The 55,162-nt window shown below is 72.9% G+C and carries 56 protein-coding genes, 1 tRNA gene, 1 pseudogene and 2 riboswitches (1 of these 60 cut by a window edge); of the genes and pseudogenes, 28 read left to right on the top strand and 30 right to left on the bottom strand.

Annotation, left to right across the window (positions count from 1 at the left end; translation table 11 throughout):
- Nucleotides 1-1,067, bottom strand: partial view of a glycine cleavage system aminomethyltransferase GcvT gene (gcvT, locus tag ACUY4T_RS00290; protein ID WP_446016901.1) — the 5' portion only. It extends 115 nt beyond the left edge of the window; the window shows 1,067 of its 1,182 coding nt (coding positions 1-1,067); the start codon lies at nt 1,065-1,067; its stop codon lies off the left edge, out of view.
- A 44-nt stretch (nt 1,068-1,111) separates the two neighbouring features.
- Nucleotides 1,112-1,214: riboswitch (glycine riboswitch) on the bottom strand.
- A riboswitch (glycine riboswitch) is annotated at nt 1,215-1,309 on the bottom strand.
- Between the two features lie 207 nt (nt 1,310-1,516).
- Here gcvT and ACUY4T_RS00285 point away from each other — a divergent pair.
- From ACUY4T_RS00285 to ACUY4T_RS00260, 6 genes are all read left to right on the top strand, one after another.
- Entirely contained in the window at nt 1,517-2,287 is a 771-nt protein-coding gene (locus ACUY4T_RS00285; protein WP_446016900.1) for an NUDIX hydrolase, read from the top strand.
- Nucleotides 2,284-3,693: a quinolinate synthase NadA gene (nadA, locus tag ACUY4T_RS00280; RefSeq protein ID WP_446016899.1), complete on the top strand. Its 1,410-nt coding sequence runs from the start codon at nt 2,284-2,286 to the stop codon at nt 3,691-3,693. Before ACUY4T_RS00285 ends, nadA begins: the two co-directional genes overlap by 4 nt.
- A 1-nt stretch (nt 3,694) precedes the next feature.
- Nucleotides 3,695-5,236, top strand: a complete 1,542-nt coding sequence (gene nadB / locus ACUY4T_RS00275) for an L-aspartate oxidase (protein ID WP_446016898.1) — start codon at nt 3,695-3,697, stop codon at nt 5,234-5,236.
- Complete coding sequence (nadC, locus tag ACUY4T_RS00270) at nt 5,236-6,132, top strand: carboxylating nicotinate-nucleotide diphosphorylase (RefSeq protein ID WP_446016897.1); 897 nt, start codon at nt 5,236-5,238, stop codon at nt 6,130-6,132. The genes nadB and nadC overlap by 1 nt, the downstream gene beginning before the upstream one ends.
- Entirely contained in the window at nt 6,129-7,271 is a 1,143-nt protein-coding gene (locus ACUY4T_RS00265) for a cysteine desulfurase family protein (RefSeq protein ID WP_446016896.1), read from the top strand. Before nadC ends, ACUY4T_RS00265 begins: the two co-directional genes overlap by 4 nt.
- Before the next feature lie 203 nt (nt 7,272-7,474).
- On the top strand, nt 7,475-8,995 hold the full coding sequence (locus ACUY4T_RS00260) for an MDR family MFS transporter (RefSeq protein ID WP_446017398.1): 1,521 nt from the start codon (nt 7,475-7,477) through the stop codon (nt 8,993-8,995).
- A gap of 79 nt (nt 8,996-9,074) precedes the next feature.
- Here ACUY4T_RS00260 and ACUY4T_RS00255 read toward each other — a convergent pair whose 3' ends face one another.
- On the bottom strand, nt 9,075-10,706 hold the full coding sequence (locus ACUY4T_RS00255; RefSeq protein ID WP_446016895.1) for a substrate-binding domain-containing protein: 1,632 nt from the start codon (nt 10,704-10,706) through the stop codon (nt 9,075-9,077).
- Nucleotides 10,707-10,940: 234 nt separating this feature from the next.
- On the opposite strand from ACUY4T_RS00255, the gene ACUY4T_RS00250 reads away from it, so the two are divergent.
- Entirely contained in the window at nt 10,941-11,609 is a 669-nt protein-coding gene (locus ACUY4T_RS00250; protein ID WP_446016894.1) for a phosphoribosyltransferase, read from the top strand.
- Nucleotides 11,610-11,698: 89 nt separating this feature from the next.
- On the top strand, nt 11,699-12,253 hold the full coding sequence (locus ACUY4T_RS00245; protein ID WP_446016893.1) for a hypothetical protein: 555 nt from the start codon (nt 11,699-11,701) through the stop codon (nt 12,251-12,253).
- Here ACUY4T_RS00245 and ACUY4T_RS00240 read toward each other — a convergent pair.
- From ACUY4T_RS00240 to ACUY4T_RS00220, 5 genes are all read right to left on the bottom strand, one after another.
- Nucleotides 12,238-12,429, bottom strand: a complete 192-nt coding sequence (locus tag ACUY4T_RS00240) for a hypothetical protein (RefSeq protein WP_446016892.1) — start codon at nt 12,427-12,429, stop codon at nt 12,238-12,240. The two genes, ACUY4T_RS00245 and ACUY4T_RS00240, sit on opposite strands and share 16 nt — an antisense overlap.
- Nucleotides 12,426-13,184 carry an LON peptidase substrate-binding domain-containing protein gene (locus tag ACUY4T_RS00235; RefSeq protein ID WP_446016891.1) on the bottom strand — a complete coding sequence of 253 codons (759 nt, stop codon included), beginning with the start codon at nt 13,182-13,184 and terminating at the stop codon, nt 12,426-12,428. Before ACUY4T_RS00235 ends, ACUY4T_RS00240 begins: the two co-directional genes overlap by 4 nt.
- A gap of 69 nt (nt 13,185-13,253) precedes the next feature.
- Nucleotides 13,254-14,138: an Fpg/Nei family DNA glycosylase gene (locus ACUY4T_RS00230; RefSeq protein WP_446016890.1), complete on the bottom strand. Its 885-nt coding sequence runs from the start codon at nt 14,136-14,138 to the stop codon at nt 13,254-13,256.
- Nucleotides 14,139-14,202: 64 nt separating this feature from the next.
- The gene (locus ACUY4T_RS00225; RefSeq protein WP_446016889.1) at nt 14,203-14,550 is read right to left on the bottom strand and encodes a DUF7882 family protein; all 348 of its coding nucleotides are present in this window, start codon (nt 14,548-14,550) and stop codon (nt 14,203-14,205) included.
- A gap of 199 nt (nt 14,551-14,749) precedes the next feature.
- The gene (locus ACUY4T_RS00220; protein WP_446016888.1) at nt 14,750-15,184 is read right to left on the bottom strand and encodes a MarR family winged helix-turn-helix transcriptional regulator; all 435 of its coding nucleotides are present in this window, start codon (nt 15,182-15,184) and stop codon (nt 14,750-14,752) included.
- Between the two features lie 31 nt (nt 15,185-15,215).
- Between ACUY4T_RS00220 and ACUY4T_RS00215 the strand changes: the two genes are divergently transcribed.
- Complete coding sequence (locus ACUY4T_RS00215; RefSeq protein ID WP_446016887.1) at nt 15,216-15,452, top strand: hypothetical protein; 237 nt, start codon at nt 15,216-15,218, stop codon at nt 15,450-15,452.
- A gap of 34 nt (nt 15,453-15,486) precedes the next feature.
- On the opposite strand, the gene ACUY4T_RS00210 is transcribed toward ACUY4T_RS00215, so the two are convergent.
- The gene (locus ACUY4T_RS00210) at nt 15,487-17,154 is read right to left on the bottom strand and encodes a cell wall-binding repeat-containing protein (protein WP_446016886.1); all 1,668 of its coding nucleotides are present in this window, start codon (nt 17,152-17,154) and stop codon (nt 15,487-15,489) included.
- Nucleotides 17,155-17,397: 243 nt separating this feature from the next.
- Between ACUY4T_RS00210 and ACUY4T_RS00205 the strand changes: the two genes are divergently transcribed.
- Nucleotides 17,398-17,982, top strand: a complete 585-nt coding sequence (locus ACUY4T_RS00205; protein WP_446016885.1) for a 1-acyl-sn-glycerol-3-phosphate acyltransferase — start codon at nt 17,398-17,400, stop codon at nt 17,980-17,982.
- Nucleotides 17,983-17,988: 6 nt separating this feature from the next.
- Here the strand turns inward: ACUY4T_RS00205 and ACUY4T_RS00200 are convergent, their stop codons facing one another.
- The 3 genes from ACUY4T_RS00200 to ACUY4T_RS00190 form a co-directional block, all read right to left on the bottom strand.
- Entirely contained in the window at nt 17,989-18,198 is a 210-nt protein-coding gene (locus ACUY4T_RS00200; protein WP_446016884.1) for a dodecin, read from the bottom strand.
- Nucleotides 18,199-18,271: 73 nt separating this feature from the next.
- Nucleotides 18,272-19,591, bottom strand: a complete 1,320-nt coding sequence (locus tag ACUY4T_RS00195; RefSeq protein WP_446016883.1) for a hypothetical protein — start codon at nt 19,589-19,591, stop codon at nt 18,272-18,274.
- Nucleotides 19,592-19,666: 75 nt separating this feature from the next.
- Complete coding sequence (locus ACUY4T_RS00190) at nt 19,667-20,251, bottom strand: RNA polymerase sigma factor (RefSeq protein WP_446016882.1); 585 nt, start codon at nt 20,249-20,251, stop codon at nt 19,667-19,669.
- 159 nt (nt 20,252-20,410) lie between these two features.
- Here ACUY4T_RS00190 and ACUY4T_RS00185 point away from each other — a divergent pair, with 159 nt between their 5' ends.
- From ACUY4T_RS00185 to ACUY4T_RS00175, 3 genes are all read left to right on the top strand, one after another.
- Entirely contained in the window at nt 20,411-20,704 is a 294-nt protein-coding gene (locus ACUY4T_RS00185; protein WP_446016881.1) for a putative quinol monooxygenase, read from the top strand.
- A 116-nt stretch (nt 20,705-20,820) separates the two neighbouring features.
- Nucleotides 20,821-21,636 (top strand): hypothetical protein, encoded by an 816-nt coding sequence (locus ACUY4T_RS00180; RefSeq protein ID WP_446016880.1) that lies wholly within the window; start codon nt 20,821-20,823, stop codon nt 21,634-21,636.
- Between the two features lie 142 nt (nt 21,637-21,778).
- Entirely contained in the window at nt 21,779-23,344 is a 1,566-nt protein-coding gene (locus tag ACUY4T_RS00175) for an outer membrane protein assembly factor BamB family protein (protein WP_446016879.1), read from the top strand.
- A gap of 30 nt (nt 23,345-23,374) precedes the next feature.
- Here the strand turns inward: ACUY4T_RS00175 and ychF are convergent, their stop codons facing one another.
- Entirely contained in the window at nt 23,375-24,448 is a 1,074-nt protein-coding gene (ychF, locus tag ACUY4T_RS00170; protein ID WP_446016878.1) for a redox-regulated ATPase YchF, read from the bottom strand.
- Nucleotides 24,449-24,591: 143 nt separating this feature from the next.
- Here ychF and ACUY4T_RS00165 point away from each other — a divergent pair, with 143 nt between their 5' ends.
- Nucleotides 24,592-25,089 (top strand): DUF7363 domain-containing protein, encoded by a 498-nt coding sequence (locus tag ACUY4T_RS00165; protein ID WP_446016877.1) that lies wholly within the window; start codon nt 24,592-24,594, stop codon nt 25,087-25,089.
- Here ACUY4T_RS00165 and ACUY4T_RS00160 read toward each other — a convergent pair.
- Nucleotides 25,058-25,837: a class I SAM-dependent methyltransferase gene (locus ACUY4T_RS00160; protein ID WP_446016876.1), complete on the bottom strand. Its 780-nt coding sequence runs from the start codon at nt 25,835-25,837 to the stop codon at nt 25,058-25,060. The two genes, ACUY4T_RS00165 and ACUY4T_RS00160, sit on opposite strands and share 32 nt — an antisense overlap.
- Nucleotides 25,838-25,945: 108 nt before the next feature.
- On the opposite strand from ACUY4T_RS00160, the gene ACUY4T_RS00155 reads away from it, so the two are divergent.
- Nucleotides 25,946-26,563: a 3'-5' exonuclease gene (locus ACUY4T_RS00155; RefSeq protein ID WP_446016875.1), complete on the top strand. Its 618-nt coding sequence runs from the start codon at nt 25,946-25,948 to the stop codon at nt 26,561-26,563.
- A gap of 87 nt (nt 26,564-26,650) precedes the next feature.
- Nucleotides 26,651-28,144, top strand: coding sequence for a DNA recombination protein RmuC (locus ACUY4T_RS00150; protein WP_446016874.1), 1,494 nt, complete (start codon nt 26,651-26,653; stop codon nt 28,142-28,144).
- Nucleotides 28,145-28,147: 3 nt separating this feature from the next.
- Here ACUY4T_RS00150 and ACUY4T_RS00145 read toward each other — a convergent pair whose 3' ends face one another.
- The 4 genes from ACUY4T_RS00145 to ACUY4T_RS00130 form a co-directional block, all read right to left on the bottom strand.
- Nucleotides 28,148-28,540 (bottom strand): VOC family protein, encoded by a 393-nt coding sequence (locus tag ACUY4T_RS00145; RefSeq protein WP_446016873.1) that lies wholly within the window; start codon nt 28,538-28,540, stop codon nt 28,148-28,150.
- 68 nt (nt 28,541-28,608) lie between these two features.
- Nucleotides 28,609-29,988: an MFS transporter gene (locus tag ACUY4T_RS00140; RefSeq protein WP_446016872.1), complete on the bottom strand. Its 1,380-nt coding sequence runs from the start codon at nt 29,986-29,988 to the stop codon at nt 28,609-28,611.
- Between the two features lie 78 nt (nt 29,989-30,066).
- The gene (gene glpX, locus ACUY4T_RS00135; protein WP_446016871.1) at nt 30,067-31,068 is read right to left on the bottom strand and encodes a class II fructose-bisphosphatase; all 1,002 of its coding nucleotides are present in this window, start codon (nt 31,066-31,068) and stop codon (nt 30,067-30,069) included.
- A 136-nt stretch (nt 31,069-31,204) separates the two neighbouring features.
- Entirely contained in the window at nt 31,205-32,158 is a 954-nt protein-coding gene (locus ACUY4T_RS00130) for a fructose-bisphosphatase class II (protein ID WP_446016870.1), read from the bottom strand.
- A 106-nt stretch (nt 32,159-32,264) separates the two neighbouring features.
- Between ACUY4T_RS00130 and fbaA the strand changes: the two genes are divergently transcribed.
- Both fbaA and ACUY4T_RS00120 read left to right on the top strand, forming a co-directional pair.
- Nucleotides 32,265-33,296, top strand: a complete 1,032-nt coding sequence (fbaA, locus tag ACUY4T_RS00125; protein ID WP_446016869.1) for a class II fructose-bisphosphate aldolase — start codon at nt 32,265-32,267, stop codon at nt 33,294-33,296.
- Nucleotides 33,297-33,304: 8 nt separating this feature from the next.
- Nucleotides 33,305-33,889, top strand: a pseudogene (locus ACUY4T_RS00120) (DUF6264 family protein).
- A gap of 49 nt (nt 33,890-33,938) precedes the next feature.
- Here the strand turns inward: ACUY4T_RS00120 and ACUY4T_RS00115 are convergent.
- Nucleotides 33,939-34,982, bottom strand: coding sequence for a 4-hydroxy-3-methylbut-2-enyl diphosphate reductase (locus ACUY4T_RS00115; RefSeq protein ID WP_446017397.1), 1,044 nt, complete (start codon nt 34,980-34,982; stop codon nt 33,939-33,941).
- A gap of 85 nt (nt 34,983-35,067) precedes the next feature.
- Here ACUY4T_RS00115 and xseA point away from each other — a divergent pair, with 85 nt between their 5' ends.
- The 5 genes from xseA (at nt 35,068) to ACUY4T_RS00090 (ending at nt 39,339) form a co-directional block, all read left to right on the top strand.
- Nucleotides 35,068-36,291, top strand: coding sequence for an exodeoxyribonuclease VII large subunit (gene xseA, locus ACUY4T_RS00110; RefSeq protein ID WP_446016868.1), 1,224 nt, complete (start codon nt 35,068-35,070; stop codon nt 36,289-36,291).
- 10 nt (nt 36,292-36,301) lie between these two features.
- Nucleotides 36,302-36,541 (top strand): exodeoxyribonuclease VII small subunit, encoded by a 240-nt coding sequence (locus tag ACUY4T_RS00105; RefSeq protein ID WP_446016867.1) that lies wholly within the window; start codon nt 36,302-36,304, stop codon nt 36,539-36,541.
- Nucleotides 36,541-37,197, top strand: a complete 657-nt coding sequence (locus ACUY4T_RS00100; RefSeq protein WP_446016866.1) for a DUF4245 domain-containing protein — start codon at nt 36,541-36,543, stop codon at nt 37,195-37,197. Before ACUY4T_RS00105 ends, ACUY4T_RS00100 begins: the two co-directional genes overlap by 1 nt.
- Entirely contained in the window at nt 37,194-37,847 is a 654-nt protein-coding gene (locus tag ACUY4T_RS00095) for a carbonic anhydrase (RefSeq protein WP_446016865.1), read from the top strand. Before ACUY4T_RS00100 ends, ACUY4T_RS00095 begins: the two co-directional genes overlap by 4 nt.
- Before the next feature lie 76 nt (nt 37,848-37,923).
- Nucleotides 37,924-39,339 (top strand): class II fumarate hydratase, encoded by a 1,416-nt coding sequence (locus tag ACUY4T_RS00090; protein ID WP_446016864.1) that lies wholly within the window; start codon nt 37,924-37,926, stop codon nt 39,337-39,339.
- Between the two features lie 78 nt (nt 39,340-39,417).
- Here ACUY4T_RS00090 and phoH2 read toward each other — a convergent pair whose 3' ends face one another.
- The 3 genes from phoH2 to ACUY4T_RS00075 form a co-directional block, all read right to left on the bottom strand.
- Nucleotides 39,418-40,764, bottom strand: a complete 1,347-nt coding sequence (phoH2, locus tag ACUY4T_RS00085) for an RNA 5'-3' helicase PhoH2 (protein ID WP_446017396.1) — start codon at nt 40,762-40,764, stop codon at nt 39,418-39,420.
- Nucleotides 40,765-41,002: 238 nt separating this feature from the next.
- Nucleotides 41,003-42,121 carry an aminotransferase class V-fold PLP-dependent enzyme gene (locus tag ACUY4T_RS00080; RefSeq protein ID WP_446016863.1) on the bottom strand — a complete coding sequence of 373 codons (1,119 nt, stop codon included), beginning with the start codon at nt 42,119-42,121 and terminating at the stop codon, nt 41,003-41,005.
- Nucleotides 42,122-42,176: 55 nt separating this feature from the next.
- Nucleotides 42,177-42,962 (bottom strand): isoprenyl transferase, encoded by a 786-nt coding sequence (locus ACUY4T_RS00075; protein ID WP_446016862.1) that lies wholly within the window; start codon nt 42,960-42,962, stop codon nt 42,177-42,179.
- A gap of 74 nt (nt 42,963-43,036) precedes the next feature.
- Here ACUY4T_RS00075 and trhA point away from each other — a divergent pair, with 74 nt between their 5' ends.
- The gene (gene trhA, locus ACUY4T_RS00070) at nt 43,037-43,837 is read left to right on the top strand and encodes a PAQR family membrane homeostasis protein TrhA (protein ID WP_446016861.1); all 801 of its coding nucleotides are present in this window, start codon (nt 43,037-43,039) and stop codon (nt 43,835-43,837) included.
- Nucleotides 43,838-43,897: 60 nt separating this feature from the next.
- Here the strand turns inward: trhA and ACUY4T_RS00065 are convergent, their stop codons facing one another.
- The gene (locus tag ACUY4T_RS00065) at nt 43,898-44,176 is read right to left on the bottom strand and encodes a hypothetical protein (protein ID WP_446016860.1); all 279 of its coding nucleotides are present in this window, start codon (nt 44,174-44,176) and stop codon (nt 43,898-43,900) included.
- 72 nt (nt 44,177-44,248) lie between these two features.
- Here ACUY4T_RS00065 and ACUY4T_RS00060 point away from each other — a divergent pair, with 72 nt between their 5' ends.
- Nucleotides 44,249-44,740: a DUF4307 domain-containing protein gene (locus tag ACUY4T_RS00060; RefSeq protein ID WP_446016859.1), complete on the top strand. Its 492-nt coding sequence runs from the start codon at nt 44,249-44,251 to the stop codon at nt 44,738-44,740.
- 60 nt (nt 44,741-44,800) lie between these two features.
- Nucleotides 44,801-45,292: a transcription elongation factor GreA gene (gene greA, locus ACUY4T_RS00055; RefSeq protein ID WP_446016858.1), complete on the top strand. Its 492-nt coding sequence runs from the start codon at nt 44,801-44,803 to the stop codon at nt 45,290-45,292.
- A gap of 60 nt (nt 45,293-45,352) precedes the next feature.
- Here greA and ilvA read toward each other — a convergent pair whose 3' ends face one another.
- On the bottom strand, nt 45,353-46,651 hold the full coding sequence (gene ilvA / locus ACUY4T_RS00050) for a threonine ammonia-lyase (RefSeq protein ID WP_446016857.1): 1,299 nt from the start codon (nt 46,649-46,651) through the stop codon (nt 45,353-45,355).
- 1 nt (nt 46,652) lies between these two features.
- Nucleotides 46,653-47,864, bottom strand: a complete 1,212-nt coding sequence (locus ACUY4T_RS00045; RefSeq protein ID WP_446016856.1) for an AI-2E family transporter — start codon at nt 47,862-47,864, stop codon at nt 46,653-46,655.
- 72 nt (nt 47,865-47,936) lie between these two features.
- On the opposite strand from ACUY4T_RS00045, the gene ACUY4T_RS00040 reads away from it, so the two are divergent.
- Nucleotides 47,937-49,151, top strand: coding sequence for a winged helix-turn-helix domain-containing protein (locus ACUY4T_RS00040; RefSeq protein WP_446016855.1), 1,215 nt, complete (start codon nt 47,937-47,939; stop codon nt 49,149-49,151).
- Nucleotides 49,152-49,160: 9 nt separating this feature from the next.
- Here ACUY4T_RS00040 and ACUY4T_RS00035 read toward each other — a convergent pair whose 3' ends face one another.
- From ACUY4T_RS00035 to ACUY4T_RS00020, 4 genes are read right to left on the bottom strand one after another with little or no spacing between them, the layout of a single operon-like run.
- A complete protein-coding gene (locus ACUY4T_RS00035) occupies nt 49,161-50,033 on the bottom strand; it encodes a M48 family metalloprotease (RefSeq protein ID WP_446016854.1) in 873 nt (290 codons plus the stop codon).
- Between the two features lie 3 nt (nt 50,034-50,036).
- A complete protein-coding gene (locus tag ACUY4T_RS00030) occupies nt 50,037-50,603 on the bottom strand; it encodes a LemA family protein (RefSeq protein ID WP_446016853.1) in 567 nt (188 codons plus the stop codon).
- Between the two features lie 40 nt (nt 50,604-50,643).
- The gene (locus ACUY4T_RS00025) at nt 50,644-52,002 is read right to left on the bottom strand and encodes a D-arabinono-1,4-lactone oxidase (protein WP_446016852.1); all 1,359 of its coding nucleotides are present in this window, start codon (nt 52,000-52,002) and stop codon (nt 50,644-50,646) included.
- Entirely contained in the window at nt 51,999-53,261 is a 1,263-nt protein-coding gene (locus tag ACUY4T_RS00020) for an alanine racemase (RefSeq protein ID WP_446016851.1), read from the bottom strand. The genes ACUY4T_RS00025 and ACUY4T_RS00020 overlap by 4 nt, the downstream gene beginning before the upstream one ends.
- Nucleotides 53,262-53,318: 57 nt before the next feature.
- Between ACUY4T_RS00020 and ACUY4T_RS00015 the strand changes: the two genes are divergently transcribed.
- The gene (locus ACUY4T_RS00015; RefSeq protein WP_446016850.1) at nt 53,319-54,245 is read left to right on the top strand and encodes a Ppx/GppA phosphatase family protein; all 927 of its coding nucleotides are present in this window, start codon (nt 53,319-53,321) and stop codon (nt 54,243-54,245) included.
- A 31-nt stretch (nt 54,246-54,276) separates the two neighbouring features.
- Here ACUY4T_RS00015 and ACUY4T_RS00010 read toward each other — a convergent pair whose 3' ends face one another.
- Both ACUY4T_RS00010 and ACUY4T_RS00005 read right to left on the bottom strand, forming a co-directional pair.
- Nucleotides 54,277-54,960 carry a hypothetical protein gene (locus ACUY4T_RS00010; protein ID WP_446016849.1) on the bottom strand — a complete coding sequence of 228 codons (684 nt, stop codon included), beginning with the start codon at nt 54,958-54,960 and terminating at the stop codon, nt 54,277-54,279.
- A gap of 75 nt (nt 54,961-55,035) precedes the next feature.
- Nucleotides 55,036-55,109: transfer RNA gene (locus tag ACUY4T_RS00005), tRNA-Leu, on the bottom strand.
- Between the last annotated feature and the right edge of the window lie 53 nt (nt 55,110-55,162).

Raw genomic sequence — 55,162 nt, 5'->3', positions numbered from 1 at the left:
ATCGCGACGGGGTGGCCGAGCGTCGGCGAGAGGGCGCCCGACGTGACCTCGCCGACCTTCCGGGCGTCCTCGCCGTCGCTGTCGTACACGGGGTAGCCGGCGCGCGGCGCCCGCCGCCCCTCGGCGGTGAGGCCCACGAGCACGGGCGCGCCGTCGGCGGGCCCCTCCTCGATCGCGGCGCGGCCGACGAAGTCGCCCTCCTTCGAGAGCGCGACGACGCGGCCGAGGCCGGCCTGCACGGGCAGCACGTCGCGGGTCAGCTCGTGGCCGTAGAGCGGCATGCCCGCCTCGAGGCGGAGCGTGTCGCGGCTCGCGAGCCCGCACGGCACGACGCGGGGACCGCCCGTCTCGCGCAGCGCCTCCCAGAGGCGCTCGGCCTGCTCGGGCGCGAGGTAGAGCTCGAAGCCGTCCTCGCCGGTGTACCCGGTCCGGGCGACGAGCACGGGGGCGCCCTCGAACTCGGCGGCGAGCGCCCGGTAGTACTTGAGGGCGGCGACGGCGGCGACGAAGTCCTCGCCGTCGTTGCCCGGACCCTGGATGCCGAAGCCCTCGGTCTGCTGGAGGACCTCGAGGGAGTCGGGGCCCTGCAGCGCGATGAGCGCGACGTCGTCGGACTCGTCGAACACCTCGCACTCGAACGGCGACGTGCGGTTGCGCAGCTCCTCGACCACGACGTCGCGGTTCGAGGCGTTCGCGACGACCATGTAGCGGTCCTCCCCCGTGCGGTACACGACGAGGTCGTCGACGACGCCGCCGTCGCGGGCGAGCAGGAGCGAGTACTTCGCCTGGCCCTCGGCGATCGCGGACAGCTTGCCCGCGAGCGCGTAGTCGAGCGCGTCGGACGCCTCGGGGCCGACGACCAGGATCTCGCCCATGTGCGACAGGTCGAAGAGGCCGGCGTGCTCGCGCACGGCGTGGTGCTCGGCCAGGTCGCTGGAGTACCGGACGGGCATCTGCCACCCGGCGAAGTCGGTGAACGACGCGCCGGCTGCGCGGTGCACCCCGTCGAGGGGGCTGCGTCGTTCGGTGGCGGTGCCGGGGTCGGTGGTGCCGGGTGCGTCGGTCACGAGTTCTCCATATCGCGCGGTGGCGCGGCGGTGCGCCGCTCGAGAACTCCCCCTCTGTCATGGGCCTGAGAGCTTCGCGCGCCCCGGGGAGCTTGCTTTCACCTTCGGCGGGATGCCGCGTGCGCGGCATCCGCTTTTCAGAGTGGCCTGGTCATCGCGGTGATGCGACCTGAGAGATTGGCGGGGAGGCTTGCTCCTTCGGTGCCGGCGCTGTGGACTGCCGGCTCTCCCGCGATGCGTCGATGGCCCGATGTGCGGTTGTCCGGGCAGTCTACAACGCCCTCCGCGCCGCGCGCGCGTCCGGATGCCGGCGGCCGAAGGCGCGCGTTCCCGGCGGTCGCCCGGGGTCGCCTCGTCACGGGATTCGCGTTCGTGTCAACCTGACTGTAAGCTGGTCCCGATCCACTTAGCGTCATCCTGACACTAAGGCCGGCGAGAGGGGCGAGCGGATGCCGCAGCACGACGCGCGAGCGCGCCTGGCCGTCTCCACGGTCATCTTCGCGCTCTCCCCCGAGGCCGGCGGCGACGGAACCGAGCGGCCGAGCCTGCGGGTGCCGCTCGTCCGGCGCCTCCGCGAACCCGGACTCGGGCGCTGGGCGCTGCCGGGCGGCTGGCTGCCCGTGCGCGAGTCGCTCGACGCCGCGGCCGCGCGCACGCTCAACGAGACCACGGGCCTCGCGCCGCGGTACCTCGAGCAGCTCTTCACCTTCGGCGACCCCGACCGCTCGCCCGGCGAGCGCGTCGTGTCGGTCGTGTACTGGGCGCTCGTCCACTCCGACGAGGTCGAGCGGGCCGTCTCCGACGAGAACGTGCGGTGGTTCGACGAGGACGACCTGCCCGACCTCGCATTCGACCACGCCGCGATCCTCGACTACGCGCTGCGACGGCTGCGCACGAAGCTCGAGTACTCGGGCATCGCCCACGCGCTGCTCGGCGAGACGTTCACGATGGCCGAACTGCGCGGCGTGCACGAGGCCGTGCTCCGCAAGCGCCTCGACCCCGCGAACTTCCGCCGCACCATGGAGGCGTCCGGCACGCTCGTCGACACCGGGGAACGCCTCGCGGGCACGCGCCACCGGCCGCCCGCCCTCTACCGCTTCGATCCCGCCCACTCGCCCGTGGCGTCGCCCTCACCGGCGCCCGCGGCGCCGCCGCACGCGGCATCCGCCACCGCACCCACGACCGCACGGCCCGGCACCCACAGCAAGGACACGCCATGAGCACCACCATCCCCGTCACCGACATCGAGGCCCGCCGCATCCGCGACGCGGCGTCCGTCGACCGCGGCATCCGCCTCATCACGACCGGAGCGGCCCGCGGCGAGACCTGCTCGCCCGACCTCGCGAAGGGGCCGTGGGAGTTCGACCGCGGGCCGGCGGGCTACGGCCCGGGCTCGTCGATGGGCGACGTCATCCCGGCGGGAGCGCCGCGGCAGGGCGCGCTGCCCGCCGAGTACCGCGAGGCGGGCGCCGACGAGCTCGACGAGCGCATCCGCGCGGCGAAGGCCGCGCTCGGCGACCGCGTCGTCGTGCTCGGCCACTTCTACCAGCGCGACGAGGTCGTGCAGCACGCCGACTTCACCGGCGACTCGTTCCAGCTGGCCAACGCCGCCAAGTCCAAGCCGGAGGCCGAGGCGATCGTCTTCTGCGGCGTGCACTTCATGGCCGAGACCGCCGACATGCTCTCCCGGCCGGAGCAGGCCGTCATCCTGCCGAACCTGGCCGCCGGGTGCTCGATGGCCGACATGGCCGACACGTCGAGCGTCGAGGAGTGCTGGGAGCAGCTCGAGGAGCTCTACGGCGACCTGGCGACGCCGGGTCCGGACGGACGCGTGCCCGTGATCCCCGTCACCTACATGAACTCGTCGGCCGCGTTGAAGGGCTTCGTCGGCCGCAACGGCGGCATCGTCTGCACCTCGTCCAACGCGACGACCGTCCTGGAGTGGGCGTTCGAACGCGGCCGGCGCGTGCTCTTCTTCCCCGACCAGCACCTGGGGCGCAACACCGCCAAGGCCATGGGCGTGCCGCTCGAGGCCATGCCGATGTGGAACCCGCGCAAGCCGCTCGGCGGCAGCACCGCCGCCGAGCTCGAGGACGCGCGCGTCATCCTCTGGCACGGATTCTGCTCGGTGCACAAGCGCTTCACAATCGACCAGATCGAGCAGGCCCGCCGCGAGCACCCCGGCGTGCAGGTGATCGTGCACCCGGAGTGCCCGATGCCCGTCGTCGACGCCGCGGATGCCGCCGGCTCCACCGACTTCATCGTGAAGGCGATCCAAGCGGCGCCCGCCGGCTCGACCTTCGCGATCGGCACCGAGATCAACCTGGTGCAGCGCCTGGCCGCCGAGCACCCCGAGCACGAGATCTTCTGCCTCGACCCCGTCGTCTGCCCGTGCTCGACGATGTACCGCATCCACCCGGGCTACCTCGCCTGGGTGCTCGAGGAGCTCGTCGCCGGCCGGGTAGTGAACCGCATCGAGGTCGCGGACGACGTCGCCGCGCCCGCCAGGGTGGCGCTCGAGCGGATGCTCGCGGCGAAGCCGCCGGCTTCGGTCACCGTGCCCGCCGGCTCCACGATCGCCGCGGCGACGGATGCCGCGGCGCCGGCGTCCCGGGTCGGAGCCTGACATGTCGCGCGTCATCGTCGTCGGCTCCGGCATCGCCGGGCTGTGGACGGCGATCCGGGCTGCCGAAGCGGGATGCGACGTCACGGTCGTGACGAAGGCGGGCCTGGGCGAGGGTGCGACCCCGTGGGCGCAGGGCGGGATCGCCGCGGCCGTGTTCGCCGGCGACGCCCCCGAGCGGCACGCGGCCGACACGCTCGCAGCCGGCGCGGGCCTCGGCGACCCCGGCGCCGTGCGCGTGCTCACGTCGGAGGGACCGGCACGCATCCGCGACCTGATCCGGTTCGGCGTCGCCTTCGACGCCGACGAGTCCGGCCTCGCTCGCGGGCTCGAGGCGGCGCACTCGCGCGCGCGGATCCTGCACGCGGGCGGCGACGCGACCGGCGCCGCGATCGAGGCGGCGCTCGTGGCGACGCTCCGGCGGCGGGCCGTGCACGTGCTCGAGCACACGATCCTCGTCGACCTGCTCGTCGACGCCGGGCACGTGCGCGGCGTGCGCGTCCTCGACCGCGACCGCGCCATGCGGGAACTCGGGGCCGACACCGTCGTGCTGGCCACCGGCGGCACCGGGTGCCTGTTCCGGCACACGACGAACCCCGACCTCGCGACGGGAGACGGCGTCGCGGCGGCCGCGCGCGCCGGCGCCGCGGTCGCCGACCTCGAGTTCGTGCAGTTCCACCCCACGGCGCTCGCCGTGCCGGGCACGCCCCTGATCTCCGAGGCCGTGCGCGGCGAGGGCGCGGTGCTCCGCGACGCGGAGGGGCGACGGTTCCTGCCCGAGGTCGACGCCCGTGCCGAGCTCGCGCCCCGCGACGTCGTGGCCCGGGCGGTCTGGCGGCGGATGGCCGAACAGGGCGGCGAACCGGTGCGGCTCGACGCCACCGGGCTCGGAGCGGGGTTCCTCGCCCGGCGGTTCCCGTCGCTCGACCGCGCGTGCCGGGCGGCCGGATTCGACTGGTCGCGCGAGCCCGTGCCGGTCGTGCCCGCCGCGCACTACGCCATGGGCGGGATCGTCACCGACCTCGAGGGTCGCACGAGCCTGCCCGGCCTCCGGGCGGTCGGCGAGGTCGCCCGAACGGGCGTGCACGGCGCCAACCGGCTCGCCTCGAACTCGCTGCTCGAAGGCGCCGTGTTCGCCGAGCGGGTCGCACGCGACCTCGCCGCCGCGGCATCCGCCCCCGCCCCGGCGAACCGGCCGGTCGTCGGCCGGATCGACCGACACGCCGACGGCACCCCCGGCACGCCTGGCCGATCGTCCGACGACTCGCAGACCCACGACCTGCCGGTCGTCGACCGCGGCGAACTGCAGCAGCTCATGTGGGACCGCGTCGGGCTCGAGCGCGACGCCGAGGGGCTGGCCGCGGCATCCGCTCGCCTCGACGGATGGCGGGCGCCCGAGCCCGTCGACCGCCGGAGCGTCGAGGACCGCAACCTCCTGGAGCTCGCACGGCTCACGGTCGCCGCGGCGCTCGCCCGCACGCACAGCGTCGGCGCGCACACCCGCACCGACGCCACGAACGCCATCGACGAACGAGAGGCCGCCTGATGACCGAATCGCGCGAGATCGAACGCGTCGTGCTCCTCGCGCTCGACGAGGACGCGCCGTGGGGCGACCTGACCGGCGAGACGCTGATCCCCGAGGCCGCGACCGCGACCGCCGAGCTCGCAGCCCGCGAACCCGGCGTCTTCAGCGGTGCGCGCGTGCTCGAAGCCGCCTTCCGCCTCGTCGACCCGCGAATCGAGGTGACGGCGGTGGCCCCGGACGGTCGGCGGTTCGCCGCGGGCGACGTGCTCGCCCGCGTCGCCGGTCCGGCCCGCGGCATCCTGCGCGCCGAGCGCGTCGCGCTCAACCTGGTGCAGCGGATGTCGGGGGTCGCGACGCTCACCGCTCGGTACGTCGACGCGGTCGCGGGGTCGCGCGCCCGGATCGTCGACACGCGGAAGACGACGCCGGGCCTGCGCTCCCTCGAGCGCCAGGCGGTGCGCGACGGCGGCGGGCGCAACCACCGCCGGTCGCTCTCCGACGCGGTCATGGCCAAGGACAACCACCTCGCCGTGCTGACGGCCGGCGGCGCCGACCTCGCGACCGCGCTGCACGAGGCCCGCGAGCGGATGCCGCACACGGCGCACCTCGAGGTCGAGGTCGACCGGATCGACCAGATCGAGCCGGTCCTCGCCGGCGGCGCCGACACGATCATGCTCGACAACTTCACGGTCGACGAGCTGCGCGCCGGCGTCGAGCTCATCGCCGGGCGCGCCATCGTGGAGGCGTCGGGCGGCGTGCGCCTCGAGACGGTGGCCGCCATCGCCGCCACGGGCGTCGACGTGATCTCGGTCGGCGCGCTCACCCACTCGGCCCGCGCGCTCGACCTCGGGCTCGACGTGGTGATCGAGCCGGGAGCGCAGCCGCCCTCGCCCGGCCCCGCGCGGGAGACGCCGTGATCTTCGCCGACCACGCCGCCACCGGGCCCGTGCGCCGCGAGGCGCTCGAGGCGATGTGGCCATACCTGACCGGCGCGTTCGGGAACCCCTCCAGCTCGCACGGACTCGGTGAGGAGGCGGCGCGCGCGCTCGCGGAGGCGCGGGAGCAGGTCGCCGCGGTCGTCGGATGCCGGCCCGGCGACGTGGTCTTCACCTCGGGCGGGACCGAGGCCGACAACCTGGCGGTGCTGGGGCTGTCGATCGCGAACCCCCGCGGACGGCACGTGGTGGTCTCCCCCGTCGAGCACGAGGCCGTGCTCGCCGCGGCCGACGCGCTGCACCGGCTGCACGGGTTCGCCGTCGACGAGGTCCCGGTCGACGCGACCGGCGCGGTCGACGCGGACGCCCTCGCCCGGGTGGTCCGGCCCGACACGACGCTCGTCTCGGTGCAGCTCGCGAACAACGAGGTCGGGACGGTGAACCCGATCGCCGACCTCGCCCGGGTCGCCCACGCGGCCGGCGCGCTCGTGCACACCGACGCCGTGCAGGCGGCCGGATGGCTCCCGCTCCCGCTCGACGGACTGGGCGTCGACGCGCTGTCGCTCGCGGGGCACAAGGTCGGCGCGCCGAAGGGCACCGGCGCGCTGGTCGTGCGCGGCCGGCTCGCACTCGAACCCGTCGTGCACGGCGGCGGCCAGGAGCGCGGGCGGCGCTCCGGCACCGAGAACGTGGCCGGCGCGGTGGCGTTCGCGACGGCCCTGCGCCTCGCCGACCTCGAGCGGGCGGATGCCGCGCCGCGACTGGCCTCGCTGGCATCCCGCTTCCGGGCGCTGGTCGCGGCGTCCGTGCCGGACGCCGTCCCCACCGGGCACCCCGGGCGTCGACTCCCGGGAACGGTCTCGTACGTCTTCCCGGGCACGTCCGGAGAGGCCGTACTGCTCGAGCTCGAGCGGCGCGACGTCATCGTCTCGAGCGGCTCGGCGTGCGCCGCGGGCAGCGACGAGCCGTCGCACGTGCTGACCGCGATGGGGTTCGCACCGGACGTGGCGCGGACCGCCGTGCGGTTCTCCTTCGGCGCGATGACGTCGGAGTCCGACGTGGAACGAGCCGCGGCCGCGCTCGTCGAGGCCGTGTCGGCGGTGCGGGATATCGTTCGCTGAACCGGCCCGCCGAGTCGGGTACCCCGGCGCGTTCGCCCGCACGGATCCGTCCGCCTGGGAATAGCGCGCCCCCGCGGCGCGGTTGCACCTCTCGTTCGCCGAATGCGCGGAGCGCTGCTTCCGCTCGACCGGCGACGCCGCAGACGAAGATGACGAGGACGAACGTGACCGACCGCACCGCACCCGACACCGGCTCGATCACGATGCCCCGGATCGACGCCGCACCCGACGCGGCCGACCCGAGCTCGGCCGAGGAACGGGCGATCGACCAGCACGTCCGCGAGGCCCTCCCGCAGCGCGGCGCGCGTGAGACGCGCGTGATCTGGTTGCTGCTCGCCGCCACGTTCGTCGTGTTCCTCAACGAGACGATCATGAGCGTCGCGATCCCGCGCCTGGTCGACGACCTCGGCATCACGCTCGCCGCGGCCCAGTGGCTGACGACCGCGTTCATGCTCACGATGGCTGTCGTCATCCCGGTCACGGGGTTCCTGCTGCAGCGGTTCCCGACGCGGCCCATCTTCGGCACCGCGATGAGCCTGTTCTCCGCGGGCACGCTGCTGGCGGCGCTCGCGCCCGGGTTCGAGGTGCTGCTCGCCGCCCGGATCGTCCAGGCCACGGGAACCGCGATCATGATGCCGCTGCTCATGACGACCCTGATGACCCTCGTCGCACCGTCGGACCGCGGCAGGTTCATGGGCCGGGTCTCGATCGTGATGTCGGTCGCCCCGGCGATCGGGCCCGCGATCTCGGGCCTCATCCTGAACTACCTCGGCTGGCGCTACATGTTCTGGCTGGTCCTGCCCATCGCGGTCGCGATGCTCGTCATCGGCCTGCGTCGCGTGACCAGCGTCGGCGAGACGCGCGTGTTCCCGATCGACCTGTTCTCGGTCGTGCTCTCGGCCTTCGGATTCGGCGGGCTCGTCTACGGCCTCAGCCTGGTGGGCGGCGTCGTCAGCGGGCGCGCCCCCGGCGACGCGCCGGCGATGTGGATCAGCCTCGCCGTCGGCGCCGCGGGAGTGCTCGTGTTCATCCTGCGCCAGCTGCGGCTGCAGCGCTCCGACCACGCCCTCCTCGACCTGCGCACGTTCCGCACGCGCAACTTCGCGGTCTCCATCGCGCTGATGGCGGTCATGATGGCCGCGCTGTTCGGCACGCTCATCCTCCTGCCGGTCTACGTGCAGGACGTGCTGGGGATGGAGCCGCTGACGAGCGGACTGCTCGTCCTGCCGGGCGGATTGATCATGGGACTGCTCGGTCCGACCGTCGGGCGACTCTACGACCGGGTCGGTCCGACGCCGCTCCTCGTCCCCGGCAGCGTCGTGGTCAGCGGCGTGCTCTGGTCGTTCACGCTCCTCACCGGGTCGACGCCGCTCTGGATGGTGCTCATCGCCCACATGGCGCTCTCGACGGCGCTCGCATTCATGTTCACCCCGCTCTTCACGAGCGCACTCGGCTCGGTGGAGCCGCACCTGTACTCGCACGGTTCCGCCATCGTCGGCACGCTCCAGCAGGTCGCGGGCGCGGCCGGAACCGCGCTCTTCATCACGGTGATGACCGCGACCGCCGCGACCGCCGAGAGCGCCGGGGTCGACCCGATCGCCGCGCAGGCGGCAGGCGTGCGCAGCGCGTTCCTCGCCGGCGCCATCGTGTCGGTGTTCGCGATCGTGGGCGCGACGATGGTGCGCCGCCCCGCGGACATGATGCAGTCGCCGCCGGCGCACTGATCACGCAGACCGACGCGAACGCGGCGTCCGCCTCGTCTGGCGGACGCCGCGTTCGCGTCTTCCGGGTGCGCGCCGGCGCTCAGCCGCAGTCGGGCCGGCAGGTGCGCTGGGAGATCGCGTCGACGAGCACGGTCCCCAGGTCCTCGGGCTGCGAGGCCGAGTAGGCCCCGCCCTTGGTCGCCTTGGCGATCTTCTGCATGGCCGGAAGGTCGGTGTCCGGACCGAAGCCGATCATGATCACGGGAACGGGCTCGTTCGGGTCGTCGAGCTTCTTCAGCTCGGCGAGGAGCTGGTCGAGGTTGATGCCGTTGTCGTCCTCGTTCTTGCCGTCGGTGATCACGAGCACCGAGTTGATCTTCTCCGGGTCGTACGATTCGCGCACGCGCTTCACCGCGTCGAGGGTGGTGTCGTAGAGGCCCGTGGCCCCGCCCAGGCGCGACGGGAGCGACTGGATGATGCCGCCGATGCGCTGGGTGTGCGCCGCGTCGGCGAGCGGCGCGATCGGCGCGACGTCCTCGTAGTCGAGGGTGCCGTTGCGCGCCGTGGAGAACAGCCAGACGCCGAGCTCGGCCTCGCCGGAGAACTTCTGGACCGCGCCCATCGCGGCCTGCTGGAACACGTCGATGCGGCGGAGGCCGTTGGCTGCGGGCTCCTCCATGGATCCGGAGACGTCGATCACGGCCAGCATGCGACCGCGCATCGTCAACACGCCCCACGAGCGGAGGATCTCGATCTGCGCGGCACCGTCCAGTTCGGTCTGCGCGGGCGGCGCGGTCGCCGCGACGCCGCGGACCTCGAGCTCGCCGCTGCCGTCGGGCCCGCGGAAGCCGGCCTCGGCGAGGTGCTCGGCGGCCTTGCCCAGCGCCTTCTCGAACGCGTCGATGTTCTCGGAGCGATCCTTGGCCATCCGCACGAACGGGTAGTCGAGCGCGACGGTGCCCTCCGTCGGGTACGCCGCGACGAGCGGCTCGGCGGACTGGTCGGAGTTGTGCTCGACGACCCGCGCCTCGCTCGTCAGCACGATCAGCGGCGAGGACGACGAGGTGACGGTGGCCATCGCGGCATCCGTCGACGCGGGGATCGACTTGCTCAGCGAGATCATCGCACCGGCGAACTGCCGGGGGTCGTCGGCCGACGCCTGGCCCTTGAGCGCGAAGAGGCTGGCGAGGCTCGCGGCGGATGCCTCGGGGTCGGGCAGGAGGGCCGGCAGCTGGCCGCCGAGCACCCTGGCCCAGCTCACCGGCTCCTCGGCGAGCTCCTCGGCGTCGGACGCGGCCGCGGCGAAGACGATCGGCGAGGTCGCGACGGAATCGCGGACGTCGAGCACGGGCGCCCCGAGGCCGAGGGAGGTCGCGGTGGCCCGGGTGCGGTCGATCCAGAACGTGGAGTCCGGGATCCACACGTCGGCGTCGGAGGTGCCGGCGGCGACGGAGGCGGCCGTGTCGGCGGAGTCCTGGGCGCGCACCTCGGTCTGCACGCAGCGCTTCGGATCGGCGTCGAAGTCGGCTGCGAGTTCGGCGACCGACGGCGCGATCGACGTGTCGGCGACGACGACCATCTGCTCCGGCTCGTCGCACGACGGCTGGTCGGCCGCCGCGAACAGCGGGTTGAGATGACCCCCGACCCACATGTAGACGCCTGACGCGACGAGCGCGATGACGGCCGCGCCGGCGGCGACGGACAGGAGGAATCGGCGGTTCGGCACCTTCACCGAAGCCGCGACGCTATGACGTCCCACGGGCACTCCAAGTCGGACGGCAGCGCCGTGGGCGATGCCGATCCCAATCTGAACGGGTCCCCCCGTCCAGGGGGAGGGTGTCCTCAGCATATGCGAAGGTGAGCGAATGGCGAACTCCACCCGGCGCGCCGACGCAGCTCCTCCGACGGCGCACCTGGGCGCCGCACCACCAGGGGCCTCCCCACCGGCGCGCGGCGGTGCCCGCTCATGACCAGGTTCCCCGATCGTCGTGCCGCGGGCCGCGAGCTGGCATCCGTCGTGGGCGGCCTCGGGCTGCGCGACCCGGTGGTCATGGGCGTGCCTCGCGGCGGCGTGCCCGTCGCCGACGTCGTGGCGCGCGCGCTCGATGCGCCGCTCGACGTGCTCGGAACTCGCGTGCTCCGCCTCCCCCGCAGCCCGGGCGTCGCGATGGGCGCGGTCGGAGAGGAGGGCGCCACGATCCGGTACGACGACGTCGTCGGGATGGCACGGATCTCCGACGAGGACTTCGCGGAGATCGAGCGACGCGCGCGCGCCGGCCTGGACGCCGAGGTCGGACGCCTCCGCGCGGGTCGCCCGCCGCTCCCACTGGCAGGACGCACGGTGCTGGTGGTGGACGACGGAGTCGCGACCGGCTGCACCGCTCGGGTCGCCTGCCGCATCGCGCGGGCCCGGGGCGCGGGTCGGGTCGTGCTCGCCGTGCCGGTCGGGTCGCCGCGCGCGCTCGCGGCCATCCCCGAGGCCGACGAGGTCGTCGCCGTCCGCGCACCCGCGGACTTCATGTCGGTGGGCATGCAGTACGTCGACTTCCGTCAGACGCGCGACGAGGACGTCAGCGCCATCCTCGCCGCCGCGGCATCCCGCCCACCCGACGCTCGCGGCACGGACGGCGCCTGAGCACAGCCCCGAGCACGCGCGCAACCCCTTCCTGCCGGTGATCGCGCTGCGGTTCAGTTGGGCGATCCCCGACGGAAAGGTCGAGCACCGTGGAATTGGACACCGGCATCATCATCTGGATCGTCATCGGCGTGATCGCCGTGGTGGCGCTCATCGCCGTCGTCGCCTGGGTGGCGACGTCGAACCGCCGTCGCGAGGCGCAGGTCGAGGCGCGCCGCAACGAGGCGGAGCAACTCCGCCAGCGCGCGGCCGAGACCGAGCAGCAGGCCCGCGAGCGCGAGGTCAGCGCGGCGCAGGCGGACGCGGCGGCGCGCGAGGCGGAGGCGAAGGCCGCCGAGGCGAAGCTCGAGGCCGAGCGGCTCGCCGATGAGAGCCGCGGACACCGATCGGACGCCGAGCGGCTGCGAGCCGAGCAGGCCGAGCACGCCCGAGGCGCCGAGGCGATCGATCCCGACGTCATCGACGGCGGACGCGACGAGTCCGTCAGCCACCACGAGCACGACGTCATCGACGCCGGACGCGACGAGCCCGTCAGCCACCACGGTCACGACGGCGACCCCGCGCACGATCAGGACGCCCACCCGGCGGACGCCGCTCCGGCGGAGCCCGTGCGGACGACGGAGCCCGATCAGCCGAAGACGTGACGGATGTGGAGCGCCTCGTCGACCTGCGCGTGCACGTCGTCGAGGCCGCATCCGCTCGGGCACCGATACGAGCTGACGGCGAGACCGGCATCCCCCATGGTCGGGACGACGGTCACCAGTGCGGCGGCGATGCCGCCGCACTTCGGGCATTCGACTCGGGTCCATCGATCGGTCACGTGTGGTTCTCCTCGCTGTCGTCCCGGTCGTCGGTGTCGTCGTGGGGTCCGCCGTCGGCCGCCTCTCCGGGCTCCGCGCCGGGCGCGGTCTGCCCGGTGCCGGCGAGCCCGGCCAGCTCGGCGTCGAGCGAGTCGCCGGCGGTCCATGCGGCCGTGAGCACCTCCCCGGCGTCGTGCGTGAGCTCGACCAACCGGGTCAGGAGCTCCTGCAGCGTGCGCGAGCCCAGCAGCTTCACCTGATCGAGCGCGGTGAGCGGCGCGATGCCGGCGAGCTGCCAGGCGGAGGCAACCGGGTCGTCGCTCAGTGCGATGTCGGCGTCCCACGGCAGCTCGACGAACTCGCTCGCCCGCGCGATCGTCCGCCGCACGACGAGCTCCGCCTTCTCCCTGAGCGGGGCGAGTGCCGGGTCCCACTCCAGCTCCGGAAGCTCGCGGACCACCGCCTCGGGATGCGGATCGTCCGCGAGCCACTCGACGACCTCGATCCGCCGCTCACCGCGGGCGACGACCGCGAGCATGCCGTCGGTCTCGCCCAGTTCGGTGACCTGCGCGACCGTGCCGTGCGCGAAGCGACGCTGCTGCTCCGATCCCGCGGCCTCGCGGCCGCTCTCGATCAGCACCACGCCGAACTCGGCCGGCTGGTCGGCCAGGATCCGCGACATCATCACGAGGTAGCGCTCCTCGAAGACCCGCAGCGCCAGCGGCATGTGCGGGAAGAGCACGCTCCCGAGCGGGAACATCGCGATCGACGCCATGGGCCGAGTGAACCACCGCGCGGCTGGGAACGGGGCGCGATTCAGCGCCCTCGCGGCATCCGCTCAGGCCTACTTCAGCAGTCGCGATCGCACGCGGTCGGCGAGCGGCTTGCCCCCCGTCTGGCAGGTGGGGCAGTACTGGAACGTCGAGTCGTGGAATTCGACCTGGCGGACGGTGTGGCCGCACACCGGGCATGGTTCGCCGGTGCGGCCGTGCACGCGGAGTCGTCGCCGCTTGGCGTCCTTCAGCTCGGCGGCGGGACGCCCGGACGCCTCGGCGAGCGCCTCGCCGAGGGTCTCGCGCATCGCGGCGAAGAGGACGGCCACGTCGTCGGGCTCGAGCGATGCCGCGAGTCGGTACGGCGACATCTTCGCCGCGTGGAGGATCTCGTCGGAGTAGGCGTTGCCGATGCCCGCGAGCACCGTCTGGTCGCGCAGCAGGCCCTTCACGCGCGTTCGACGCCCGGCGAGCAGCGCAGCGAAGTCGTCGAGCGTGAAGTCCGCGGACATCGGATCGGGCCCGAGACGTGCGATGCCCGGCACCGCGCCCGGGTCGCGGACCACGTACACGGCCAGCGACTTCTTCGTGCCGGCCTCGGTGAGGTCGAACCCCGAGCCGTCGTCGAGCCGGACCCGCAGCGCGATCGGCGACCTGCCCGGTCGCAGCACCGTGGCCGGGACCTCGTCGTACCACCGCAGCCAACCGGCACGGGCGAGGTGGAACACGAGATGGATCAGGTCGCCGCCGACCTCGCCGCGTGGTTCGATCGCGAGGTCGAGGAACTTGCCGTGCCGGCTCGCCGCGGAGATGCGCCCGCCCGCCAGCGCGTCCAGCGGCGGGTCGAAGGTCTTCAGGGCGGAGATCGCCAGGACGCTCGCGGAGGCGACGGCTCGGCCCACCGCGCGCTCGCGGAGGAAACCGACGAGCGCCTCGACCTCGGGCATCTCGGGCACGACCCAATGGTGCCACCGGCCTGCGACATCCGCATCGGGTCCGGGCGCCGACGCTCCGGGCGGGTCAGCCCGTCGTGGACACCGGTGGCGCGGGATCCGCCGGTTCGTCCTGGATCGCGTGCAGCGCGTCGACGAGGTCCGGGGTGAGTTGCAGGCCCCGGACGCCGTTCGCCGCCATCATCAGCCGGTTCAGCCAGCGCCGGTCCAGCTGGGCGTCGTCGTCGTCGTACTGGGCGAGGACGGGCATGGCCGGGTTGACCATCACCTCGTCGTGGTGTCCGCCCTCGGCGACCCAGCCGACCACGACGGGCTCGCGGACGCGGAGCTTGGCGATGATCACGGCGTGCACGTGGGCGAGCACGTCGTCGGGGAGGTCGACCGTGACGATGCGGCCGAGCGAGAGACTGCCCATGCCTGTCCTTCCGATGCGGGGGGATGTCAGGCCGCCGGCCTTCCCGGTCGCACCGGGCTGCGTGGTCGAACTTCCACGCGGGCCGACGGCCTGTCGCGGGCTTCGGGTCACCCGCGGGGTCATTCCACTGCCTCAGCCGGATTTCGGGGAGGGTCTTGACACGGAGGTCGGGGATGTGGGAGCCGCCGACCCCGGCGGCTCACTCGATCGTGCGAGCGGCCTCGAGCAACGCGGTGAGTTCGTCGCGGAGCGCCTCGAGACGGGCGATCGGGTGGCCCAGGCGTTCGACCACCTCGCCCGGCACCCGGACCGCTCGTTCGCGCAGGGCCGCGCCGTCGGCGGTGAGCGCGATGTCGACGGCGCGGGGATCCGATGCACTGCGCTGACGCGTGACCAGGCCGGCCGCCTCGAGGCGGCCCACCAGCGGGCTGGCCGTCGCGGGCTCGAGGCGGAGCCGTTCGGCGAGGTCCCGCAGGCGCTGCGGGCTGCGCTCCCACAGGGCGAGCATGACGAGGTACTGGGGGTGCGTGAGGCCGAGCGGCTCCAGGGAGGGGCGGTACAGCCGCACCACCTCGCGGCTGGTCGCCGCGAGCGCGAAGCACAGCTGCCGGTCCAGCTCGAGGGGGTCGTCCATGCTCCGAGGATAGTGTGTACACTCATTGTTCGTGCACGAATCAAAACTGCCCAACCCCTGGGCGGGCGTCCCCGGCTTCTGGGCGCGCGTGAACCGGGTGTTCTATCCGTTCGCCGGGCCCGCCGAGGTCGGCATCGGTCGCCCCGAGGCGCCCTACCGGGCTCCGTCCGACCCGACCTGCCCGATGTGCGGCGCGCCGATGGGCGGTCACCGCATCGACCGGGGGAACGCCGGGACGCCGACGCGCGTGCACTGCCCCGACGCGTGACGGCCGCTCGCGCCGACCCGACGATCCGGCGACCTCAGCCGAGCGTGACCCCGCGCGCCGCCATGAACGGCACCGGATCGATGCGCGTCCCGCTCTGGTAGACCTCGAAGTGCAGGTGGCATCCGGTCGACGCGCCGGTGGTCCCCGAATAGCCGATCAGCTGGCCGACCGTCACCTTCTGGCCCACCTTGACCCGGATGCCGCCGTCGACGAGATGGGCGTAGCCGGTGTCGATGGCCGACGCGTGGGCGATCTTGATGAAGTTCCCGTACGTGCCGACCCACCCCGCGGTGCTCACGGTCCCGGAGCTCGCCGCGTAGATCGGCGCGTTGCAGCCCGTTCCGATGTCGGTGCCGCCGTGGAAGGACGAGGTGCATCCGCCGCTCGTGCAGATTGGGTCGCGCGGGCCGAAGTCGCTGGTGATGCGCCCCTCGGCCGGCTTGGCCCAGTCCGTCGCGCACGCGACGTTGCGCGCGACCTCGTCGCCCACGACGCCGACGCTTCCGAGGATCACGCGCGCGGGCGGGGCCATCGATCGCAGCGCGTCCCACGCCGGGTACGGGATGCAGGTGGCTCTGGTGAGGTAGAGCGGCGACCCCAGTGCGCCGGCGAGGGCTGCACCCGACATCGCGTCGGCGAACTCGACCCCGGTGGCGAGGAAGGCACTGCCCACGGCCGATGCGGTACTGCGGAACACTGCTTCGTTGATCGCGGTCGCCGTGAGGTACCGGTCCGGCCCCTCGTGTCGCAGCACCGTGAACCCGTTGCCGGCGAGCTGCGCGGCGATCCCGCTGCTCACCGCACCCGCGCTGCCGGCGATGCGGACGGTCCGCACGCCCAGGGACTTCATCATCGCGATGGTGCTGGAGCGGGCCGACTGCGCGAGCCCCTCGACCAGGAACACCGGAGCGCCGATCGCCCCGGCCGCCGCGGACGCGGCCAGCGCGTCGGGGAAGTCGTATCCCGTCGCGACGAAGGCCTCGGTGGCCGCATCGAAGGCGTCCCCGACGAGCTGCTCGCCGGTCTCGTATCGATCGATCCCGCCGAACCGGCTGATCGCCGGCGCGAGCGACGCCAGCTCGTCGTACACCGCGGCGCCGACGACCGCGTCGCTGCCCGCCACGACGATGCGCGCCGGCGCGAGACGGACGATCTCGGCCCGGACGACGTCGGGGATCGCGTCGGTCCGCGTCAGGAGCAGCGGCCCTCCGGCCGCGGCCGCCGCGGCCGCAGCCGTCAGCCCGTCCGGGAAGTTGAGTCCGGTGGCGATGTAGAGGACCGGCACGCCGGGGGCGAAGCGCTTCGAGATCGCGACGGCGGTCTCGTAGCGATCGGCGCCGGCCAGTCGGTGCACTCCGGAGGCGAAGGCCTCGATGACCGGCCCCTCGACCGTCTGCGACGCGGCCTCCTCGGTGACGGCTTGCTCGGTCGCCTCCTGGAGGGAGAGTTGCTGCGTGGTGTCCGCGAGGCCCTGCTGGCCTCCCTTCGGTGACGGCGACTCGGTCGGGGTGATGCTCGGCGAGGGCGATGCGGTCGCCTCCGGCGAGGGCGAGGGCGACTCGGGAGCCGCGGTGGCCTCGACGACCGGCTCCTGCGAGACCGGCAGGAGTTCCTCGGCCCCGGCCGGCACCGCGACGCCGAGCGCGATCGCGATCGCCGAGGTCATCGTCACGATCAGGCGTGAACGGACCGATCCGACCATGCTGCGCCTCCCCCACGGAGGAGCGCGGGCGAGTGGGACCGCCCTACGCTCGTCCTCGCAGTGTAGGGGCGGAAGGCGGAAGTGTGAAGTTCTAGTTGAACGTTCGTCCTGAACCCCTCAGGTTACGCGCGGGGCCGAGGTCGCAGGTGACGCCGCTCCGGCGTGTCACCGCTCCACAGCGCGCACGGTGCGGCGGAACCGCCCATACCGCGCGCGGCATACGCGGTGTCGTACGGTTGCCGGATGCTCCGACGACTGGTCGCCCGCGTCTACTGGGCCTGCAGCAGGTGGACCCTGGCGGGCGATCCCGCCCCGACGCGGCCGTCGGTCCTGATCGGTGCGCCTCACACGTCCAACTGGGACTTCGTGCTGATGCTCGGCATCGCCTGGCGCTACGGCCTCGACATCCGCTGGCTCGGCAAGAAGAGCCTGTTCGCCGGATGGCGCGGGCCGATCATGCGCGGGCTCGGCGGCATCCCCGTCGACCGCGACGACCCGAGCCGTGTCGTGTCCGAGGTCGTCGAGCGCATCCGCGCGGGCGAGGTCTTCGGCCTGGTCGTGACGCCGGACGGCACCCGCGGGTCGAACGCCTACTGGAAGTCCGGGTTCTACCGGATCGCCCGCGAGACCGGGATGCCGGTGACGCTCGGGTTCGTCGATCGCACCACCATGACGACCGGCCTCGGTCCGACGTTCGAACTCACCGGCGACGTCGCCGCCGACATGGACCGCATCCGCGCGTTCTACGCCGACAAGGCCGGGCTGCGCCCGGACCTGCGGACCGAACCTCGACTCCGCGACGAGACCGGCGTCGCCCCGGCCGACTGAGCGGCCTCACTCCTCGAGACGGAATCCGACCTTCAGGGTGACCTGGAAGTGCGCGATGTCGCCGTCGGCGACGTGACCCCGCGTCGAGACGACCTCGAACCAGTCGACGTTCCGAAGCGTCGACGTCGCCCGTGCGATCGCGTTGCGGATGGCGGCATCCTGGCTCTCCGAGGAACTCCCGACGATCTCGGTGACGCGGTAGACGTGGTCGTGCATGGCGGGCTCCTGACTCCCCGCGCCGTCGCGGGGTGCCCTCGACCCTAGCCCGGGCGACCGCGCGGCGACAGGCCTACTCGGCGGAGAAGTCGAGGCTCGACTCGGCGACTGCGATGACCGACCATGTGCCTCCGTCCGCGTCGGTGAACTCGTAGGCGGGCACGACCAGCACGCTCCCGTCCGGCTGCCACTGGCTTCCCAGGCCCAGGCGCGCCTCGACGATCTCGACGTCGTTCACGGGCCAGGCGACCTCGGCGCCGGGGCTGGGCGCGGCCGGCGGCTCGGTCGGCGGCACCCACTCCTCCGTCGTGACCGGGGCGTCCTCGGCTGCGGCGGGCATGATCGTCATCCACGCGCCGAACCTCGGGTCGGAGAGTCGCTCGAAGCCCTCCCGCTCGCTCACGACGGGGTAGTCGCCGAGACCGATGAGCTCGGCGAGCACGCCGGAGGCACTGACGATCCCCGCGTCGGAGAGCTCGATGCTCCACGCCTGGTCGACGCGCTGCCCGTCGACGACGGGCCACGCCTGCGCCGTCCGGGTGACGGCGCCCTCCCACGTCTCCGACGTGAACTCGTACGACGCCACGTCGCGCCCCGTCGCTGCCAGGAGCGAGCGCAGCGCGTCGATCGCCGCCGCTTCGCCCGGAAGCTCGCCGGTCGGCTCGCACGGCTCCGCGCTGCCGTCGCTGGAGACCGGGCAATCCCACGGGTTGAGGCTCGGGTCGGAGTACCAGAAGCCGAGCGTGCCGTCGAGCGAGACGCCGAGGGACGGCGCGGTGCCGTCCTGCGGGCCGACCGTCCACGAGCCGTCCACGAGCTCCGGGGCTCCCTCGACCCCGAGCGCCGCCGCCAGCTCGGCGACGGTCCGGGCGTTCGAGGCCGCGCGGGCGTCGTAGCCGTACACCGCAGCCGTGCCCGCCTCGTCCGAGAGCCCCGACGCGCTGAAGGAGTTCCGGCCCCCGCCGAACGGCGGCCAGATCATGGCGTCGGGCGCAGCCGACTTGGCGTCGGGCGAGACGGGGCCCTCGGGCACGCCCGGACCCTGCTCGACGCTGCTCGAGCCGTCGGCGCCCTGCAGCACGATCGGCGGCGCCGCACCGCCGGCGAGGTCCGCCGCTCCCCCAGTGGTCGCGCCGATCCCGTACCCCGCCGTCCCGACGACCGCGAGCCCGGCGGCGATCGCCGCCACCTGCAGCCAGCCCGTCCGGCGTCGCGCGCGCTCGGCGCCGAGATCGGTGACGGATGCCGCCGCCGGTCCCGCCGCGGCCCCCGCCTCGGCGGAGGTCGCCCGCATGAGGACCTCCTCGGCGAACCCCTCGCGGGGCTCGGCCCCGGCGGCGGGGTCGGCGGCGCGAAGGCGCTGCATCGGGTCGCGCTGCTCGTCGTCGTCCATGTCGATCGCCCTCCGTGACATCCGCTCTCACCCATGCCTGTGTGCCGCGAGCGGCGAACCTTGCACGGGATGGCGTCAGAACGACATCCGGTCGCCCCAGGCCTCGCGGAGCCGCTTCCGCGCCCGGGAGAGGGCGGCGTCGGCCCCCGACCGCGAGATGCCGAGCACCTGCGCGAGCCCCTCGCCGTCGAGGCCCTCCCACGCGTGCAGGAGCAGGATGCGACGGTCGCGCTCCCCGACGCTCATCAGGGCGCCGCGCAGCTCGTCGTCGAAGAGTGCGCTCAGCTCCGGGTCGTCGGCGACGCGCGGCGCCCCGGACTCGGGCACCGCGTCGACCGGAAGGTCGACGAGCTTGCGCCGGTGGTTCGCGAGCGTGAACCCCGCCGTGCGGTAGAGCCACGGCAGCACGGCTTCGCGGGGCACGTTGTCGCGGCGCCGCCACGCCGTCGCGAACACGTCGGCGGCGAGGTCCTCCGCGTCCTGCCGCGGGCCCCGGCGGGCGAAGTACCGGACGAGCGCGGTCGAATGCTGCTGCACGACCTCGGTGAACCACGCCAGGGCGTCGTCGCCGGCATCGGCCGTCGACGGGTCGGCGCGGTCGGGCATCCGGACCCCCTGGGTCGACTCGTCGGCTTCGGCATCGGTGCTGGCGATCCTCACGACATGTCTGTGTCGCGATCGAGGCGAGTCTTGCACGCACCACCGGCTCGCGGCGCGTGCCGCACCCGGATGATGCGGATGACCCTGCCTGCGCGGCGCGGCGCGGCGTAGGATCCGGTCAGCGCCGCCCGCGGCGGGCGCCCGTGAGGAGGTCGCGAGATGGCCATCAAGGTGATCGTCGAGATGAAGGCGAGGCCCGGGGAGCGCGACGCGCTGAAGCGCCGGCTCGACGACCTGGTCGCCGCCCAGGGGCGCGACCGGCGCGGCTTCCTGGGCAGCACCCGCTACGAGGTGCTGGACGATCCGGACACCCTCGTGGAGATCGCGGACTGGGACTCCGCCGAGTCGCGGATGGCGCACCTCGAGGAGGCCATGGCGGGCGGGCTCTTCGAGCCGCTGGCCGAGCTCATGGCCGCCCCGTTCCGGGTCACGGTCGTCAGCCCGCTGGACTAGGTCGCCGACGGGCCGGCCGAGCGCGGCACGTCGCCGCCGCGGGCCGAAGGTCACGGGTCGGCCGCGATCAGCGGACCGGGGACGCGGTCGGGCGGTCGCGCCCCTACGATCCTGCTGTGGACCCGAACACCGCGCGGCAGGTGCTGCGCCTCGACCCCGACGAGCCCCTGACCGCTGCGGCGGTGGAATCCGCCTTCGCGCGCGAGTCCTGGGAGCGGCATCCGTCGCGCTACCCGGATGCCGCGGGCCGCGACGCCGCGACGGCGTGGGCGAGCACGCTCGCCGACGCGCGCCGCGCGCTCCTGCCGTCCGCGAGCACGGACGCCGCGCCGTGGGTGCTGCCGACGCCCGTGACGGAGCACGCGCCGACGGCCGCCGCGACGCCCGTTCGGCCCGTCACGACGCCCCGACCCGGTCAGACGGGAGCACCCCGCTGGAGCCGTCGCCGCAGGGCGGTGCTCGTCATCGGCATCGTGGCCGCGAGCGCCGGCGTCGTCGCCCTCGTCGTCGGCGCCGGCCTCGGCGCGACGAGGCTCGCGGAGCAGCTCGTCGACCAGGCCGCGGTGACGGTCGACGATGCGGACTGGTCGTCCGACGGCGACGCGGTCCGCTACTCGGCGGACGAGACCTACTTCACGTTCCCGTCGGGCCTTGAGGAGTACGCCGACGGGCGGTACCAGGCCCGCTGCCCCGCCGAGTTCGCCGCGGGGTGCTGGGAGGCGGTGCTGATTCCCGAGGCCTCGTGCCCGTCGCTCGAGGTCGACCTGGAGTTCACGAACGACGACGAGACCTGGGTCGTGCAGGCCCGCGAGACCGTGGCGATCCCGGATGCCCGCGCCGGCGAGGCGACCCCCGTCGTGTTCGGCCAGGACGACTACGACTACGGCTGGATCGCGGACGTGCGGTGCGGAGAGGCCGCCGGCTCGCCCTGACTTCCGTCCTCCCGCGGGCGTCTCGGGCGCCGCGGGCCGTGCGGCGGGCCCCCGTACTGGGCCTATCCGCCGGCGAACCGCGGCCGTAGCGTGTGGCGCAGTTCCACTCATGACCGCTCGGTCGGTGCGGGAGGAGCGCAGGATGCCCAGGACACGCCGGAACGCCATCGGGACCGCGATCGCGAGTGGTGCGATCGCCGCACTCGTGCTCGGCGGCGGCGCCGCGCTCGCCGCCCCGGGCGGCAACCCCGGAGGCAACGGATGGCCCGTGGCCGGCGGCGATCGGCAGAACACCCGGTACGCCGCGAACGAGAAGAAGGTCTCGGCCGCGAACGTCGACGGACTCGCGCCCACGTGGGTGTTCACCACCGAGGGAGACGTCACGGCGACGCCCGCCGTCGACGCGACGCGGGTGTACCTGCCCGACGCGGCCGGCAACCTGTACGCCGTCGACCGTGCGACGGGTCAGCTCGCCTGGTCGACGGAGATCGGCTCGTACACGGGGATCGATGGCGACCTCTCCATCGTGACGCCGGCGGTCACCGACAGCGCCCTCGTGCTCGGCAACCGGGGCGTCTCCGGCGGAGGCGGCGCCGTGATGGCGGTCGACAAGTCGACGGGCGAACTGCTGTGGAGCACGCAGGTGGAGGTCCATCCCGCGGCGGTCATCACGCAGTCCGCGACCGTGTTCGACGGCATCGTGTACGTGGGCACCGACTCGCTGGAGCCCCTCCTGGCCGGGGTGGTCCCCGGTTACGACTGCTGCAGCTTCCGCGGCAGCTTCACGGCCCTCGACCTCGCGACCGGCGTGGTGCTCTGGACGACGTACCTGGCGCCCGAGGGATTCCCCGGCGTCTCGGTCGTGGGCGGCTCACCCGCGATCGACGCGAAGCGCAAGTCGGTCTACATAGCGACCGGCAGCAACACCGACCTGCCGGATCCGGTGCTCGACTGCGTGGCGGCCGCGGGCGACGACCCGGACGGCCAGCGCGCCTGCATGGATCCCGCCGACCTTTTCGACTCGATCGTCGCCCTCGACCTGCGGACGGGCGCGATCAGGTGGACCACCCGGACGCTGCCGTTCGACGTGTGGAACTTCTCGTGCCTCCCCGCCTTCGGCAACCCCGAGAACTGCCCGGAGCCGTCCGGACCGGGCCACGACTTCGCGCAGGCTCCGATGCTCTCCACGGCGAAGTCCGGCCGCGGCAAGGGCGTCGAGACGCTCGGCGTCGGTCAGGAGAGCGGGCGGTTCTGGGCGCTCGATCCCGCGACCGGTGCGCTCAAGTGGGTGACCCAAGCCGGCCCCGGCGGCACCTTCGGCGGCCTGGGGTCGGGCTCGGCGACCGACGGGGCGCACGTCTACACCGCGAACGCCAACAGCAACCAGGTCGACTACCTCGGGTACACGGACGGCGTCTGGAGCGCCCTGGACGCCGTCACCGGGCAGATCCAGTGGCAGACCTGGCCGACGCACGGCGGCAGCATCTCGGGGCCGGTGACCACGGCGAACGGCGTCGTGTTCGGATGCGCGCTCGACCCTGACGGCTACATGTACGCGCTGGATGCGACCAGCGGGCAGGTGCTCTGGGAGTTCGCGAGCGGCGGACCCTGCCTCTCCGGCGCGGCGATCTCGAACGGGACGGTGTACTGGGGGTCGAGCTCCACGGCGTCCGGCGGCGACAGGCTGTACGCGTTCGGGCTGCAGTGACGCCCGGAAGTCCGAGTCGACGACGGAGCGTCAGACGTTGAAGCGGAACTCCACCACGTCGCCGTCCTGCATGACGTAGTCCTTGCCCTCCATGCGGGCCTTGCCCTTCGCCCGGGCCTCGGCGACCGAGCCCGTCTCGACGAGGTCGTCGAACGAGATGACCTCGGCCTTGATGAAGCCCTTCTCGAAGTCGGTGTGGATCACGCCGGCCGCCTGCGGGGCCTTCCAGCCCTTGCGGATGGTCCAGGCGCGCGACTCCTTCGGGCCGGCGGTGAGGTAGGTCTGCAGGCCCAGCGTGTCGAAGCCGACGCGGGCGAGCTGGTCGAGGCCCGACTCCTCCTGGCCGGTCGAGGCGAGCAGCTCGGCGGCGTCCGCAGGGTCGAGGTCGATCAGCTCGGACTCGATCTTCGCGTCGAGGAAGACCGCCTCGGCGGGCGCGACGAGTGCGGCGAGCTCCGCCTTGCGGGCGGCATCCGTCAGCACCGCCTCGTCGACGTTGAAGACGTAGATGAAGGGCTTCGCGGTCAGCAGGCCGAGCTCGGCGATCGGCGCGAGGTCGACCTTCGAGGCCGACAGCGGAGTGCCCTTCTGCAGCTCCTCCTGCGCCTCCTTGGCGGCGGCGAGCACCGACGGGTCGAGCTTCTTGCCCTTGACCTCCTTCTCGTACCGCGTGATGGCGCGCTCGAGGGTCTCGAGGTCGGCGAGGATCAGCTCGGCGTTGATCGTCTCCATGTCGTTCTTCGGGTCGACCCTGCCGTCGACGTGCACCACGTCGGAGTCCTCGAAGCCGCGCACGACCTGCGCGATCGCGTCGGCCTCGCGGATGTTGGCGAGGAACTTGTTGCCGAGGCCCTCGCCCTCGGAGGCGCCCTTCACGATGCCGGCGATGTCGACGAACGACACGGCCGCCGGGAGGATGCGCTCGGAGCCGAAGATGCCGGCGAGCACCTCGAGTCGCGGGTCGGGCAGGTTCACCACGCCGACGTTCGGCTCGATCGTCGCGAACGGGTAGTTCGCGGCGAGCACCGTGTTCTTGGTCAGGGCGTTGAAGAGGGTCGACTTGCCGACGTTCGGGAGTCCGACGATTCCGATGGTGAGAGCCACGGGGGTCAATCGTACCCCGCGTCCCCCGTGCGTCTCGGTGCACTCCCTGATGTGCGGGCGGATGCCGCCACCTAACGTCGATTCGGCGGGGAGGTCCTTCCCCGCTCGCTCGCGCACGGCGCACACACGGAGAAGGGGTTCGGATGCTGCAGGGGGGACGTGCCGCCGTCGGGGCGCACGCGGAGGCGCAGGTCAAGCCGATCGTCTCGACGGGCGCCTCGACCATGCTCCGGGTGGTGCTGACCGCGATGCCGGGCCGATCGACGTCGGACCCCGCCTCCGACGCATCCGAGACCCTCGCGCGACGACTCTCGCTCACCGTCGCCGCACGCGGCCTCAAGGTCGCGCTCGGCGGCCGCCGCAGCCGGTCGCTGCGGCTGGCGCCGGACGGCACGGCCTCGGCGACGTTCCGGCTCGTGGGCGTCGACCGCGGCCCCGGCGACGTGACCGTGGTCATCCGCGGAGACGACGACGAGACCCTGGCCGTCCTGCGACTGACCGTCGAGGTGGTCGGCTCGGACGATCACGACCAGACGGGCGTCGCGCGCGTCACCGCGAACGTGCCGCCGCGGCCGATCCTCCGATCGGCCGCCGCCCCGTCGCCGCGGATCACGGGCGCCTGGCTCGGAAGCACCGCGTGACGTAGGGCACGGCGAGCTCGCCGGCGCCCGCGACATCCGGGTGGGTGTCGAGCAGCGTCTCGATCGCGGCGATCACGGCGCGCTGCTCCGACTCGTCGGCGGTGATGAAGTGGCTGCGCGATCGCACGAGGTCGAGGAACCGCGCGCGCGTCATCCGCTCGACCCAGTCCACGCGGTGCTCCTCGAGCGGCCCGAACGGGCGGCCGACCCGGGCGTACGCCTCGACGCCGGCGGAGGCGTCGTGCCGTTCGCGCATGATCGCGCCCGCCTCGCGCAGCCAGCCCACCGACGTGTCCCGGCTGTTCCAGACCAGGCCGAGCGTGCCGCCGGGACGCAGCACGCGGGCGATCTCGGGGACCGCGCGCTCCGGGACGAACCAGTGCCACGCCTGGCCGGCGACGACGGCGTCGACGGAGGCGTCCTCGATCGGGATGTCCTCGGCGGTGCCGAGGATCCGCGGCACGCCGGGGACCCGGACCTCGAGCTCCTCCAGCATCTCTTCCACCGGATCGACCGCGACGACATCGAGGTCGAGCGCCACGAGTGCCTCGGTGAGCCGGCCGGTGCCGGCACCGAGGTCGAGCACGCGCCGCGCGCCGTCGACCGACCAGGCGACGGCCTCGACCGGGTATCCCGGCCGGGCGGCGGCGTAGACGGATGCCGCGGCGCCGAACGACCGCGCCGCGGCCCTCGTCGCGGGGTCGGCCGGGTCGGCCACGAGACCCGCGCCGGAGTCTGCCTCGTCCACCTCGCCATTCCACGCCGCGGCGAGCCATCCGTCAATGGCCGTGGGCGGATCCGTGCGCGCACGGCGGGTGCGCGCCGGGAGGTCGTCGGGGCGTGCGACGATCGGCGCGTGCCAGTGAGCTTCACCGCGATCGACTTCGAGACCGCCAACTCCTCCCCTGCATCCGCCTGCTCCGTCGGCGTGGTGAAGGTGGCCGACGGCCGCGTCGTCGAGCGGGAGCACCGCTACATCCGCCCGCCGTTCCCGCACGACGAGTTCTCGCCGTGGAACGTGCGGATCCACGGGATCACCCCCGACATGGTCGCCGGCGCCGACGGGTGGGAGACGCACCTGCCGTGGCTGCGCGAGTTCGCGGGTGACGACTGGCTGGTCGCGCACAACGCCGGCTTCGACATGGGCGTGATCGCGAAGACCTCCGAGGCGCTGGGGCTCGCGGTGCCCGACTTCCGGTACCTCTGCAGCCTCCAGGTCGCGCGGCGGACCTACCACCTCGACTCGTACCGACTCCCGGCGGCGGCGATGGCGGCGGGGTTCGAGGACTTCGCGCACCACGACGCCCTCGCCGACGCCGAGGCGTGCGCGGCGATCATCGTGCACGCGGCGAAGCGGCACGACGTCGACCACCTCGAGCAGCTGGCCCACGTGACACGCGTCCGCGTCGGCACGATCGGCGCCGCCGCCACGGCGCAGCGAGCGTCGCTGCACGGCCCGATGGCGCTGCAGTAGCCGCGGGCCGGCGCCGCGCCCCGATCGGATGGCGCCCGGCCGGGCCGCCTCGACGAGGATGTCGGCGGGCGCTGCCACACTGGCGGCATGGACCTCCTCCTGCTCCTCATCGGCCTCCTCGTCGGCGGCGCGCTCGGCGCGCTGGTCATGCACCTCGTCGCGTCACGTCGCTCGGCCGAGGTGCAGCCGACGGAGGACCCGGCGCTCGTCGAGGCGCGGCACGAGCGCGCGCTGCTGGAGCTGCGAGCGGCGGCGGAAGCGGAACGCGCGGCGATGCTCGCCGAGCAGCACCAGGTGCAGGCGGCGCTGCGGGCCGAGCTGGCCGCGGCCGAAGCGGCGGCGGCCGGCCTCCGCGAGCAGATCGACCACCAGGTGCGCCAGCACCGCGACGCGATCGAGCAGCAGCGGCTCGACCAGGCCGAGCGCGCGGAGCGCGAGCGACGCGAGAGCGCGGTGCTGCAGGCCCTGAGCCCGGTCCGCGAGACGCTGGCGACGATGCAGCGCAAGGTGTCCGAGCTCGAACAGCAGCGCAGCGAGCAGTACGGATCGATCGCCGAGCAGCTCAAGCGCGCGCAGCTCTCCGACGCCGAGCTGCGCGCGACGACCGAGTCGCTTGCGAGCGCGCTCCGCAACAACAGCACCCGCGGCGTCTGGGGCGAGACGCAGCTCCGCCGGGTGGTCGAGGCGGCGGGGCTCATCAAGCACGTCGACTTCGGCGAGCAGCACCAGGTGGCCACCGACCAGGGCCGAGGCCGTCCCGACCTCGTGGTCTACCTCCCCGGGGGCAAGTTCATCCCCCTCGACTCGAAGGTCCCGCTCGAGCACTACCTCGCAGCATCCGCCATTCCCGAGACCGCCATCGGTGAGGAGGGCGCGCGCCGCAGGTCGCTCATCGAGAAGCACGTGAAGGCCATGCGCTCGCACATCGACGCGCTCGGCAAGAAGGGCTACTGGGAGGGTCTCGAGGCGCCCGAGTTCGTCATCGCCTTCATCCCCAACGAGTCGCTGCTCTCGGCCGCCCTGGAGGCCGACGCGGGCCTGCTCAACTACGCCTTCGAGCGCCGGGTCGCGCTCGCATCACCGGTGAACCTCTTCGCCGTGCTCAAGACGATCGACTACGCGTGGCAGCAGCAGGCCGTCTCCGATGAGGCGAAGAAGCTGTTCGACCTCGGCAACACGCTGTACCAGCGCATCGGCGTGCTCGCCGGTCACGCCGACTCGCTCCGCAAGGCGATCGAGCGCACGGTCGACAGCTACAACAAGTTCGCGAGTTCGCTCGAATCGCGCGTGCTCGTCACGGCCCGTCAGTTCCCCGGCATCAACGAGACGAAGCTCTCCCTGGTCGCCGAGCCCGCGCCCATCCACGACGGGCCGCGCCGGCTCTCCGCGCCCGAACTCACCGACGCCCCCGAGCTCGCCGAGGCTCCGCGTCCGCTCGCTGCGTCCCACGCGCTCGAGGTTCCGGCCGCGGCGGACCCGGCGATCGGCGACGTCTCCGAAGCCGGTGAGGGCCTGCTCATCGACACCCCGTTCGACGGCGCCGACCTCGACCCCCACATCCGGTCGGCATCGTCCGACTGAGCGTCACATCTCGATGACGCTCAACACGTTGCCCGCCGGATCGCGGAACCACGCGATGACCGGGCCGGGGTTCTCCTCCGAACCTCGGGCGATCCCGCGCTCGTCGGTGCCGAACGCCCAGCCGTCCGTGTAGATCTTCGTCGTCACCCCCGAGTCGTTCAGCTGGTCCACCGCCGTGTCGATGTCCGCGACCACGAAGTTCAAGACGGTGAACCCAGCGGGCACGTGATCCGGCTTCGGGTAGACGAAGACCGGCTGGCCCGACGGCAGTGTCAGCCGCAGCCCGCCGACGGCCTCGTCGACGACGTCCAGTCCGAGCGTCGATCCGTAGAACTCCCGGGCCGCGTCGAGATCATCGACGCTGAACCCCGGGAAGGCATTCTCAACCGCGAGCATCGCGTTCCCCCTTCACGATCGCCACTCCCAGATGGCGCGTCCAACTCTCCGACCGGGCGCCGACCGCGTCAAGCCCCGTCCCGCTCGCGCCCGCCATGGGGATCGGCATGCGGTTCGTCGACGGGCGACGCGAGGCCCGCCGCCGCCTCCGCGCCGGTCACCACGCTCGCGTCCATCGAATCGTCATCCAGGGGATGCGCGAGCTCGTCCTGCCCGAGCCTGGCCGCCGCGAGCGTGACGACGGCGAGCACCGGAGGCACGAACCCGGCGATGAGGAACGCCGGCCCGAGGCCCAGCCACTCGCCGAGCGGACCGGCGATCGCCATCGACAGCGGCATCAGCGCGAGCGACACGAAGAAGTCGAGGCTGGAGACCCGTCCGAGCATCGCCGGCGGCACCCGCCGCTGGAGCAGCGTGCCCCAGACCACCTGCGCCCCGTCGAAGAGGAACCCCACGACGAAGGTCGCGACGACCATGACCCAGAGCCAGGGTGTGACGCCGATGATCGCGAGCGGGAGGCATCCGAAGCCCCACGCGAGGATCATCAGGGTGAGGTACCGCCTCGGCAGGCGGAACGAGGAGACCAGCAGTGAGCCGGCCGCCCCACCGAGGCCGAACGAGGCCAGCACCAGTGCGAACTCCCCCGCCCCGCCGCCGGTCTGATCGCGCACCGCGAACGGGATGAGCACCTCGATCGGGCCGATCACCACCAGCACGAGAAGAATGGAGAAGGCCAGCGTCGCGAACAGCCACCGGGTGCGCAGGAGGTAGCCGAATCCGTCGCGGAGGTCGACGAGCATGCGGCGCACCGGGTGCGACGGTGTCGCGTCGAGCTCGCGGCGTACGGCCGTGGTGCGCATGAGGCCGAGCGCTCCGATCGCGACCACCTGGAGCGCGGCGACCACGACGAACGCGAGCCACGGGCCCTGGAGGGCGATCAGGAGGCTCGCGAGCGCGGGTCCGGCGGCATTCTGCGCCACCGGGCGGAGCACGCCCTCGACGCCGTTCGCAGCGAGCAACTGCCCGGCCGGCAGCAGCGCCGGCAACCACGCCGAGTACGCCGGGTAGAAGAACCCGTCGGCCACCCCGAGCACGAACGAGAGCACCGCGAGATGCCACACCTCGATCGCGCCCGTCGCCGCGAGCAGGCCCGCGATGGCGAAGACCACGGCGCGCCCGACCTCGATGACGAGCAGGATGCGCCGCTGCGGCACCCGATCGGCGACCACGCCGCCGACGAGCACGGCGGCCACCAGGCCCAGGCTCGCGCCGACCGCGACGACCGACAGGTCGATCGGCGTTCCGCCGAGCTCGATGACCTGCCAGGCGGCGGCCACGATCCACGCGCCCGCCGACAGCAGCGACGCCGCGAGCGCGACGACGAGCAACCGGTACTGCGCCGAGGTGAACGGTCGCAGCGCCCGCGGCACGCGCGTCTGGGTGGTCACCCGTCAAGTCTGCGATACCGGTCGCCGCCGTGGCGAGGTCCTCCGCTCACGGCAGCGCAGGACGCGCGGTCCCCGCGCTCAGCGGTCCTCGGCGTCGAGCCACTTCTCGACGAGGTGGTCGGCCCGCACGCGTCGGATCGTGCCCGACTTGCCGCGCAGCACGATCGACTCGGTGCGGATGATCGGTCCCTTCCGGCGCACGCCGTCGACGAGTTCGCCGTCGGTCACGCCGGTGGCCACGAAGAACGTGTTGTCGCCGCGCACGAGGTCGTCGAGTTCGTAGACGCGGTCGCAGTCGAGCCCGGCCGCCTCGCCGGCCGCGCGCTCCTCGTCGTCCTTCGGCGCCAGCCGACCCTGCATGAACCCGCCGAGCGCCTTGATGGCGCACGCGGTCGTGATGCCCTCGGGGCTGCCGCCGATGCCCACGCACATGTCGATGCGCGACTCGTACCGGGCCGCGTTGATGCCGCCGGCGACGTCGCCGTCGCTGATGAGCCGGGTGCCGGCCCCGGCGGCCCGGATGTCGGCGATGAGCTGCTCGTGACGCGGCCGGTTGAGCACCGCGACGCGCATGTCGGTGACCTCGCGGCCCTTCGCGCGCGCGAGCGCCCGCAGGTTCTCGCCGATCGGCTTGCGGATGTCGACGACCCCGATGCCGGCGGCATCCGTGACGATCTTGTCCATGTAGAACACCGACGACGCGTCGAGCATCGTGCCGCGATCGGCGACCGCGATGACGGAGAGCGCGTTCTGGCGGCCCTCGGCGGTGAGGGTCGTGCCGTCGATCGGGTCGACGGCGATGTCGCACGCGGGGCCGCGGCCGTTGCCGACGTGCTCGCCGTTGAAGAGCATGGGCGCCTCGTCCTTCTCGCCCTCGCCGATCACGACGACGCCGTCGAAGTCGACCGTGCTGAGGAACGCGCGCATCGCGTCGACTGCGGCCTTGTCGGCAGCGATCTTCTCGCCGCGGCCGATCCACGGATAGGAGCGGATGGCGGCCGCCTCGGTCGCGCGGACCAGTTCGAGCGCGATGTTGCGGTCGGGGTGGAGGTAGAGGCTTTCGGTCTCGGTGCTCGCCATCGCAGGGCCTTCCATGAGTCGTCGGATGCGGCGACCGCAGCGGGTCTCGCGGAGCGGACGTCGGTTCGAGCCTAGTGACGGGGCCTGCTCGGAGCCGGGTGGAACCGCTCGGAACGACGTGAAAGATCGGCGGTTCTTAACCGTCCGAGCTCGGACGGGCGGTCCGCTGGTCCGATGCCGTCCGAGCGCCGCCGGATGCGCCGGGCGGGACGGTCCACGACGCTCCCGCCGCCAGCGCGAGCCCCGGCCCCAGATCGCACGGCGTGACCGCGGTCAGGAACACCGCGACGTGGTCGCCGCACAGGTCGTCGAGCCCGACGACCCGGTCGGCGTCGACGCCGGCGGCCGCCAGCCTCGCGCGCTCGCCGGCCGACTGCGGCGCCAGGCGGGCCTGCATCCACCCTCCGAGCGCGCGCACCGCCGCGGCGGTGAGCACGCCCTCCGGGGCGCCGCCGATGCCGACGACCAGGTCGAGGTCGCCGTCGCGGCGCGCGGCGCGCAGGCAGCGCTCGACGTCGCCGTGGACGAAGCGCTCGACGGACGCTCCCGACTCGTCCGCGGCGAACGCCAGGGCCGCGTTGCGCGGCCGGTCCTGCACAGCGACCCGCACCATGCCGACGGGGACCTCCCGCGCCGCCGCGATGCGGGCGATCGTCTCGCCCAGGGGCGCGTCGAGCTCGAGGCCGGGCACGCGGCTCACGAGCTTGGCCATGTAGTGCGCCGGGCCGATGTCGAGGAACGCGTTCCGCGGCGCGACGGCCATGATCGCCATCGCTCCCGGCAGCCCCGCCGCGGCGAGGCTCGTGCCGTCGACGGGGTCGACGGCCACGTCGATCGCGGGCCCGCGGCCAGTGCCGAACCGTTCGCCGAGGTGGAGCATCGGGGCGTCGTCCTTCTCGCCCTCACCGACCACCACCCGGCCGTCGGCCCCGACGGAGGCGAGCGCGGCCCGCATCGCCGCGACCGCGGCACCGTCGACGGCGTCGCGATCCCCGCTTCCGACGAGCGGTGCGGCGGCGACCGCCGCGAGCCGCACGGCCTCGGCGAGCGCGCGGGCGAGCGACGGGTCGTCAGGTGCGGAGGACGGCATCCGTCCATCGTGCCCGATGGCGGCCGCGGCATCCCACTCGCACCTGAGCCCTTCTCGACACGTCGCTAGACTCGTGCCAACCCAACGACTTCCGAAGGAGCAAGGCATGCCCATCGCAACTCCCGAGCAGTACGCGCAGATGCTCGACACCGCCAAGGCCCGGGGGTTCGCGTTCCCGGCGTTCAACGTGTCGAGCTCGCAGACCCTGAACGCGGTGCTGCAGGGGCTCACCGAGGCCGGCTCCGACGGCATCATCCAGGTCACCACGGGCGGCGCCGACTACTTCGCGGGCCACACGGTCAAGGCGCGCGCCGCGGGTGCGCTCGCGTTCGCGAAGTTCGCGCACGAGGTCGCCAAGGCCTACCCGGTGACCGTCGCGCTGCACACGGACCACTGCCCGAAGGAGGCCCTCGACGGGTTCGTGTACCCGCTCATCGCCGCCTCCGAGGAGGAGGTCAAGGCCGGCCGCAACCCGATCTTCCAGTCGCACATGTGGGACGGCTCGGCCGTGCCGCTCGACGAGAACCTCGAGATCGCCAAGGAGATCCTGCCGAGGCTCAAGAACATCAACGCCATCCTCGAGGTCGAGATCGGCGTCGTCGGCGGAGAAGAGGACGGGGTCAAGCACGAGGGTTCCAACGAGGCGCTGTACACGACCCTGAACGACGCCATCGCCGCCGTCGAGGCGCTCGGCCTCGGCGACCAGGGCCGCTACATGGCCGCCCTCACCTTCGGCAACGTGCACGGCGTCTACAAGCCGGGCAACGTCAAGCTCCGCCCGGCGCTGCTGAAGGAGATCCAGGACGGCCTCGCCGAGAAGTACGGCACCGGCGAGAAGCCGCTCGACCTCGTCTTCCACGGCGGCTCGGGCTCGACCGACGAGGAGATCGCCGAGGCGGTCGCCAACGGCGTCGTGAAGATGAACATCGACACCGACACCCAGTACGCGTTCACCCGATCGATCGCGGGCTACATGTTCCAGAACTACGACGGCGTGCTCAAGGTCGACGGCGAGGTCGGCAACAAGAAGCAGTACGACCCGCGCGCGTGGGGCAAGGTCGCCGAGACGGCGATGGCCGCCCGCGTGGGCGAGTCGACCCGCCAGCTCGGCTCGGCCGGCAAGTCGATCTCGGCGTAGGGCAGCGGATGACGCAGGACGAGGCCGCACGGAACGACGCTGCGGAGGCCGGGGCCGCCGACGCCCCGCCGCCCCCGCCGCGTGACGAGCGGCCTCGTCCGCGCTACGGCGAGTACGCGCCCGAGGGCTGGTCGTGGCAGCCTCCGGCCGACGATCGAGCGGAGGCCGCGCCGACCGCTCCGCCTCCGCCGCCCGCCCCGGTCGTGCCGGCGGCCACCCGCACCGGCACGGTCGACCGGATGACGACCATCGCGCTGCTCGTGCTGGGGGCGTTCGGCGCCTGGAACAGCGCGATGAGCCTGCAGCAGCTTCCCGCGGCCATCCAGGCCGTGTACACCCAGCAGGGCGTCGGCACGTACTCGCCGCAGCCGTGGCTGCCCACGCTGGCGCTGATCGGCACCGTCTTCATGCTCGCGCTCTACGCGGGCGTGCTCGGCTAGTCGATCGCCCGCCTGCGTGCCGGAAGGCTCGCCTTCTGGGTGCCGGTCGTCGGCGGCGTCGTCGCGCTCGTCGCGACCATCGTGCTCACGGGCGTGGTCTTCCTGACCGACCCGACGTTCATCGCCTTCGTCCAGCAGCGTTCGACGCCCTGAGCCGGCCCGCGCCCGCCGCGGGCGCCGGGTCCGAGACAGAGCGCCGGGGTCAGGCGGTGGCCTGGCGCCCCCGGCCGCCGAGGGCGCGCGCGTCGCGCTTGCCCTGCAGGTCCTTCCGGAGTTCCTTCGGCAGGGAGAACATCAGGTCCTCCTCGGCCGTCTTGACCTCCTGGACCTCGCCGTAGCCGGCGTCCTCGAGTTCGAGGAGCACCTCCTTGACGAGCCCCTCGGGCACGGACGCGCCGCTGGTAACGCCGACCGTCTCGGCGTCGTCGAGCCACTCCTGCCGGATCTCGCTCGAGTAGTCGACCCGGTAGGCGCGCTTCGCGCCGTACTCGAGCGCGACCTCGACCAGCCGCACGCTGTTCGACGAGTTCGCCGACCCGACGACGATCACCACGTCGGACTCGCGCGCGACCTTCTTGATCGCGACCTGGCGGTTCTGGGTGGCGTAGCAGATGTCGTCCGACGGCGGGTCCTGCAGGTTCGGGAACCGCTCGCGCAGGCGCCGCACGGTCTCCATGGTCTCGTCGACCGACAGCGTGGTCTGCGAGAGCCAGACGACCTTGTCGGGATCGCGCACCTCGATGTTCGGCACGTCGTCGGGGCTGTTCACCAGCGTGACGTGGTCGGGCGCCTCGCCGGCGGTGCCCTCGACCTCCTCGTGGCCCTCGTGGCCGATGAGCAGGATCTCGAAGTCGTCGCGCGCGAAGCGCACGGCCTCGCGGTGGACCTTGGTGACGAGCGGGCACGTGGCGTCGATCGCGTGCAGGCCGCGCTCGGCGGCGGAGTTGACCACCGCGGGCGAGACGCCGTGTGCGCTGAAGACGACGTGGGCGCCCTCGGGCACCTCGTCGACCTCCTCGACGAAGATCGCGCCCTGCTTCTCGAGCTCGGTGACGACGTGGATGTTGTGGACGATCTGCTTGCGCACGTACACGGGCGCGCCGTAGTGCTCCAGCGCCTTCTCGACGGCGATCACGGCGCGGTCGACGCCGGCGCAGTAGCCTCGGGGCGCCGCGAGCAGCACCTTCTTGCGTCCTTGGGCGGGGATATCCTTGAGCCGGCCGCGCACGCTCGGGATCCGAGGCATGCCGAGGTCGATTCGCGGGGCATCCGTCAAGCTCGTCACGGGTGCCATCCTACGCGGGTGCGGATGACGGGCGGCTGGGAGGCGCATGGCTCAGGGCCCCACGACCCGGGAGACCCCGTGGTCGGTCTCGATGCTCTCGGGCAAGCTCAAGGAGTACCTCGACCGCCTCGGCACCGTGTGGATCGAGGGCGAGGTCACGCAGTGGGGCGTGTCCGCCGGCAATGTCTACGGCAAGCTGAAGGACCTCGAGGCGGATGCCACGGTGTCGTTCACCATCTGGTCGTCGACCCGCGCGAAGCTCGCCGAGCAGTTCAAGGCCGGCGACCACGTGGTGGCGCTCGTCAAGCCGAACTGGTGGGTCAAGGGCGGCTCGCTCACGATGCAGGTGTTCGACCTGCGGCACGTGGGGCTCGGCGACCTGCTCGAGCGCCTCGAACGGCTCCGTGCGCAGCTCGCCGCCGAGGGGCTGTTCGCCCCGGCGCGCAAGGTCCGCCTGCCCTTCCTGCCGGGTGTCATCGGCCTGGTCACCGGCAAGGACAGCGACGCCGAGAAGGACGTGATCCGCAACGCGGTGCTGCGATGGCCCGCGGTCGAGTTCCGTGTCGTCCACGCCGCCGTACAGGGCGACCGCTGCGCCCCGGAGGTGGTCTCGGCGATCCGCCGCCTCGACGCCGATCCGGACGTCGACGTCATCATCGTCGCCCGCGGCGGCGGCGACTTCCAGAACCTGCTCGGGTTCAGCGACGAACGGGTCCTGCGCGCCGCCGCCGAGGCCGTCACCCCCATCGTCAGCGCGATCGGGCACGAGGCCGACCGCCCGCTGCTCGACGAGGTCGCCGACCTGCGGGCCTCGACGCCGACGGATGCCGCGAAGCGGGTCGTGCCCGACGTGGCCGAGGAGCTCGTCCGGGTCGAGCAGGCCCGCGCCCGGCTCCGCATGCGCATGACCGGCCTGGTGAGCCACGAGATCGACCGGCTCGGCCACCTGCGCTCCCGCCCGGCGCTGGCCGACCCCGGCTGGATCGTCGACCGCCGCGGCGAGGAGCTCACGCGCTGGGTGGCACGCGGCGCCGAGCTCGCCGGCCGCGCGATCGAGCGCGCGCACGTGCGCGTCGGCGAGCTCCGATCGCAGTTGCGCGCCCTCTCCCCCCTCGCGACGCTGCAGCGGGGCTACGCCATCGTCCAGCGCGACCACGACGGGGTCCTCACCCGCCCGGAGCAGGCGCCCGACGGCACCACGCTGCGGATCACCCTCGCCGAAGGTCGCCTCGCAGCGACGTCTCGGGGCCCTGTCGGCGACGGCGAATAGAATGCCGTCCATGCCCACCACTCCCACGGATGTCGCCGAGCTGACCTACGAGCAGGCGCGCGACGAGCTCGTGCGCGTGGTCGCCGAGCTCGAGCAGGGCTCGCCCACGCTCGAGGAGTCGTTGGCGCTCTGGGAGCGCGGCGAGGCACTGGCCCAGCGGTGCGAGGAGTGGCTCGTCGGCGCGAAGGCCCGACTCGACGCCGCGCGCGCCGGAGCCGCGGCGCCCGCGGGCGACGGCGGCGACGACTGATGGCACGGCGTGAACCCAGGGTCGTCGCCGAGCTCGGGCGGCCCGAGACGCCGGAGGAGACGGCGGCGCGGAAGGCCGACGACGCCGCGCGACGACGCCAACGGCAGACCGTCCGGAACCTCGTCGGCTCGCTCCTGGCGAGCCTCGCCGTGGTCGCGATCATCGTGCTCCTCGTGCCGCGGAGCGACGGGCCGATCGAGCGCGACATCGACGTGCCGTCGGTCGCGGCGCAGGCGCAGGTCGGGATCGAGCAGCCGCTGGCCGTTCCGGACCTGCCCGAGGGCTGGCGGTCCAACGCGGCGGAACTGCGCGACGACCGTGCCGACGGCGTCACCGCGTGGTACGCCGGCTACCTCACGCCGAGCGACGAGTACGTCGGCATGTACCAGGGCCTCGCCGCCAACCCGACCTGGACCGCCGACCTGCTCGCGAACACGATCGCGACGGGCGTGACCACGATCGACGGCGTCGAGTGGACCGTGTACGACAACCGGGAGAGCGCCGCAGACGTCGGCAACGCCCGCTACGCGCTCATCGCCGAGGCCGGCGACAGCACCTTCGTGCTGCTCGGCACGGCGCCGACCGCCGAGTTCGAGACCCTGGCCCGCGCCGTCGCGCCGGCCATCGACGCCCAGCGCCGAGAGGAGCGGTCGTGAGCCAGCCCGCCGCCGCACGTCCGACCACCCCCGCCGAGACCTGGCGCGAGCTCCGCGCCGGCAACCAGCGCTTCATCGCCGGCACCCCGCAGCATCCGCGCCAGGACGTCGACCGACGCACCGAGCTCGCCGACCACCAGCGCCCCCTCGTGGCGATCTTCGGCTGCAGCGACTCGCGGCTGTCCGCCGAGATCATCTTCGACGTGGGGCTGGGCGACGCGTTCGTCGTCCGCAATGCCGGCCAGGTCATCTCCGACTCGGTGCTCGGCTCCCTCGAGTACGCCGTCGGCGTGCTGGGCGTGCCGCTCATCCTCGTGCTCGGCCACGACCAGTGCGGCGCGGTGCGCGCGGCGATCGACTCGCAGGGCGACGGGGCCGAGCCGCTGCCGGCGCACATCGCCAAGATCGTCGAGCGGATCGTGCCGGCCGTGCGTCGCGTCGCCGGGGAGGCCGAGGGCCCGATCGATTCCGCCGCGGTGGATGCCGCGTACGTCGGCCGGGAGCACCTGCGCGACACGGTCGCCGAGCTCCTCGAGCGTTCCGAGGTGGTCAGCGACGCGATCGCAGCCGGTACGCTGGCTATCGTCGGCGCGAACTACCGCCTGCTCGAGGGCCGCGCCGAGACCGACATCGTCGTCGGCCGCATCTGACGCCGTCGGCGGCATCCGCTCGTTCGCACGCCGCTGCCGGGCATCGAGACAACCCGAGATCGAAGGGGAACACACCGTGGTGGACAACGCCGCCGACTACCGGATCGAACACGACACGATGGGCGAGGTGCGGGTCCCCGCGTCGGCGCTGTACCGTGCTCAGACGCAGCGCGCCGTCGAGAACTTCCCGATCTCGGGCTCCGGCCTCGAGCCGGCCCAGATCGCCGCGCTCGCCCGCATCAAGAAGTCCGCGGCGCTCGCGAACGCCCGGCTCGGCGTGCTCGACGCCCAGCTCGCGCAGGCGATCGCCGACGCCGCCGACGAGGTCATCGCGGGCCGGCACTCGTTCGTCGAGCACTTCCCGGTCGACGTCTACCAGACCGGTTCCGGCACCTCGTCGAACATGAACATGAACGAGGTGCTCGCCACCATCGCGACCGAGAAGCTCGGCAGCCCGGTGCACCCCAACGACCACGTCAACGCGTCGCAGTCGTCCAACGACGTCTTCCCGACGTCGGTGCACATCGCCGTCACGGCCGCCCTCATCGACGAGCTGATCCCCTCGCTCGACCACCTCGCGGTCGCGCTCGAGGCGAAGGCCGACGCCTGGTCGGGCATCGTGAAGGCCGGCCGCACGCACCTGATGGACGCCACGCCCGTCACCCTCGGCCAGGAGTTCGGCGGCTACGCCCGGCAGGTCCGCCTCGGCATCGAGCGGGTGCGCTCGGCGCTCCCCCGCGTCGCCGAGGTCCCGCTCGGCGGCACCGCCGTCGGCACCGGCATCAACACGCCCGCCGGCTTCCCGCAGCTGGTCATCCAGCTGCTGCAGGACGAGACCGAACTGCCCATCACCGAGGCCGCCGACCACTTCGAGGCGCAGGCGAACCGCGACGGCCTCGTCGAGGCCTCGGGTGCGCTGCGGACCATCGCGGTGAGCCTCACCAAGATCTGCAACGACCTGCGCTGGATGGGCTCCGGCCCGAACACCGGCCTCGGCGAGCTGTACATCCCCGACCTGCAGCCGGGCTCGTCGATCATGCCGGGCAAGGTGAACCCGGTCGTGCCGGAAGCCGTGCTGATGGTCGCCTCGCGCGTGGTCGGCAACGACGCCACCGTCGCCTGGGCGGGCGCATCGGGTTCGTTCGAGCTGAACGTGCAGATCCCGGTCATGGGCACGGCCCTGCTCGAGTCGATCCGGCTGCTGTCCAACTCGGTGCGCGTGCTCGCCGACAAGACCGTCGACGGGCTCCGCGTCAACGAGGAGCGCGCCACCGCGCTGGCCGGCATGTCGCCGTCGATCGTGACGCCGCTGAACAAGGTCATCGGCTACGAGGCCGCCGCGAAGATCGCCAAGCACTCCGTGGCCAAGGGCATCACGGTCCGCGAGGCCGTCGTCGACCTGGGCTACGTCGAGCGCGGCGAGGTCACCGAGGCGCAGCTCGACGACGCGCTCGACCTGCTCTCGATGACGCGTCCGCCGCAGGCGGGGTAGCGGCGGCACGCGCCATCCGTACGACGACGACGGCCCCGGTAGCCCAGCGGCTCCGGGGCCGTCGTCGTCTCCGGCAGGTCAGGCCAGCTCGGCTCCGTCCAGCATCTCCGAGACCAGCGCCGCGATCGCCGAGCGCTCGGACCGCGTCAGCGTGATGTGGGCGAAGAGCGGATGCCCCTTCAGCGTCTCGATCACGCTCGCGACGCCGTCGTGACGGCCGACGCGCAGGTTGTCGCGCTGCGCCACGTCGTGGGTGAGCACGACCCGCGAGTTCTGCCCGACCCGGCTGAGCACCGTCAGCAGGACGTTGCGCTCGAGCGACTGCGCCTCGTCCACGATGACGAACGCGTCGTGGAGCGAACGACCGCGGATGTGGGTGAGCGGCAGGACCTCGAGGATGCCGCGGTCGACGACCTCGTCGAGCACGTTGTCGGACACCAGGGCGCCGAGCGTGTCGAAGACGGCCTGCGCCCACGGGTTCATCTTCTCGCCCTGGTCGCCGGGCAGGTAGCCGAGTTCCTGCCCGCCCACCGCGTAGAGCGGGCGGAACACCATGATCTTCTTGTGCTGCTGGCGCTCGAGGACGGCCTCGAGGCCGGCGCACAGGGCGAGCGCCGACTTGCCGGTTCCGGCGCGGCCGCCCAGGGAGAGGATGCCGACCTCCTGGTCGAGCAGCAGGTCGATGGCGAGGCGCTGCTCGGCCGAACGGCCGTGCACCCCGAACACGTCGCGGTCGCCGCGGACCAGTCGCACCTCGTGCTCGCCGACCACGCGGCCGAGCGCCGACCCCCGCTCGGACTGGATGACCAGGCCGGTGTTGATCGGCATGCCCTCGACCTCGGAGGTCGTGAGCGACTCGTGCTCGTAGAGGCTCGCCATGTCGTTCGATCCGAGCGCGAGCTCGGCCATGCCCGTCCAGCCGGAGTCCACGGCGAGCTCGGCCCGGTACTCCTGCGCATCGAGGCCGATCGACGCGGCCTTGACGCGCAGCGGGAGGTCCTTCGAGACGACGGTCACCGCGAGCCCGTCGTTGGCGAGGTTCATCGCGCACGCGAGGATGCGCGAGTCGTTGTCGGCGAGCTGCAGGCCGCTCGGGAGCACGGAGAGGCTCGAGTGGTTGAGCTCGACGCGCAGCGAACCGCCGTCGCCGACGGGGATCGGGAAGTCGAGCCGCTCGTGCTCGACGCGCAGGTCGTCGAGGATCCGCAGGGCCTTCCGGGCGAAGAACCCGATCTCGGGGTCGTTGCGCTTGGATTCGAGCTCGGTGATCACCACCACCGGCAGCACCACCGAGTGCTCGGCGAATCGGAACAGGGCGCGCGGGTCCGACAGCAGCACCGACGTATCGAGGACGTAGGTGCGCTCGGCCTGCGCGATCCCGCCGGGCGACGCCTCGGCGGGCGTGCGCCGCGCCTCCGGCTCGATCGATCCGACGGGGTTGGTGGGTTCCACAGAGGTCACGACCGCTCCTGCCCCGAGCTTCCGCTCGGCTCACGCGCCGGCCGGCGATCCTCCCACGAGCGGTTCACGAGCCGACTCGACCGGGCGCCTTGCCCGATGCCTCGACGGTACGACCGACCGGCGACATCCGCGTGAGCGACACGCGGCGCGCCATCCGCCGTTCACCCGGTGATCGCCGCGTGGACCGATACGCGGGCCGGCCTCAGTAGCTGACCGCGGTGCTGAACGAGACGAACGCGCCGCGCAGCATCTCGACGGTGTCCCCGTCGAGCGCCGCGTGGACGCTCAGTCGCACGCTGCCCGCCCGCGTCGTGGCGGTCACGCCGTGGTTGTGCAGCGACGCCGAGAGCACCGTCACGTGCTCGGGCTCCGGCTCGAGCACGACGATCCCGGCGCGTTCGCGCTCGTCGCGCGACGACGAGACCGGGACGGCGAACTCGTCGGCGAGGTCGATGACGCGGCTGACGTTCTCGGCGATCCGGGAGTTGACCGCGTCGACGCCGACCACGGCGAGCTCCTCCATCGTGGCGGCGAACCGCGCGGCGGCGATCGGGTCGGGGTTCGTCACCCGGAAGGCGCGCGCCGTGGGCGCGGGCGGGGGGACCTCGTCCCACACCTCGTCCTCCTCGGTGCCGGTGTACCCGGAGAAGACGGGGACGAGCTGCTCGCGGGCGCGCGCCGACACGGCCATGACGCCCGTGCCCCAGCCCGCACGGCACCACTTCTGCCCGCCCGTGACGACGACGTCGGCGAGGCTCCACGGAGCGTCGACGATGCCGAACCCCTGGATCGCGTCCACGATCAGCAGGCGGTCGCCGATCACCTGCCGGATGCCCTCCAGGTCGCAGAGGTACCCGGTCCGCGAGTCGACGAGGCTGACGGCGACCGCGGCCACGTTCGCCTCGAGCTGCTCGCGGATCCGGCCGGGCGTGACCTTGCCGTGGTCGGTCTCGAGCCACGCCGGCTGCACCGAGTGCAGCGCCTCGTTCGCGCGGACCGCGGCGATCGGCAGGCTGGGGAACTCCCCCGGCGAGAGCAGCACGGTGCCGGTGAGCCCGAACATCGACTGCATCAGTCCGGTGGTCGTGTTCGGGATCGCGACGACCTGGTCGGCCGCGAAACCCGTGAGCGCGGATGCCGCGGCACGCAATCTCGCGTCCTGCTCCCGCAGCGCGTCGAGGCTGCCGTGCCGGACCCGCTCGAGCACGTGCGTGAAGGCGAAGGTCTCCTCGGCGGCCGCGCGCGCGATCGGTCCGACCCGCCCGTAGTCGAGGTAGCCGGGCTCCTCGGAGAACCCGGCGAGGTACGCGTCCATGCTCATCGGGCCTCGATCCCCTTCCGTCAGGCCATATCCTGACATGCGCGGAGGGGAATGCTCACCCGCCGAAACGCCGGTGCCGCTTGGTGTAGTCGCGGATGGCGCGCAGGAAGTCGACCTGGCGGAGGTCGGGGCCGAGCGCCTCGACGAAGTAGAACTCGCTGTGGGCGGCCTGCCAGAGCATGAAGTCGCTCAGCCGCTGCTCGCCCGAGGTGCGGATGACGAGGTCCGGGTCGGGCTGCCCGCCGGTGTAGAGGTGCTCGCCGATGAGGTCGGGCGTGAGCGACTCCGCGAGGTCCTCCAGGCTGCGGCCCTCCGCGTGGTGGGAGGCCACGATCGAGCGCATGGCATCGGTGATCTCGCGACGGCCCCCGTACCCCACCGCGAGGTTGACGTGCAGGCCGGACTTGCCGGCCGTCCGACGCTCCGCGGCGTCGAGCGCCGCGACGAGCGGTTCGGGCAGGCCGGTGTTCGTCCCGACGTGCTGCACGCGCCAGTCGCGGTAGTGGCTGAGCTCCTCGGCGAGGTCGGCGATGATCTCGATGAGGTCGGTGAGCTCGTCGGAGGTGCGGTTGCCGAGGTTGTCGCTGGAGAGCAGGTAGAGCGTCACGACCCCGATGCCGAGGTCGTCGCACCACTCGAGGAACTCGCGCATCTTCGCCGCGCCGGCGCGGTGCCCGTGGGCGGCCGTCTCGTAGCCGAGCTGCTTCGCCCAGCGCCGGTTGCCGTCGATGATCATGGCCACGTGGTGCGGCAGTTCTGCCTGGTCGAGCTCCCGCCGGAGCCGGTTCTGGTAGAGCCGGTAGAGGAGTCCGCGACCGAGGTGGTGATCGCTCGTCTGCACCCGACTACGGTACTCCTCCGCGGGCGCCGGGCACTCACAGCATCCCGTGACCAGCGCGGCCGTACGCTGTGGTCATGACCCCCGCGCGCGAACCCGAAGACGTCGCCGAGCACCTCCGCCGACCGCAGTCCGAGCTGGACCCGGCCGACGCGGCCGTGGCCGTCGACGACGCCCGAGGCCCGGACCTGCCGAACCTCCCGCTCATCGACGCGTCGCCGGAGCACCCCGCCGACGTGCGGCCGACCTGGCGCGGCTGGATCCACGCGGGCACGTTCCCGGTCGCGATCGCCGCGGGCATCGTGCTCATCGCGCTCGCCGACGGGGCTGCGGCGAAGTGGGCCTCGGCCGTCTTCGTGCTGACGTCGATGCTGCTGTTCGGCAACTCGGCGCTCTACCACCGCTTCGACTGGAAGCCGCGCACCAAGGTCGTGCTGAAGCGCATCGACCACGCCAACATCTTCCTGCTCATCGCGGGCACGTACACGCCCCTGTCGATCCTCGCGCTCCCGCCGGAGAAGGGGATCGTGCTGCTCACGCTCGTCTGGGGCGGGGCGCTGCTCGGCATCGCGTTCCGGGTGTTCTGGATCACCGCGCCGAGGTGGCTGTACGTGCCGCTGTACCTGCTGCTCGGGTGGGCCGCGGTGATGTACCTCGGCGATCTGCTCGAGGCGAGCGTCGCGATGATGGTCCTCGTGATCGTCGGCGGCGTGCTCTACACGATCGGGGCGATCGTCTACGGCATGAAGCGGCCGAACCCCTGGCCGGGGCACTTCGGCTTCCACGAGATCTTCCACGTCTGCACGGTGCTCGCGTTCATGTGCCACTGGACCGCGACCCTGCTGATCGCCATCGACCCGCTGTACCCCGCCGGCTGATCCCGCGACGCGACGCGTCGTCCGCCCGGGCGGCGCGTCGGATCGCGCGACCTGGGCGCGCTACTCGGGCTTCGAGTTCGGGGCGTCGGATGCGGCCGCGTCGTCGGACCCCGTCTCGCCGCGCGCCGCGCGCTCCTCGGCGTCGAGCCGCTCCTGCGCCTCGGCGCGGTAATTCACCCGCCGGATGCGGCGCACCATGTCGAGCACCAGCAGCAGCACCACCGCCATCACGATGAACGTGATCACGAATCCCTCGACGCCGGGGGTGACGTCGTTCGGGTCGAACTCCTCCTCCGCGGCGAGGGCGATCAGCGCGGTGACGGACGACGCGAGGTGCATCGGGATCCCTTCAGGGGCGGGGCGTAGGCTTGGTGGAAGCCTAGACGATCCGAACCGGGAAGGAGCCGGGCGGTGCCCCCACGCGAGTCCGCCGATGCCGCGGCCGTCGACGCCGTAGCCGAGGACGGCACCGTCGAGTCGCCCGTGGCGCGCGGCGCCGACGCCGCGCCGTCCGCCGAGCTCGACCGGCGGTACGGCCGCACGCCCGATCGCCGACGCCGCGACCGCTGGCTCCTCGTCGGGGCCGCGGCGGCCTTCGCCGTGGTGCTCGTGTCGTGGGTGGTCTGGGCGGGCCTCGACGGCAGCCGGCCGCAGGTCCAGGCGACCGACCTCGGTCACCGGCTCATCGACGACCACGCGGTCGAGGTGACCTGGCGCCTCTCGGTCCCCGCCGGCAACGAGACGGCGTGCATCGTGCAGGCCTACAACGACGACTTCACGGTCGTCGGGTGGCGGATCGTCGAGATCCCGGCATCCGAGCGGCCGCTCCGCACCTTCACCGAGACCGTCCGGACGGCCCTGCAGCCGAACACCGGTTTGGTCACGGAGTGCTGGCTGATCTAACATGGGAGATTCGCTCCGGCATTCGCCGGGGCGTCACGTCTATACACGGGAGTGTGCACCATGGCGCAGGAGGCAACCGTCACCTGGCTCACCCAGGAGGCCTACGACCGGCTCGCCGGCGAGCTCGAGCACCTCTCCACCACCGGCCGCGAGGAGATCGCGAAGCGCATCGAGGCCGCGCGTGAAGAGGGCGACCTCAAGGAGAACGGCGGCTACCACGCCGCGAAGGACGAACAGGGCAAGCAGGAGGCCCGCATCCGCCAGCTGACCGAGCTGCTGCGCAACGCCGAGGTCGGCGAGGCGCCGCAGTCGAGCGGCGTCGTCGAGTCCGGCACGGTCATCACGGCCGTCGTCGCCGGCGACGAGGAGCGGTTCCTCATCGGCAGCCGCGAGATCGCGGGCGACTCCGAGCTCGACGTGTTCAGCGAGCAGTCCCCGCTCGGCGAGGCGATCCTCGGCCTGAAGGTCGGCGACTCGACGTCGTACACCGCGCCCAACGGGCGCGAGATCCCGGTCGAGATCCGCAAGGTCGAGACCTGGGGCGGCCAGTAGCCGTCGACCCGAGCCTCGAGGGGCGGGTGCGCGCGTTCCGGCGCGGCATCCGCCCCTCGCTCATTCCTCGATGATCTCGGGCTCGTAGCCGGCGCGGCGCAGCACCTCGACGACCTCCGCGCGATGCGCGGGGCCTCGCGTCTCGACCGAGAGCTGCAGCGCCACCTCGGAGATCTGCATCCCGGCCCCGTGGCGCGTATGCAGGACCTCGACGACGTTCGCGTTGGCCTCGGCGACGAGCTCGGCGATGCGCGCCAGCTGGCCGGGCCGGTCCGGCAGCCCGATGCGCAGCGTCAGGTAGCGGTCGGATGCCGCCAGGCCGTGCGCGATGACGCGCTGCATGAGCAACGGGTCGATGTTGCCGCCCGAGAGCACCACGACCGTGGGGCCGTCCGGCCGCACGGCACCGGTCATCAGCGCGGCGACCCCGACGGCCCCGGCCGGCTCGACGACGAGCTTCGCGCGTTCGAGCAGCACCAGGAGCGCCCGCGCGATGTCGTCCTCCGTGACGGTCACCACCTCGTCGACCGCGTGGCGGATGATGTCGAAGTTCAGCTCGCCGGGCCGGTACACGGCGATGCCGTCGGCGATCGTGGGCACGACGGGCACGGTGGTCGGCGCCCCGGCCTCCAGCGACGGCGGATACGGCGACGCGTTCTCCGCCTGGACGCCGATGACGCGCACGGTGCGGCCGAGTGCGGCGGCCCGCTGCTTCGCCGCGCTGGCGATCCCGGCCGCGAGGCCCCCGCCGCCGATCGGCACGATGATCGTGGTGACGTCGGGCGCCTGCTCGAGGATCTCGAGTCCGAGGGTGCCCTGGCCGGCGATGACGTCGGCGTGGTCGAACGGCGGGATCAGGACCGCGCCGGTGTCCTCCGCGAAGCCGGCGGCGGCCTCGAGGGTCTCGCCCACCGAGTCGCCGCGGAGCACCACGTCGGCGCCGTAGGCGCGTGTGGCCTCGAGCTTCGGCAGCGCGACGCCGACGGGCATGAAGATCGTCGCGCGGATGCCCAGCTCGCGCGCGGCGTACGCCACGCCCTGGGCGTGGTTGCCGGCCGACGCCGCCACGACCCCGTTGGCGCGCTCCTCGGCCGTCAGCGCCGAGATGCGGTTGAAGGCGCCGCGGAGCTTGTAGGAGCCCGTGCGCTGGAGGTTCTCGCACTTCAGGTGCACCGGCACGCCGGCGAGCGCCGCGAGGAAGCGCGAGGACTCCATCGGCGTGCGTCGGGCGACGTGGGCGACGACCTCGTGCGCGCGCTCGAACCCCGCGAGGTCGGGGCCGGGCCAGGCGGGGGCCGGCGGGCCGGGCGGCTGCACGGGCGTCGCGTCCGGGGCGAGGGCGTCGATGGCGTGGTTCATGTCACCGTCCGTATCCGGGGCGCTGCGGCACGGTGCGCCACAGCGGCGACCTGGTCTCCGCGGGGGCCGGCGGCGCGGCCTGCTTCCAGGTGCCGCCGGCGATGTAGAGGATCATGACGTTCAGCACCGCCGCGACGGGGACGGCGAACAGCGCGCCCGGGATGCCGGCCAGCAGCGACCCGGTCGTCACCGCGATGACCACGCCGAGCGGATGCACCTTCACCGCGGTGCCCATGATGAGCGGCTGCAGCACGTGGCCCTCGACCTGCTGGACGAGCAGCACGACGCCGAGCATGGCGAGCGCGATGCCCCAGCCGTTGTACACGAGCGCGACGAACACCGCGAGCGCACCCGTGACCACCGCTCCGACGATGGGGATGAACGAGCCGAGGAACACCAGGATCGCGATGGGGATCGCGAGCGGCACGCCGAGCAGCAGCGCCCCCAACCCGATGCCGATCGCGTCGATCGTGGCGACGAGGATCTGGACCTTCACGAAGTTCTGCAGCGTGGCCCAGCCGGCCCGGCCGCTGCCGTCGATCGCCGCCCGGGCACGGCGCGGGAAGATCCCGACGAGCCAGTTCCAGATGAACTTCCCGTCGATGAGGATGAACAGGGTCGCGAAGAGCGCCAGCAGGAGGCCGGCGAGGAAGTGCCCGACGGTGGAGCCCACCGAGAGCGCGCCGCTGACGAGCACGCTGCTGTTGTCCTGCATCGCCGCGACGACCTCCTGCACCCAGGAGTCGATCTGCGCCGACGTGATGTGCAGCGGTCCCTCCAGCAGCCAGGCGCGGAAGTCCTCCCACGCGATCACGCTCTGCCGGGCCAGGTCGCCGGACCCGCGCACGATCTGCGAGATGCCGAGCGTCAGTAGCCCTGCGACGGCGACCAGGGTGGTGAGCATCGCGACCGTGACGGCGAGCCACTTGGGCCAGCGGTGCCGCTGCAGGAATTCGGAGAAGGGCACGAGCAGCGCGGAGAGCAGCACCGCGACGAGGACCGGGATCACGACGAAGCGCAGCTGGATCACGAGGAACACGACGACCGCGAGGACGCCGCCTACGAGCAGCAGCCGCCACGACCACGCGGCCGCGACCCGCATCGGATACGGCACGGACTCGGACGCGTCGCGACGCTCGGCGTGCGTGTCGGGCGCGGGGGCGCGCCGCGTGCGCGCGCGTCGGATGCGCGAGGTGCCCTTGGCGTCCGCCATGTCCCCAGTCTAGGCTCCGCGTCGCGGTCGACCCGCCCGGATGTCGCGGGCTCCCGCTAGGGTCTGAGCACCATGGTCGACCACGTCAGCCCCGCCCTCGCCCGCCGCATCGCGCTCGCCGCCCAGGGGTTCGGCCGCCCGCGTCCCGCCGCAGCCGGCACCCGCGCGATCGCCGGCGTCGTCGACCGGCTCGGCCTGCTCCAGATCGACTCGGTCAACGTGTTCGAACGGAGCCACTACCTGCCCGCCTTCAGTCGCGTCGGTGCCTACGACCGCAGCGCGCTCGACCGCCTCGCGTGGGGCAGGCGCGGCCGGCTCGTCGAGTACTGGGCGCACCAGGCCGCGTTCATCCCGCGCGAGCTCTGGCCGCTGTTCGAGTTCCGGCGCGAGGAGTACCGGCAGCAGGGCGCCTCCGAGTGGGGCGGCTGGCTGAGCGAGAACCGGCGGCTGGCCGACTGGCTGCGGGTCGAGCTGGCCGCCAACGGACCGATGCCCGCGAGCGCCATCGAGCACGACGCGAACACGCGCCGCGGCCCGTGGTGGGGATGGTCCGACGTGAAGCGGACCCTCGAGTGGATGTTCCGCACCGGCGAGGTGGTCTGCGTCGACCGGCGTCGCTTCGAACGGGTCTACGCGCTCCCCGAGCAGGCGCTCGACGCGTCGCTGCTCGAGGGCGCGCCCGCTGCCGACGACCAGGTCCGCGCCCTGGTCGAGCGGGCGGCCTCCGCACTCGGCATCGCCACCGCCGCCGACCTCGCCGACTACTGGCGGATGAAGGCCGTGCAGGTACGCCCCGCGATCGGCGACCTCGTCGACGCCGGAGTGCTGCAGCCGGTCGAGGTGCCCGGCTGGACCACGGGCGGCCGCCCCGTTCCGGCGTGGCTCCACCGCGACGCGCGGCGGCCGCGCCGCGTCGAGGCCGCCGCGCTGCTGTCGCCGTTCGACCCGGTGGTCTGGTTCCGGCCGCGGGCCGAGCGGCTCTTCGACTTCCACTACCGGATCGAGATCTACACCCCCGAGGCGCAGCGGCAGTTCGGCTACTACTCGCTGCCCGTGCTGCTCGACGACCGGATCGTGGGTCGCATCGACCTCAAGAGCGATCGGGCGGCGCGCGTCCTCCGAGTCCAGTCCGCGTGGGCGGAATCGCACGCGCCGGCCGAGACCGCCGAGCGGCTGGCCCCCGTGCTGCGCGACGCGGCGCGATGGCAGGGACTCGACGACGTGGTGGTCACCGGGCGGGGTGACCTCGCCGGCGCGGTCGCGTCGGCGCTCGACGCGGCCGCCTGACGCGGTCGACTAGAAGCTGCGGCCCATCTCGTGGAGCCGCTTCACCCGCTCGGCGATGGGCGGGTGCGTGGCGAAGAGCCGGTCGATGACCCCCGGCTTCAGCGGGTCCGCGATCCACAGGTGGGCCATCGACGAGTTCTGGCGCTGCATCGGCCGGCCGTACTGCTCGAGCTTGAGCAGGGCCCTCGCGAGCGCGTCAGGATGCCGGGTCGTCATGGCGCCCGTGGCATCCGCCAGGTACTCGCGCTGCCGCGAGATCGCGAGCTGCACCATGCTCGCCACGAGCGGCGCGACGAGCATCGCGACGAGGCCGAAGACGAGCACCACCGGATTGCCGTTGTTGTTCCGGCCGAAGACGGTCATGCGGAGGAACAGGTCGGCGAGGAACCCGATCGCCACGACGAGTCCGAAGACGACCATCGAGAGGCGGATGTCGTAGTTGCGGACGTGCCCGAGCTCGTGGGCCATGACGCCCTCGAGTTCCGAGTCGTCCATGATCTCGAGCAGCCCGGTCGTGGCCGCCACGACCGCGTGCTCGGGGTCGCGGCCCGTGGCGAACGCGTTCGGAGCCGGATCGGAGATGACGAACACGCGCGGCATCGGCGTGCCCGTCGTGATGGACAGGTTCTCGACCGTGCGCCACAGGCGCGGGTGGTCGCGGACGCCGTGGATCTCCACGGCCCCCGACATCGACAGCGCCTGCCGGTCGGCGGTGAAGTACTGGAACAGCGCGTAGGCCGTCGCGATCACGATGGTGATCACGACGATCGTGAGGTCGCCGTAGATCACCGATGCGAGGTACCCGAGCCCGCCGACGATGGCGAGGAAGAGCAGGATGGTGAAGACGGTGTTGCGCTTGTTCCGGGCGATCGCTCGGTACATCGGCTAGAACTGCACGCGCGGCGGCTCGGCGATCGCGGCGGGCTCCGTGACCTCGAAGAACTCGCGCTCGTGGAACCCGAGGCTGCGCACGAAGAGCGTGTTCGGGAACACCTTGATCTTCGTGTTGAGCTCGCGCACGCCCCCGTTGTAGAAGCGGCGCGACGCCTGGATCTTGTCCTCGGTGTCGACGAGCTCGGACTGGAGCTGGAGGAAGTTCTGGCTGGCCTGCAGCTGCGGGTACGCCTCGGCGACGGCGAAGATCGACTTCAGCGCCTGCTGCATGTGGTTCTCGGCCGCGCCCGCCTCGGCCGGCCCCTGCGCCTGCAGGGTCTCGGCGCGGGCCTTCGTGACGTTCTCGAAGACCGCCTTCTCGTGCGCCGCGTAGCCCTTGACCGCCTCGATCAGGTTGGGGATGAGGTCGGCACGGCGCTTGAGCTGCACGGTGATGTCGCTCCACGCCTCGTCGACGCGCACGTTGAGCGTGACCAGCGAGTTGTACGTGGCCCACAGGTAGATGCCGATCACCAGCACCAGGACGACGACGATGATGAGCGGGATCAGCCATTCCATGACGCGGACTCCTGAGGCTTCGGCGACGATCGGGTCTCCGTCAGTCTACGCTGCGCGGGTCCCCCGCCGCCGGAGTTCCCATCCGACTCCGAGCGAGCACGCGGTCGAGGTAGGGGTTCGTGAACCGCCCGTCCGGGTCGAGCTCGTCCCGCACGCGCAGGAAGTCGTCGAATCGCGGATACCGATCGCGCAGGGCCTCGGCGCCGAGCGAATGCTCCTTGCCCCAGTGCGGCCGTCCGCCGAGGTCGAGCATGATCGCCTCGACGCCGCCGAAGTACTCCCGGGGGTCCTCGCGGAAGTACCGGTGCACCGCGACGTAGCCGGTCTCGCGCCCGTAGGCGGTCGAGAGCCAGAGGTCGTCGGATGCCGCGGCGCGGACCTCGATCGGGAAGCTGATGCGCCATCCGTTGCGTTCGATCAGCCGGCGCACCGCGCGCACCGCCTCGGGGACCGCCTCAAGCGGGATGGCGTACTCCATCTCGCGGAACCGCGCCGATCGTCCCGCGGTGAACACCGCCGGAGAGAAGTCCGAGAACTCGCGATCGGGCGCGAGCCGCTCCACCAGCCGGGCGAGCGGCGGGGTGATCGCGGGCACGACCCGTCCGGCTGCGCAGATCGCCCGCAGCGCCCCGTTCGCGAGGAGCTCGTCGTCGACCCACCCCGAGATGCGGCCGACGGGGCGGCGCTCCACGTCGCCGGGCAGGCGCGTGTTCGTCTTGGTCAGCGCGCTGCCGGTGTGCGGGAACCAGTACACGTCGAGGTGGTCGACCTCGCGCACCCGCTCGGTCCATCCGTCGATGACCTCGTCGAACGGCTCGGTGCGCTCGACCGCGTGCAGCACGAAGCGCGGCACGAGCTGGAGGGTGACGTCGACGAGGACGCCCAGCGCGCCGAGCCCGAGCCGGATCGCCGGGAGCAGCTCGGGCCGTTCCCGATCGCTCACGCGCACCATCCGCCCGGTGCCGTCGACGAGGGTCGCCGCGACCACCTGCGTCGCGAGCCCGCCGAACGCGAGTCCGGTCCCGTGGGTCCCGGTCGACACCGCGCCGGAGATCGTCTGCCGGTCGATGTCGCCCATGTTCGCCATCGCGAGGCCGTACGGCTCCAGCAGCCGCGGCAGCCGGTGCAGCGGAGTGCCCGCGCCGAGCGTGACCCGGCCCGCGGCGACATCCGCGTCGAGGACCCCCGAGAGGTCGCCGAGGTCGAGCTGCACATCGGGCGCCACCGCGATCCCGGTGAAGCTGTGCCCGGACCCGACCGCCTTGATCCGGAGGCCGGACGACGCCGCGGCCTGCACCGCGCGCTGGACCGCGCCGGCGTCGGCGGGGCGCTCCACCCGGACCGGCCGGACCGCCTCGGTGCGCGACCAGTTGCGCCACACGGCGCCCGTCGCCGTCACAGGAACGCCTTCCCCTCGCCGCGGTACGTCGGCAGCTCGCCGACGACCGCCTCGCCGTCGACGAGCGCGAACGACGCGACGTGCTCGGCGAGCTCCCCGGACTTCGCGTGCCGCAACCAGACCCGGTCGCCGGGGCGCAACCGCCCGGCACCGGGGCCGCTGAGAGGAGTCTGCACCTCTCCCGCCCCCTCGCGCGGCAGCATCCGCAGCCCGTCGGGCCAGCACACCTCGGGCAGGCGATCCCCGCCCGGCGGCCCCGACGCGACCCATCCCCCGCCGAGCAGCGCGGCGTGGTCGGGGCCGGGCGAGCGCACCACGTCGAGTGCGAACGCCGCGGCGGGCGCGGGCGTGAAGTCCTCGTAGGCGTCGAACAGGTGCCCGGCGAACAGGCCGGAACCCGCGGCGACCTCGGTGACGCTCGGGTCGGCGACCGTCGCCTCGATCGACCCGGTGCCGCCGGCGTTCACGAACTCCAGGTCCGCGATCTTGCGCACCGCCGCCACGGCTCGCGCGCGTCGCTCGACCAGCTCGGCCATCGACCGAGACTTCATCCAGCGGTTCCGCGCGCCCTCGAGCGCCCGCCCGGCCGGCCGGTCCGCGATCCCGGCCACCTGCGCCTCGTACGACATGATGCCCACCAGCCGGAATCCCGGTCGCGCCGCGATCGCCTCGGCGAGTGCGACCGCGTCGGCCGGCTCGTGCACGGGCGACCGTCGCACGCCAACGTGGCCGAGCAGCGGTGCCCGCCACGACGCGTCGAGGTCGAGGCAGAGCCGCACCGTCTCGCCGCGGCCGGGCGGGCGAACCGCGTCGACGAGGTCGAGCTGGTCGACCGAGTCGACCATCAGCGTCACCCGCGCGGCGGCCTCCGGATCCTCGACCAGGCGGCGGATGCCGCGCCGGTCGGCCGTCGGGTACCCGACCACCGCGTCCTCGACCGAGCCCGTGCCGACGAGCCAGAGCGCCTCGGCGAGCGTGAAGGCGAGCACGCCGCGGTATCCCGGCATCCGTCCGAGCGCCTCGAGCACCCCGCGCACGCGGAGCGACTTCGACGCGACGCGGATCGGGGTCCCCGCCGCGCGCCGGACGAGGTCGCGCGCGTTGTGCCGCAGCGCGCCGAGGTGGAGCGTCGCGACCGGAGCATCGAGGTCGGCGGTCGCCGCCCCGAGGCCGCCCCAGAACCGCGCCGGGTCGTCCCACGGCGCCGTGCCGGGCTGTTCCGGGACGCCGATGTCGAGCCGGAGGTCGAGTGCGGTCACGGGCCACAGTATGCATCCGGGGCGCGCCGGGCGCCAGCGACCCAGTACGCTCGCACCATGCGCCTCGGGGTACTCGACGTCGGTTCGAACACCGTCCACCTGCTCGTCGTCGATGCGCATCCGGGCGCGCGGCCGATTCCGACCGCGTCGGAGAAGTCGGTCCTGCGGCTGATGCGCTACCTCGACGACGACGGAGCGATCAGCGAGGAGGGCGTCGAGGCCATCCTCGACGCGGTGCGCCAGGCGGTGAAGGTGGCCCGGAAGTCCGGCATCGACGAGATGCTGGCCTTCGCCACGTCGGCCATCCGCGAGGCGACCAACGGCGCCGAGGTGCTCGAACGCGTGGAGGAGGCCGCCGGGATCCACCTCGACGTGCTGAGCGGGCCCGACGAGGCGCGGATCACGTTCCTCGCGGTCCGTCGCTGGTACGGCTGGTCGGCCGGGCGCGTGCTGCTGTTCGACATCGGCGGCGGCTCGCTCGAGATCGCGCACGGCGGCGACGAGGTCCCGGATGTCGCGCGGTCGGTCCCGCTCGGCGCAGGCCGGTCGACCATCGAGTTCCTCCCGGACGACCCGCCCACCGACAAGCAGGTCGAGAAGCTGCGCAAGCACGCCAGGTCGGTGCTCCGCGACGCCGTGGACGACATGGGCGGGATCCCCGAGATCGACCACGTCGTCGGCTCGTCGAAGACGATCCGCTCGCTCGCGAAGCTGGCCGGCGACACCGAGGAGGGCGTGGGGTCGGAGGACCGCAGCATCCTTCGGCTGTCGCAGCTCGACGACTGGATCCCCAGGATCGCGAAGATCCCCGCCGACGCTCGGCCGAACCTGCCGGGCATCACGGCCGATCGCACGTTCCAGATCGTCGCCGGGGCGGTCGTGCTCTCCGAGACGATGCGCGCCTTCAAGGCGAAGGTCCTCGAGGTGTCGCCGTGGGCGCTCCGCGAGGGACTCATCCTGCGGCGTCTCGACCGCCTCTCCTGACGCGACGAGGCGCGACGCGCCGCGGCGCCGGCTAGGACCCGGCGAGCAGGACCTGACCGAGCACTCCGAGCGCCACGACGCCGAGCCCGGCGGCGAGTACGGCGACGCCGCCGACTCGCCGTCGTTCGAACAGGCGCGCCAGGCCGACGAGGCCGACGCCGATGCCGGAGAGGATCAGGACGACCGTGCCGCCGGCGGCCGCCCAGAACCGGGCGCCGTCCGCGCCGGTGATCGCGATGACGTAGACCGCGAGGAGCGTGAGCACGGCGACGATCACCGCGATGCCGGCGGCTCCCTCGGCGAGTTCGCGAGCGGTCTCCGGGGCCGCCGAGGGCGGAGCGGCCCACGGGCCGTCGACGTGCGTCGGTCCGGTGCGGTACCGCGGGACGAGCACCCGGACCACGGCATCCAGGTCGGCCGGATCGGGGAGGTCGATCGGGACGGCGAGGAACGCGCGGAGCCATCGTCGCTCGACGCCGCTCGACGCGAGCAGCCGCGCGAGCCGGTCGCGTTCCCGCTCCGTGGTCCACCCGTCGACCACGATCCCCCACCGGCCCGCTTGGTCGGGGCAGTCGAGGTCCCGGTACAGCTCGGCCAGCGCCAGTCGATGCTCGAAGGGCGGCCGGTCGCGGGTCGCGGCCGGCTTCAACGTCTCGATCGCCGCACGGGGGTTGCCGGCGTCGAAGAGCTCGCGGGCACGTCGGACGGTGTCCACCGGCGACTCCTCCTCGATCGTGACGCGGCCTCGACCGCGTGGCGCACGCACGCCCGCCGCGGGAGGGAGAGACGGTGCTCCCGCTGGGATTCGAACCCAGACTGAGGCGAGTTTAAGTCGCCTGCCTCTGCCGATTGGGCTACGGGAGCGGGGGGGGGGGGGGGGGGGGGGGGGGGGGGGGGGGGGGGGGGGGGGGGGGGGG

The sequence above is a fragment of the Agromyces arachidis genome, from assembly GCF_052805135.1.
The sequence above is the reverse complement of the archived record's forward strand: the minus strand, read 5'-3'. Positions and strand labels throughout refer to the sequence as shown.

Bases quoted from the DNA above. Each gene is read 5' to 3' on its own strand.
- xseA (WP_446016868.1), top strand. From the start codon at position 35,068: ATGGCTCAGGGCCCCACGACCCGGGAGACCCCGTGGTCGGTCTCGATG.
- nadA (WP_446016899.1), top strand. From the start codon at position 2,284: ATGAGCACCACCATCCCCGTCACCGACATCGAGGCCCGCCGCATCCGC.
- ACUY4T_RS00100 (WP_446016866.1), top strand. From the start codon at position 36,541: ATGGCACGGCGTGAACCCAGGGTCGTCGCCGAGCTCGGGCGGCCCGAG.
- ACUY4T_RS00205 (WP_446016885.1), top strand. From the start codon at position 17,398: ATGCTCCGACGACTGGTCGCCCGCGTCTACTGGGCCTGCAGCAGGTGG.
- ACUY4T_RS00045 (WP_446016856.1), bottom strand. From the start codon at position 47,864: ATGGCGGACGCCAAGGGCACCTCGCGCATCCGACGCGCGCGCACGCGG.
- ACUY4T_RS00210 (WP_446016886.1), bottom strand. From the start codon at position 17,154: ATGGTCGGATCGGTCCGTTCACGCCTGATCGTGACGATGACCTCGGCG.
- nadB (WP_446016898.1), top strand. From the start codon at position 3,695: ATGTCGCGCGTCATCGTCGTCGGCTCCGGCATCGCCGGGCTGTGGACG.
- ACUY4T_RS00015 (WP_446016850.1), top strand. From the start codon at position 53,319: ATGCGCCTCGGGGTACTCGACGTCGGTTCGAACACCGTCCACCTGCTC.
- ACUY4T_RS00285 (WP_446016900.1), top strand. From the start codon at position 1,517: ATGCCGCAGCACGACGCGCGAGCGCGCCTGGCCGTCTCCACGGTCATC.
- ACUY4T_RS00175 (WP_446016879.1), top strand. From the start codon at position 21,779: ATGCCCAGGACACGCCGGAACGCCATCGGGACCGCGATCGCGAGTGGT.
- ACUY4T_RS00200 (WP_446016884.1), bottom strand. From the start codon at position 18,198: ATGCACGACCACGTCTACCGCGTCACCGAGATCGTCGGGAGTTCCTCG.
- ACUY4T_RS00030 (WP_446016853.1), bottom strand. From the start codon at position 50,603: ATGGAATGGCTGATCCCGCTCATCATCGTCGTCGTCCTGGTGCTGGTG.
- greA (WP_446016858.1), top strand. From the start codon at position 44,801: ATGGCGCAGGAGGCAACCGTCACCTGGCTCACCCAGGAGGCCTACGAC.
- ACUY4T_RS00150 (WP_446016874.1), top strand. From the start codon at position 26,651: ATGGACCTCCTCCTGCTCCTCATCGGCCTCCTCGTCGGCGGCGCGCTC.
- ACUY4T_RS00260 (WP_446017398.1), top strand. From the start codon at position 7,475: ATGCCCCGGATCGACGCCGCACCCGACGCGGCCGACCCGAGCTCGGCC.
- ACUY4T_RS00105 (WP_446016867.1), top strand. From the start codon at position 36,302: ATGCCCACCACTCCCACGGATGTCGCCGAGCTGACCTACGAGCAGGCG.
- ACUY4T_RS00225 (WP_446016889.1), bottom strand. From the start codon at position 14,550: ATGGGCAGTCTCTCGCTCGGCCGCATCGTCACGGTCGACCTCCCCGAC.
- glpX (WP_446016871.1), bottom strand. From the start codon at position 31,068: ATGGCGAGCACCGAGACCGAAAGCCTCTACCTCCACCCCGACCGCAAC.
- ACUY4T_RS00195 (WP_446016883.1), bottom strand. From the start codon at position 19,591: ATGGACGACGACGAGCAGCGCGACCCGATGCAGCGCCTTCGCGCCGCC.
- ACUY4T_RS00165 (WP_446016877.1), top strand. From the start codon at position 24,592: ATGCTGCAGGGGGGACGTGCCGCCGTCGGGGCGCACGCGGAGGCGCAG.
- ACUY4T_RS00250 (WP_446016894.1), top strand. From the start codon at position 10,941: ATGACCAGGTTCCCCGATCGTCGTGCCGCGGGCCGCGAGCTGGCATCC.
- nadC (WP_446016897.1), top strand. From the start codon at position 5,236: ATGACCGAATCGCGCGAGATCGAACGCGTCGTGCTCCTCGCGCTCGAC.
- ACUY4T_RS00220 (WP_446016888.1), bottom strand. From the start codon at position 15,184: ATGGACGACCCCCTCGAGCTGGACCGGCAGCTGTGCTTCGCGCTCGCG.
- ACUY4T_RS00040 (WP_446016855.1), top strand. From the start codon at position 47,937: ATGGTCGACCACGTCAGCCCCGCCCTCGCCCGCCGCATCGCGCTCGCC.
- ACUY4T_RS00035 (WP_446016854.1), bottom strand. From the start codon at position 50,033: ATGTACCGAGCGATCGCCCGGAACAAGCGCAACACCGTCTTCACCATC.
- ACUY4T_RS00185 (WP_446016881.1), top strand. From the start codon at position 20,411: ATGGCCATCAAGGTGATCGTCGAGATGAAGGCGAGGCCCGGGGAGCGC.
- ACUY4T_RS00235 (WP_446016891.1), bottom strand. From the start codon at position 13,184: ATGGCGTCGATCGCGATGTTCCCGCTCGGGAGCGTGCTCTTCCCGCAC.
- ACUY4T_RS00145 (WP_446016873.1), bottom strand. From the start codon at position 28,540: ATGCTCGCGGTTGAGAATGCCTTCCCGGGGTTCAGCGTCGATGATCTC.
- ACUY4T_RS00080 (WP_446016863.1), bottom strand. From the start codon at position 42,121: ATGAGCATGGACGCGTACCTCGCCGGGTTCTCCGAGGAGCCCGGCTAC.
- fbaA (WP_446016869.1), top strand. From the start codon at position 32,265: ATGCCCATCGCAACTCCCGAGCAGTACGCGCAGATGCTCGACACCGCC.
- ACUY4T_RS00115 (WP_446017397.1), bottom strand. From the start codon at position 34,982: ATGCCTCGGATCCCGAGCGTGCGCGGCCGGCTCAAGGATATCCCCGCC.
- ACUY4T_RS00065 (WP_446016860.1), bottom strand. From the start codon at position 44,176: ATGCACCTCGCGTCGTCCGTCACCGCGCTGATCGCCCTCGCCGCGGAG.
- ACUY4T_RS00130 (WP_446016870.1), bottom strand. From the start codon at position 32,158: ATGCCGTCCTCCGCACCTGACGACCCGTCGCTCGCCCGCGCGCTCGCC.
- trhA (WP_446016861.1), top strand. From the start codon at position 43,037: ATGACCCCCGCGCGCGAACCCGAAGACGTCGCCGAGCACCTCCGCCGA.
- ilvA (WP_446016857.1), bottom strand. From the start codon at position 46,651: ATGAACCACGCCATCGACGCCCTCGCCCCGGACGCGACGCCCGTGCAG.